The following is a 57671-nucleotide window of genomic DNA, read 5'->3' as shown; positions in this document are numbered from 1 at the left end:
AGTGGCAGGACCAGGTCCGTGGCCTCGCCGTCGATGAGCAGCACCGCCGTCGCCGTCGCGCCCGCCGCAAGCACGCCCGACCCAAGTCGGGGCAGGCGGGGCGGATCGGCCTGGTCCAGCGTGTCGAGCACTACATTGACTGCCTGCACCTGGTCGGGGGTCCAGTCCGCTGACGCATAGGTGAACTGAATGGCCGTCAGAGCGATGTCCCGGTCGGGGGTGATGGCTTCGCCGACCAGTGGCAGCTGCGAGGCGCGAGCTTGGACCGCGCCGCGGACGGCGAGCGCGAACCGCCGGGCCGGGGCGGCGAGTGCGGCGAACACCCACCCCAGGCGCCCGGTCAACGCCGTGAGGACCAGTTTTCGGGAATCGAGGTCGTAGCGCACCGATACCTCGTCCAGCGTCGGCAGAAGCAGTGGCGGAATGCCGGCCATGTCGCCCCCGAGCGCCTTGACCAGATCAGCGACCGACAGGCCGCCCTCGGGCAGCCAGGTCGCGCTCAACACGCGCCCACCATCGCCACCAGGCGGCTGCGGAAGCGCGAAGACCACTTCGACCTGGCCGGACGTCAGAACAACCGACTCGAAGCACCACACCACCCGTGGGCCGCCACCGCTCAGCGCGACATCGAAGCCCAACCCCTCCGTGCGAGCGGCCACGCCAGCGAGATCCAGCGAGGCGTCCAGCCGCACCTGCACATCGGGCTCCGCATAGGACACGGTCAGGCGCCTACACCTGAGCGGTCCTTCCTCGAACTCGAGATCGATGATCCCCACACCGTCGCTGCGCGCACCACCGCTGACGACCCGCACCGCCACCACGCCCGGCGTGCCGTCTACTTCGTAGCCAACCAGCAGGGACAGCCCCGCGGCCACATCGGCGGGCGGCAACTGCGGCCAGCCCCCACCAGCGCCGACGGTGATCGTCTGATTGATCTGCTCCGCCAACTCCGGCGACACGGCCGTGCCCGTGGCTGCCATCCCCAGCGACACGACGCCAAGGTCCAGCTCCAGCGGCACCAGCGAGCCCACGACCGGCAGGTCCCGCAGGTGATACTCCACTCCCCTCACCTGCACCATGCCGACGAGCGCAGACGCCTCGGCCGAGGCCAGCACCAGCCGGAACGATCCCGTCTCCACCATGGCGACGAACTTCCTGGCAGCGAAGTCGCACCACAGGCCGAGCGATTGAACCCGCGGTACGAGCAACTCGGGTACTCCCGACAGGTCCACCCCGAACTTCTGCGCCAGCTGAACCGCAGTGAGCTCACCCGTCCACTGGGCCCGGAGCACCCCAGCCAGTCGCGCATCCGGCTGCGTGACCTGGAAGGTCAGCCCGAATTCCTCTCCCACCTTCAGTGCGAGTTCATCGAAGCGCCACCGCACTACGGGGGAAAGTTCCGTCAGCGTGACGTCCACACCCAGGCCGACGGCGGACAGGGACACACTCCCCAGCTCGAACGCTGCCGCGAGTCGCAGCTCCACCGTCTCCGCGTCCGGGGCGTACGCCACGGTCAGCTTCCCGCAGGTGAGCAGGCCCAGTGCGAAGCCGAGGTCGATCAGCTCCACACCATCGCTGCGCACACCTGCGCGGACGGGGACCGCGGCCACGTCCCGGCTGTCGGCGAGCTCGTATCCGAGCAGCAGGGACAGTCCCTGCACGAGCCCGTCGCCGGGCAGGACCGGTCCCTCCACGTCGCCACCGGCAGCGGCGATCGCGTTCTCGATGGCCGCCGCCGTGTCGCCGGACACCGGTGATCGGGCGGCAGCCATGCCCACCGAGACGACACCGAAGTCCACATCGGTAAGGGAAGGCCCGATGACCGGCAGATCAGACAGGTGGTACGCCAGCCCCATGGTCTGCACCACACCCACCAGCCCCGAGCCCTCGACCGAGGCCAGTACCAGGCGGAAGGAACCCGTCAGCGCCGAGACGACGAACTGCTTCGCCTCGAAATCACACCACAGGGTGAGCGAGTGCAATTCGGGCACGAGCGCTCCGGGTGCACGGGACAAGTCCACGCCGAACGCCCGAGCCACGTCAACGGCGCTCAGCGAGCCGGTCCACTGGGCCTGGAGAACACCGCCCAGCCGCACACCCGGCGGCGTAACCCTGAACGTGAGCAGCAACTGCCCTGCGGTCAGTGTGAGTTCGTCGAATCGTCCCACCGGTGACGGCGGGAGGCCGGCCGTCAGCGAGATGTCCACCCCCAGGCCGACTGCGGTCAGCGCGACCTCCCCCGCCTCCAACGAAGCGTCCAGCCGCAGCGCCACAACCTCGGCGTCCGGGTCGTACGCAGCCGTCAGTCGCCGGCACTTCAGCAGCCCCACCTCGAAGCCGAGATCGATCAGCTCCACCGGCTCGCCGCGCACGCCGAGTCCGACGACCGGAACGGCCGCCAGGTGCGTGTCCCCACCCACCTCATACCCGATCAGCAGCGACAACCCCGCCACCAACCCACCGCCGGGCAGCACCGGCCGCTCCACCTCGGCACCGGAGGCGACGACCGCCTCCTCGAGCCGCGCAGCCACCTCCTCCGACACCGCCGAGCCCGTCACGGCCATCCCCACGGACAGGACCCCGACATCCAAATCGGACGGTACGTACGGTCCGACGACCGGCAAATCGGACAGGTGATACTCCACGTCCCTGGCCTGCACCACACCGACCAGCCCCGAGTCCTCCAGCGAGGCCAGCACCAGGCGGAACGACCCCGTCAACGCCCAGGCAACCACCCGCCCCGCGGCGAAGTCGTACCACACCCCGACCGACTCCACAGTCGGCAACAAGGCATCCGGCACCCCCGCCAGGCTCACACCGAAGGCACCCGCCAGATCATGCGCCGACACATCCATTCGGACCGTCGCCCGCAATCCAACGATCTCCTGGCCGTCCGCATCGGGAAGAAACGCCAGAGCGATCGACGCAGTCGCGGAGATCGTCGGCAGCGCCCCGCTGACAGTGAGCGCATCAGCATCGACCTCAACCGGGCGCCCGACTGTCAGCGCCTCGGCGACCTTCAGCAACTGGTACAGGCCGGCCACGTCCAGCAGGCTCGTGGGGAGCACGAAGTCGTCGTTTGGTCCGAGGCGCAAGTACTCGCGCAGTTGATCGACCGTCAAAGCCACCTTGGTCCCCTTTGCGGCTCGGAGCATGACAGGTCCCCGAGCGCGACGGTACGCCGTGATGCCGCGCAGAACGGTCATTTCCGGAGAGTCGTTCGTGCGCAATCAGACCGCAGCTGCGAAGTCACGGCCTGCAGGCGGAGCCGAGGTGTCGATGCCGATGTGTGAGCGTGCAGAGAATTACGTCGGCGCATGCCGCCGCCAGTCGGAACCGCCTCCGGCACGCCTGCGACCGCGCACGGGACGACCTTGACATGGCGCCACCACGCCAGGCGGCGCTTTCGGCAGAGTGGCTTGATTCCACGCAGCCTGAACCCATGGGCCCTGCGGTACCGGGCGGGACCGCCACGCGCCGACGATCACGAACCACACCGGTGATACCCGCCGGTGAAACGCCGGTCAGCTCGCACGCAGAAGACCGCGGCATTCAGCTCACGAACCGCCAGACGTGCCGGCCGGCCTGCTGCCCGGCATGGCCGAATAGGCCACCTACCCTACCGGCCGAAGCCGGGCAAGCATGAGCCCACGCGGGATCGCCACCGGCGCTACCCGATCGCAGTGGGACTGGTCATGCTGGCATTCGTGATCAGCGTTCTGCTTGCGGTTGTGGTGGGCGCCCTGGCCGAATGGCCGGCTTCACTGACCCGACGGGCGCCGATTCCGCCGTGTGGCAGCCCGGAGACACAGACGGCCTGGAGCTCGTCAACGAGCCTGGCAGCGTCAGCTGGATCGAGCTGTACACCACCGACAGCGCGGCCTCGAAGGACTTCTACGGCAGCGTCCTGTCGTGGGAGACCCGGGACAGGCGCATGGGTGGAGGCGTCGTCACACCATCGCCGGGGCCCGTCCGGGGCCCGCTTGTACGTGTTCGCGGTGATTGAGCACGCGAACCGCCGGATCCGGATCCTGGGCGCCGCGCTTCCGGCCTAGCTTCGCCCCAGCGCCCAGTCCGCTTCTAGGGCTGCACACCAGTAATCTGACCAAAGGCTGCTGTCCCCGAGTAGCCAATCAGAAACCCGATCAGCAAGCCGCCCCAGAAGTCCTCAACGGTCACGAACGACTGAGCCTCGGACTTGCGCGCCGAGAAGACGATCGCAGCGCCACTGAGGATGACGGCGAGGATCAGTGATCCGACGCTCGTCCCCAGGTGCTGTCCGAACAAGGCGCTCAGGCTCCGGGCGTCTTGAAGTGACCGGCCGACGCTGCCAACCACGCCGCCCAGAGCGCCCCCGGCGATCACGTTCCACAGTGCTGCCTTGACCGGCAACGTGAGGGAGGTGGTGTTGGAGAAGACCCGTCGACGCTCTGCAGCGCCCGATGGTGCGTCGCTGGTCCGCGCGTCGGCGCTGGTCTTGCCGCTGGATGCAGTCAGTCCGTAGATGACGGTGACCTGGAGCCGGTAGCTGGCGGGGATGAAGAACGGGCTGTGCCCGGTTCCGAGGCGGATGGTCCACACGTCGGTACATCCGGGCTCAAGCGCGACCCCCGGCGGCAGCGAACCGACCAACGGGACCCGTTCACGCTCACGCATGAGCCGATCATGAGTATTGACGACCTGGAGGTTGACCACAGCGTTGTCGTTGGCCACGAGGTTGAGGTATCCATTCGCGCCACGAGAAGATGTGGGATCACCTTCGCTTTTGTCGAGCATCTCCCGAAGCGCTTCCGGCTCCACGACGACTCGTGGTTCCGGTGGCTCCGGTGGTCGCCAGGACAACTGAGTCGGAAGGCTCAATTCGACCGAGTCGATCCAGATCGGCACCGCGAAAGGGTTCTTGACGTGCAGGTAGACGGTGAAGTCTGTTCCCGAGTAGACGTACGGGACGGACAGGTCAACCGTAAGGTCGAGTAGCCCCAGTTGGGCTGGTGGTTCTGACGGATGGATAGTCACCCGTGCAGGCTAGCCATTGGACGTGCCGCCGACTGGTGGATCTCGCCACTGGGACCCCGCCCCGACGGGCATCGACCATCGTCATTGGCCTGCCCGCCTGGCAAGAACCCATCGCATCACACTTCGTGATCATCCGGAGCCTCAAAGCGATATTTCGCCATCCGTGTGGCCAAAATCGGCAGCGCCTCACTCTGGAAGTCGACGAAGGCCGACTCGAACCCGATGCAGAGCCCGCTCCCGGCGAGAAGCAGCGGGCCACACCTCGAGGCTCTCCAGTCAACCTCGATCGAGCCGCAGGCCGACGATGCGTCAGCGCACCGCCGTGACAGGTGATATGACGGAGCCGAGCTGGAGGTGGTCCGTCATGACCCGCTACTGCGTCGACCCTGATCGACACGAACTCATCGCCACCTGGGGAACCGGCCAAGGCGACCTCGCCTCACGGATCGCCGCCGTCCCGGCCGGCACCGACCTCGCCGCGCTGTCCCGCCTGACTGCAGCCCTCACCCAGCTGTCGGCGGCGGCCTGGCGCACCTACACCCACCCGGCCAGCGCCGCCGACTCGTTGGAGGTGAACAGCGAGGGCTGGCGTCGGGAAGAGGAACGCAAGGCGTTCGCCGGGGTCGCCGCGGCCGTGGCCACGCCGAACCTTCCCCATGGCGGCTCGGTGATCGTCGAGTACAGCCCGGTGCTGGAGAACGCGCACCGCGTCGGCCGCGCCCTCATCGCCCTGGACAACCCCGAGTTGACCGAGGTGATCCGCGCCGAGACCACGGTGGAGCTGGCCGCCGTCGAGGGCGCCGAGCTCGGCAACCTCACCGCACGCGCCCAGCAGGCCGTGCTGCTCAGCCGCGAAGGCGCCTCCCCCGTCCAGGTCGCCGCCGCCGACCAACTGCTCCAGGAGGACCCGTTCGGCCCGGCCGCGCTCTACTCCGACATCGACCCGACCGCAGCGGCCGTGGCAGCCGCCCACTGGCTCTACGCCGCGGCCCAAGCCGTCTCGGAAGCCTCCGGCTACGCACCCGCCGAGGTGATCCGGGAAGCGGACAACATCGAGGCACTCCCCCACGCGACACCCACCCTCGTCCTGGAACTCCTCGACAACGGCCTCTCCCCCTACGACGCCGTCACCGGACTGGTGCGCCACGCCATGCGGGTCGCGGACGGCGTGCTGCCCGACCCGGCCGCTCTCCGCGAACAGCTGGAGGAGGCCGAGGAGGTGACCACCGAGTACGCCGACGACGATTCGGAGGAGGCGGACGCCGGGCTTACCGGCATCCGCCTCACCCCGCTGGACCCGCGCCGGCCCGCCCGCGACCTCCTCGAAGACCTCCTCACCGGCATCAACGGCTGCTGGCTCCTCCACGAGGAATACGCCGAGGACGAGGATCGGGACGACGACGAGGAGGAATCGGACGACGAGACCGCCGAACGACACCAGCACCACAGCCGCGCGCAGTTCGCCGCACTCGTCCGCGCCATCGCCACAGCCAACCGGGACCGGCTTGTCTGACACCGCATCCACCCGCCAGCCGACAGCGCTCGGCCCCGGACCAACCACCGCACCGGGGCCGCTCTGTCCACCCTGCGACGAGCAGCTCCAAGGCCACCCCAACGGCCCGACAAACCCCCGCCATTAATTACACAGTGTGACGGGAAGGGCGTCGGCCATCCATCCTGCCCGGCAACTCAGAGCAACGGGACTCAACCTGACGGCTACCGCGCGGCAGCCCCTCAGTCAACCGGCACCCGTCCCCAGATCGGCCAAATGCTACGCAGAGTAATCATCGCGGCTCGCGGCCCTGACACTCAATCAGCTCCAAGAATTCCGCAGCCCTGACGCAGGGATGCAATTCCGGCGCAGTTCGGAGCGACCGAGACGCCCTCGCCGGTGGGAATAGGCGCGCATATTCCCACCGACATCCGGCGGAATTCGATAGGCTCGAAACAGGGCCGCCATGGTCCCTCAGATCACTCGCAGCCGCCCCCGGACCCGAACCGCCCGCGTGCCACACCACGACCGCATCGCTCCCGAAAGCGGTCAACCCGTCGCCGGCAGTGATGACGCACGCGAGATTCGGAGTGCCGGGCGTGATCCACAAGGCTGCGAGCCGCTCAACGGAGCCCCAGGTAACTTGAGCGCAGGTCAAGGGATCGTCCCAGGTCAGATGCCATCGAACTGGCCTGGTGGTCGCATGGTGGTCCCGGATCCCGCCGCGACGCCACTGCCCGGGGCGAGACTGGCAGGGCCAGCAGTTCCGCCACTCCCCTATGAAGTGATCGCCATGCGTTCCTCAGCCAAGCGAGGCCGCGTCTACCGCCGGTGCGGCTGCCGCGACCAGCACCGCAAGCAGCTCGGCGCCCGCTGCCCCCAGCTCGCCACCGACCCCCACCACGGCACCTGGACCTTCGCCGTCGACAGCCACACCACCCTCGACGACAGACGCCACACCATCCGCCGCGGCGGCTACCTCAAGAAGAAGGCCGCGAAGAAAGCCCTGCACCGCTACCTCGAAGGCGAGCGCACCGGACTCACCTGCGACCCCGACCAGAGCGTCGCCGACTACCTCGACGAATGGTTCCGCGCCAAGCAGGCCGAGCTGAAGCCCACCACCGCCACCCGCTACCGCCACTACGTGTACGACGACCTCATCCCCGCCTTCCGCACCATCCGCCTCGACGACTTCCGCCGGCCCCACATCCGCACCTTCGCCGACGACCAGCTCGCCCACGGCCGCGGCCGGGTCACCGTCCACCGCATGCTGTGCACACTCTCCAGCGCGCTCGGCGACGCGGTCCGGGCCGGCCGCCTGCGCCGCAACGTCGGCCGGCCCCTGGTCATCCGCCGGCCGCGCCGCGCCGACCGCATCGAGTGGACCGTCGACCACGCGGCCACGTTCCTGCGCTACGCCCACGGCGCCGACCCCCTCATCGCCGACCTCGCCGAGCTACTCATCGGCTCGGGCATCCGCAAGGGCGAGGCCCTGGCCCTCCACGAGGACGACGCCTACCTCGACAAGCGCTTCATGTACATCCGCTGGACGCTCTCGGCCATCGACAACAGCGAACTCGTCTTCACCGAGCCCAAGACCCGTTCCAGCCGCAACTGGGTCGCCCTCTCCGACCGCGCCACCGCGGCGATCGCCCACCGCCTCGCCCCCGACACCTTCCGCGGCCCCAACCCCGCTCCCGGACACGGCCTGGTCTTCCACCGCCACGGCCGCCCGCTCCACCCCTCCTACGTCCTGCGCCGCTTCCACCGCCTATGCCGCGAAGCCGGCGTCCCCGTCATCGGCGTCCACGACCTGCGCCACCTCGCCTGCGCCCTGGCCATGGACGAGCACGTGCCGCTGCCCATCGTCTCCAAGACGCTGCGGCACTCCACCTTCTCCACCACCGTGGACGTCTACCACTACCTGACCATCCAGGCCGTCCGCGAAGCCGTCGACGCCATCAACCACGCCCTCGACCAAGCCGACCACGACGCCCTGCACGGCCACCACGCCACCCGAATCCCCCGCAGCCCCCGCGCGCCACGCCTGACCACCCACCAGACACGGAAAACGACACAGCATCGCCAACCAGCGCCCCGGCCAACCCCCCGGGACCACACTGCGACCACCAGCCGACGGAACATCAAAAAGGCCGCCTCCACCTTTCGGTGAAAGCGGCCTACGACCTGCGAAAACGCCGGTCGGGACGACAGGATTTGAACCTGCGACCCCTTGACCCCCAGTCAAGTGCGCTACCAAGCTGCGCCACGTCCCGTGGTCTCGGTGCCTGCAGCGGGGCCTGGGGGGCTCTGCTGTGGGCTTCTCGACCTTGTCTCCGGCTGTCCCGGCGACGTGGAAAACAATACAGCACGTCGGGGGGTGCTCGCTGCCAGGTTTGAGGGGTGGGGTGGGTCAGGGGGTCGGGTGGCGGGCGTCGTAGGCGAGGAAGGCGGGGCGGCGGGCGGCGAGGAGGAGCACGGCGGCGACACAGGCGAGGCCGCCGCTGATCACGGAGGTGGCGGGGTTGGTGAGGGCGGCGACGGTGCCGGATTCGAAGTCACCGAGGCGGGGGCCGCCGGCCACGACGACGATGAAGATCCCTTGGAGGCGGCCGCGCATCTCGTCCGGGGCGGCGACCTGCATCATCGTGTTGCGGAAGATCATGCTGATGGTGTCGGCGCAGCCCGCGACGGCGAGCAGCAGGAGGCCGAGCCAGAGGTTGTGGAGGACGCCGAAGGCGGCGATGGCGAGGCCCCACGCGACGACGGCGGCGAGGACGGCGACGCCTTGGCGGTTTACGCGGCTGACCCAGCCGGAGAAGAGCGCGCCGATCAGGGCGCCGACGGCCGGGGCGGAGACCAGCAGGCCGACGGTGCCGGCGTCGCCGCCGTAGAAGGTGACCGCGATGGCGGGGAAGAGGGCGCGCGGCATGCCGAAGACCATGGCGGCCAGGTCGGCGAGGAAGCTGGTGCGCAGGTTGGGTTGCTCGCGCAGGAAGCGGAGGCCGTCGAGGACGGAGGCGCGGCCCTTGCGGTCGCCGAGCGGGCGCATGGCGGGTAGGCGCCACATCGCGTAGAGGGTGCCGGTGAAGGCGACGGTGTCGAGCAGGTAGGCGGCCTGGGCCCCGTACGCGCCGATGAGGACGCCACCGAGCATCGGGCCGATGGTGAGGCCGAGGTTCATGCTGACGGTGTTCAGGGCGTTCGCGGCCGGGAGCTGGTGGGTGGGCACCAGCCGGGGGATCATCGCGGAGCGGGCGGGTGAGCTGAGGGCGAAGAACCCGGCCTGGACGGCGACGGCCGCGTAGAGGACGGCGACCAGGCCGAGGCCGGCCAGGGCCTGCGCGGCGAGGATCGCGGAGACGACCGCCAGGCCGCCCGAGCCGATCAGACCCAGCCTGCGCCGGTCGACGGTGTCGGCGATGGCGCCGCCGTAGAGGCCGAAGGCGACCAGCGGGACGAGGGAGAAGATGCCGACCAGGCCGGTCGCGAAGGCGGAGCCGGTCAGCTCGTAGACCTGGACGGAGACGGCGACGGCCGCCATCTGCTGGCCTATGGAGGAGACGGCCTGGCCGAGCCAGACCCGGCGGTAGTCGACGTGGTCGCGCAGCGGGCTGAGGTCGGCGAACGCCCGCCGGTACCACGGCGCGGCGGTGGCCACCGGGTCCGCCGGCAGGTCGCCGGCGGCCACGGCGTCGGACATCGCGGCACCTGCGGCTGCGGCGCCGGCGGCCGCAGCGACGGGTGCCGATGCGCCGCCCGCCGGGTCAGGCGCGGGCTCGGCGGCGGGCGGAGCGTCCGCCGACGCGGCGGAGATGGAATGTTGATCGTTCGACATAGTCCTCCATGCTCCGCCCCGCCCCCGGCTGCCCCCGCACCGGGGCCCGCCCTCGACACCGCTGAGCCGACCGGCCCCCGTTGCCGCGCACCCGTCGCCACGAGCCCACGGTCGCACCCGCCGGTCTACCGGCTCAGCACCTGCTTCTCCCCCGCCTCCACCGCGAAGTCCAGCCGGTTGCCCGGCGGCGGGAACGGGCAGATGAAGTGGTCCGAGAAGGCGCATGGCGGCAGGTAGGCCCGGTTGAGGTCGAGGACCGTACGGCCGTCGGCGTCCGGCGCCGGCAGCGTGATGAAGCGGAAGCGGTAGCTGTCGATGCCGCTGCCCGCGTCCGCGATCACACCGCTGAGGCGGTTGCCCGACCGGCTGACGGTCAGCGTGCGGTGCTCGCCGGCCACGGTGAAGGCGATCTGCCCGGTGACGGCCAGTGGACGCTCCTTGCCGTCCGCGTTCGGGACCACGACCGACCGGGCCTCGTCGTCGAACGGGGTGAAGATCGCGGGCACGGCCCACTCGGGTGCGTACGCGTAGGCGGAGATGCCGGCGAAGGCGGCCCGGCGCGGCGCCGCCGGGTCGAAGACCCGCAGGGCCAGTTCGCCTTTACGCTCGATCGGGACGAGCAGCAGGTCGCCCAGGGTCGCGGTGTCGGCAGCCGGGTCGCTGTCCGGGCGCAGCAGCAGCTCGCCGTCCACCGGCCCGTCCGTGCCCGTGACGGTGATGCCGTCGCCCGCCTTCGCCCGGCCCCGGACGCCTTCGGTGTCGGCCCACCAGTGCCCGGGCAGGCCGGGGATCTCGGCGGGCTCGGGCTCCAGCCAGTGCGTGCCGGTGAGTGCGAGCTGGCCGTGCGGCGAGCTCACGGACGCCGCCCGCCCGTCGCTCCAGTGCTTCCAGTCCTCCGCGGCCGTCGCCGTCATCGGTCCACCCTCCCGGTCGGTCCGCGGACGGCCCGCCGTTCGGGCCGCCCGTCTCCTCATCCACAACACCGCCCGCTCGGACGGATCATTCCCACCGGTCCGAAGCCGCCGAAACGCAACACGGCGGCGACGCACCGACACACCGCACAACTCGGAACACACACCACGGATCACGATGACGGATCACGGGTCGCGAAGCACGGATCACGGATCACGGATCACGGATCACACGACGCCTACCCGTCCCGGCGCTGCAGCGGCCGGAACAGCCCCTCCTGCATCACGGACACCACCAGCTGCCCGTTCCGGTCGAAGATCTGCCCGCGCGCCAGGCCGCGCGCGCCGTGTGCGATCGGGGATTCCTGCTGGTACAGCAGCCAGTCGTCCGCCCGGAACGGCTGGTGGAACCACATCGCGTGGTCCAGCGAGGCCATGTCGAAGTGCCGCTCGCCCCACAGCGGCTCGACGGGGGCGCGGACGGCGTCCAGCAGCGTCATGTCGCTGGCGTAGGTGAGGGCGCAGACGTGGATCAGCGGGTCGTCCGGCAGCGGGCCGTTGGTGCGCAGCCAGACGCCGCTGCGTGCCTCGACGCCGACCAGTTCCTCCTTGGTCCAGCGCAGCCGGTCGACGTAGCGGACGTCGAAGGGTTGGCGGCGGCTGATGAACGGGGGCAGTTCGCCGAGCCGGGAACCGACCTCCTGCAGGGCGCTGGGCAGGTCCTCGGGGGCGGCGACCTCCGGCATCGGGTACTGGTGCTCGATGCCGCCCTCCTCGGGTCTGTGGAAGTCGGCGGTGAGCGCGAAGATCGACCGGCCGCCCTGGATGGCGAGCACCCGGCGGGTGGTGAAGGAGCGGCCGTCCCGGATCCGGTCGACCTGGTAGACGATCGGCACACCGGGCACCCCGGGGCGCAGGAAGTAGGCGTGCAGTGAGTGGACGGGGCGTTCGTCCTCCACCGTGCGGCCCGCCGCCACCAGCGCCTGCCCGGCGACCTGGCCGCCGAACGTACGCTGCAGTGCCTCCTCGGGGCTGCGCCCGCGGAAGATGTTCAGTTCGATCTGCTCGAGGTCGAGCAGATCGACAAGGTCGTCGACGGGGGTACCCATGAGCACGCTTCCTCTCCGGACTCCGATCCTTCCGGATGCGGACTCCGATCGAATTCTCCAGCTCACTCGAATTCTCCGGCGACCCGGGTCATTCCCGCTCACCGTGTCCAAGTCGCCATTTCACTCGAACGAGTAAACGAGTCGACGAACAGCTGACGGAAACCGCCCGATCCCTCCCGGGCACGCGTCCCTACGCCCCAGCCCCGCCGCGCCCCTACGCCCCCAGCCCCGACTCCCGCACCGTGATGTTGAGCCGCCCCACCAACCCCAGCTCCGGCTCCGCCGTCCCCGGCAGCGTGCGCACCACTCCGTGGTACGCGAACCGGGCCGGGCCGCCGAACACCAGCAGGTCCCCGCTGCGCAGCTCCAGGTCGGTCCACGGCCGGGTCCTGGTCTCGGTGTTCCCGAGCCGGAAGACGCAGCGGTCGCCGAGCGAGAGCGAGACCACGGGCGCGTCCTTCCGCTCGTCGCGGTCCTGGTGGAGGCCCATCTTGGCGCCGTGCGGGTAGTGGTTGACGATCGCGACGTCCGGCTCGTACGACGCGGCGCCCGCGATCTCCGGCAGCACCTCTCCGTACGCCCGGGCGACGGCCCGGCGGGCGAGGCTGCCCAGCTCGGGCGGGAACGGCTTGACGGGCACGCCGTCCTCGGCGACCCGCCGGTACCCGTAGGGGTACCAGTGCCACCCGAGGCTCACCATCCGTACGGACATCATCCCGCCGGTGGGCATCCGCACCGTGTGCAGACCGGCCGGCGGGCGGGCCCACTCCCGGCAGGCGGCGATCAGGCGCAGCTGCGCGTCGAGGTCCAGCCAGCCGGGGAGCAGGACGGCGCCGGGAGCGGGCTCGAGGCGCGCACGCGCGCCGGTCCCGGAAGTCCCCGCATCCGCCGGGTCCCCCGAACCCCCGGAATTCCCCGAAGCGCTCGAGGTTCCTGGGGCCCCGGCTGCCCCGGGCAGGTCACCGAACAGCTCGCCCTGGATCACCCCACCATCCTCCCGCACCTCCCCTACCCGGGCCCAGTCCCGGCCCCAACCCCGGGCCCACCCCCGGGCCCACCCCCGGGCCCGGCACCGCCGCCCCGGGCTGCCCCGCCCCCGAGCATCCCCAGTTCCCGCGCACAGGAAGGCCAGGCCTCCCACCCCTGCCGCCGTACGATCTCCTCGCCCACGGTCGTCTGCTCCCGCCGACTCGCGTGGTCCGGTCGGTCGGCGAAGCGCAGGCCGTCGGACTCCTCCCAGGTGGAGGGCCGGATCTGCAGCCCGCCGTAGTAGCCGTTGCCGGTGTCCGCCCGCCAGTCGCCGCCGCTCTCGCAGTCGGCGAGCTCGTCCCACACCAGGTCCGCAACTCGGACGGCAGCGTCGGCCCGCACGGCACCCATGGCAACCGCCAGCACCAGCATCACGGCGGCACCACCCCGGACCACAGCCCGACGGCGACCTATCGCTTCATCACGCGAATGCGGCATGGCAGCCGAGCCTAGGCACGCCAGGCGCCACCCGCCACGAAACGCCGACGGCCGCTCCCCCACTCGGCGGAGTACCCGCGCGAGGGAGAAGCGGCCGTGGGAGCCGGAGCCGCTGGCACATCCGAGCAGCCGGTGTCAGCCGCTCACGAGGCCTCAGGACTTTTGAGTCTCAGGACCGTGGAGTCTCAGGACCTCCGAGCCTCAGCAGCTCGGATACACAGCAGCCCGGTTACACAGCTCGGATACGCAGCTCAGATGCTCAGATGCTGAGGGTCTGACCGGGGAAGATCAGGTCCGGGTTGCCACCGACGACCTTGGCGTTGTTCTTGTACAGGTCGTGCCAGTCCAGGCCCTGCGCGGCGGCGATGGAGCTCAGGGTGTCACCGGACTTGACGGTGTAGTTGCCCTTGGCCGGCTTGGCGTCGTTCGAGCCGGTCCATGCGTCGGCGCCCTTGTCGGCCTTCGGGGCAGCAGCCTTCGGGGCAGCAGCCTTCGGCGCGACGTCAGCCTTGGGCGCGGCAGCGGCCTTCGGGGCCTGCGCCGGCTTGGCGGCCGGGGCGGCGGGCTTGGCAGCCGGGGCGGCCGGAGCGGCCGGCTTGGCGGCGGTCGAGCCGGAGGTGGCGCCCGCCGAGGTGTCGACGGCGGCCGGGGCGCCGCCCTTGGTCAGACCGGCCTTGACGGAGCAGACGGGCCAGGCGCCCGGGCCCTGCGAGGCGAGGACCTTCTCGCCGATGGCGATCTGCTGCGCCTTGGTGGCCAGGTTGGCCTGCGAGGCGTAGGCGGTGCCACCGAAGGCGGCCCAGGTGCTGGAGGTGAACTGCAGACCGCCGTAGAAACCGTTGCCGGTGTTGATGGCCCAGTTGCCACCGCTCTCGCACTGGGCGACAGCGTCCCAGGTGGAGACCGAGGCGGCGGAGGCCGAGGTGGCCGTGACGAGGCCGGCCACCGGCAGGGCCGCGACAGCGGCGCCCGCCACGACAGCCATCCGAACGCGGTTGCGCTTGGTGGCGGTGGAGGTGGTGGCAGCGGCGTTCTCGTTACGGAAAGTCATGAGGTTCCTCTCGACAGCCCCGGGCGGACATGCGGAACCAGACCCCGTGAGGGGCCGCGTTCGCTTGCCGCGTCCGTCGGGCGGCCGTGCACGTGTCGGACGTGCCGCTGCCGCCCCGGCCACCCAGCCACTCGCCGACGACCTGTTCGAGCGATCGCGTCGGCGGGCACCGGCCGCACCCGGCGGACCGGGGGGCTGTGCGTCGGGGGTGAACCCGGGTGGCGCTCGTTGCGCCGACCAAGAAGCTACGAGCCGGTCGCCGGGGATTCCAAAACTCGAACGGTCTGCCCAGCTCAGCCAAGGGTTACCGGCGGTAAGACCAACACAATCATGTCTGAAATGTCGGATTTGGCCATTGATTCCTAGATCAAACACCCCCGCCGCGTGACTCACCTCACCGCTTCATTCCGGCAGTCCCGTCACCGACATCGACAGATTGCGACCACGAGAACACGCATCGCGGTCGGATAGGGGGCAATTCCCGTCAGCCTCGACGGGCACCCGTGACGCCTGACACAAGGGCCCGTTGGTCATGTCGACCTCCCCCTGTCCGCCCCCGAAGCCCCATCCGCATCCATCCGAGGAGACCCTGTGCCGCGCATGCTCGACGTCAGCGACGAGGTCCGGTCCGAGATCGGCGACGACGAAGCCGACCGCCTACTGGGCGGCGACCGCGCCCCCGACAGCTACGAGTGCACCTCCTGCCGGACCCCCGGTGACACCCATGTGGAGCCCACCAGCACCGTGCTGTTCGTCGGCGACGAGACCGCCGTGCTCGCGTTCGCGCACGCCCGCTGCATCCCCTCCCAGGTGGTTCCGGTCTCCGAGGCGCAGCTGGTCGGCGCCGTCCGCAGCATCAGCCAGGCCCAGACCGGCGCCCCGGACCTCGCCCTCCCCACCGCCCCGGCACCGGGCCCGGCCACCCCCGCCGAGTCCGCGGCCCAGTCGCCCGCCCCCGGCCAGGCCGCCATCCTCGGCATCACCTGCGGGCTCGTCCTGCACGGCAAGGTCGGGCACGCCTCGCTGGTGGTCGAGCCCACCGGCCCGGTGGGCCGCCCCGGCAGCACCTCGGGCGAGGACGAGTTCCTCGACCTCCTCCAGGACGCCGGCTTCCAGCCCGTCACCAACCTGGACGAGACCCCGGAGCAACTGGCCGGCTGGTCGGTCCTGGTCGCGATGGGCAAGCTGCACGCGATCCTGCAGCCCGCTGCCGCCGGTGGCAGCACCGGCTGGTGGCAGGCGCACCAGCCGCTCCAGGTCACCGACGCCTGGCGGATGGCCGCGAGCCAGCTCTCCGAGGTGACCATGTACGCCGTCCCGGCCGGCATGGTCGGCCGCCAGCCCCGCGAGGACCTGCTGCGCCAGGCGCTGGAGCGGGCGGTGGCGCTGGGCCAGGTGGTCGCCGCCTCCCTCCCGCTCGCCGGCACCTGATCCGCCTCCTCCCCTCTCTACGCGCCGGACGGCGGCCGCCTCCACCTCGGGCCGCCTCCGGCGCGGGCTCGCGCCCCGTAGCCCGGCGCACCGTGCGCATCCGCGTCGCCCCACACCGCGCGCTTCCCCCGCATGAGCCGCTCGCATGGAACGCAACACATGAGCGCCACTCATGAGGAGCTCCGCACCGCACATGAGCATCACTCATGGGCATCGGCATATGAGCATGACGCATGGGCGCCGCACATGAGCAACATGCATGGGCGCCCCTCGCATGAGCGTTGCTCATGGGCCCCGCACCTGAGCAGCACGCATGGCGCCCCCCGCATGAGCGCCCCGCATCCCCCGCCCCTCTCGCTCGTTGGCCCCTACGTGTACAGCTACGACGTCTCCGCGTCTCCCGGCCGCTCCGCCAGCGCCCCCCGCTCGATCCCGGGCATGCGCCCGTCGTACGACGCCGAGCACCCGCACTCCATCACGCCGATCTACGACGAGCTGTACTCCGAGTACCGGCGCCTCTTCCGTGCGCTGCCCGGCGACCGCTCGGGCGAGGAGGACCTGGCGTTCACCGGCTTCGCGGTCCGCGACGGCTACCCCCTGCTCGGTGAGCAGCGTCCGCACCCGCCCCAGCACCAGGCCTTCCACACCCTCGCAGGCCAGATGCCGGGCCTCCCGCAGTTCCTGTCGTCCCAACCGCACGGCACGGGCTTTGCCTCCGGCCACAACGGCGGCCACCACAGCGGGCACACGGGCAGCCACCAGCACAGCCACCACAGCCACACCGGCAGCCACCACCACGCCGGGCACCACACCGGAACCCACACCGGGCACCACCCCGGAGCCCATGCAGCCCACGCGACCCACCCCAACCCCGCCGCCACCACCAGCAACGGCCTCGGCCACACCGCCCCACCCCCCACTCCCGCCCCCACCTCCAACCCCAACCCCGCCCCAAACTCGGTCCAACTCGCCGGCACACCACCCCAGTTCACCAACGGCCAAGGCTGGATCGCGGCCGGCTACCTCGGCCCGCTCCCGCACCCGGTGTCCGTACCCGCGCCCGCACCGCCCGCGCCACCCGCACCATCCCCGGTGATGGGTACCGTCACCGGGCTCGCCACCACCCCGTCCACCGGCGGCCGCCACCGCCAGATGCTCTCCCTCCCCCCGGGCCGCAACGGCGATCACCACTGACACACCGCCCCACCGGCGCACAGAAACGCCGAAAGGCCCCGCCACCACCGTGACGAGGCCCTCCAGCCGTAGGTCCGTCGCCCGACTACGACGACGTACTACCGGACGTACTTACTGCTGCTACTACTTCCTCTTGCGCTTCTCCCGGACCCGCACCGAGATCGAGATCGGCGTCCCGACGAAGCCGAACTCCTCACGCAGCCGGCGCTCGATGAAGCGCCGGTAGCCGGCCTCCAGGAAGCCCGAGGCGAAGAGCACGAAGCGCGGCGGACGGATGCCCGCCTGGGTGCCGAACAGGATGCGCGGCTGCTTGCCGCCCCGGATCGGGTGCGGGTGGGCGGCCACCAGCTCGCCGAGGAAGGCGTTCAGGCGCGCGGTCGGGATGCGGGTCTCCCAGCCCTCCAGCGCGGTCTCGATCGCCGGGACGAGCTTCTCCATGTGCCGGCCGGTCTTGGCCGAGACGTTGACCCGCGGGGCCCACTGCACCTGGACGAGGTCGCGCTCGATCTCGCGCTCCAGGTAGAAGCGGCGCTCCTCGTCCATCTGGTCCCACTTGTTGTAGGCGACGACGACGGCACGCCCGGCCTCGACGGCCATCGAGATGATCCGGGTGTCCTGCTCGGCGAGGGTCTCGCTGGCGTCGATCAGGACGACCGCGACCTCGGCCTTCTCCAGCGCGGAGGAGGTGCGCAGCGAGGCGTAGAAGTCGGCGCCGGCGGTCAGGTGGACCCGGCGGCGGATACCGGCGGTGTCCACGAACTTCCAGGTCTTGCCGCCGAGTTCGATCATCTCGTCGACCGGGTCGCGGGTGGTGCCGGCCACCTCGTTGACGACGACGCGCTCCTCGCCGGCGACCTTGTTCAGCAGGCTGGACTTGCCGACGTTCGGTCGGCCGATCAGCGCGATGCGGCGGGGGCCGCCGGGGGCGCCGTCGCCGAAGGTCTGCGGCGGGGCCTCGGGCAGCGCGGCCATGACGGCGTCGAGCAGGTCGCCGGAGCCGCGGCCGTGCAGGGCGGAGACCGGGTACGGCTCGCCCAGGCCGAGCGACCACAGGTAGGCGGCTTCGGCCTCGGTGGACGGGCCGTCGACCTTGTTGGCGCACAGGACGGTCGGCTTGCCCGCCCGGCGGATGATCTTGATCAGGGCCTCGTCGGTGTCGGTGGCGCCGACCTTGGCGTCCACGACGAACAGCACCGCGTCGGCCTGCTCGATGCCCAGCTCGGCCTGGGCGGCCACCATGGCATCGATGCCGAGGACGTCGATCTCCCAGCCGCCGGTGTCGACCACCTTGAAGCGGCGGCCGTTCCAGGTGGCCTCGTAGGTCACCCGGTCACGGGTGACGCCCGGCTTGTCCTCGACGACGGCCTCGCGGCGGCCGATGATGCGGTTCACCAGGGTCGACTTGCCGACGTTCGGGCGGCCGACCACCGCCAGCACCGGCAGTGGGGCGTACTCGGCGCCGTCGAAACCGTCGACGGCGTCCATGTCGAAGCCCTCTTCGGCGGCAAGGGCCATGAACTCGGCGTAGTCGGCGGCGTCCAGCCCACCGTGATCGGCGGCGGAGTGCTCTGCGGTCATGTTCGTCTGTTCCGTTTCCCGGCCCGGCCCTTCCCAGGGGCGTGCCGTGCGTACCTGCCCCGTTCGGGGCAGCGCGATGGTTGTCTCCGCGGCGCCTTGGCGGCCCGCGGTTCACTCAGTGGCCGGACCGACGGCAGTCGGACCGGCAGTACTTCACACCGACAGTGCTTCCCGCCGACAGCGGTTCAAGCCGACAGCGGTCGGACCGGCAAGGGTCAGACCGAGGACAGCCCGGCCCGCTCCTCCACCAGCGCGGCGATCCGGTCGATCACCTGCTCCAGGGTGAGGTCGCTGGTGTCCACCAGGACCGCGTCCGTGGCCTGGGCCAGCGGGGCCGTCTCCCGGGAGGAGTCGGCGGCGTCCCGGCGGGCGAGATCGGCGGCCATCGCGGTGATGGTCGCCTCGTCCACGCCCTTGGCGCGCAGCTCGGCCGCACGACGCGCGGCCCGGGCCCCCTCGGACGCGGTCAGGAAGACCTTGACGGTGGCGTCCGGGAAGACCACGGTCCCCATGTCCCGGCCCTCGGCGACGATGCCCCGCTCGGCGACCTCGGCGCAGCCGCGCTGCAGCTCCACCAGCCGGGCCCGCACCGCCGGCACCGCAGCCACGGCGCTGACCTGCGCCGTTACCTCGGGGCCGCGGATCGGGCCGGAGACGTCCTGGCCGTCCACCGTGATGGTGGGGCCGTCGGCGTCCGTGCCCGACACGATCACCGGCTTGCCGCACGCGACGGCAACCGTCTCCGGGTCGTTGACGTCGACCTCGTTGGCCAGCATCCACCAGGTCATCGCCCGGTACATGGCGCCGGTGTCCAGGAAGCTCAGGCCCAGCCGGGCGGCGACCGCCCGCGAGACGGTCGACTTGCCGGAGCCGGAGGGTCCGTCGATGGCGACGACGACCGGGGCGTGCGCTCGGTCGGCAGTGTCCACGGGGGCGAACCTCTCTCTGAGCATGGGCGCCGAAGCCTGCACAGGCGGACGGCCGGGGATTGTCTCCCTCAAGGTTAATGGACCGCCGCCGTGACGAACTCCGCCGCCCGCCCCACCCCTGCCGGCAGAGCCCCTCAGAGCCCCGGAAAACCCCCGAAGCCCCGAGCCCCCGAGCCCCGGAAATCCCCCGAGCCTCCGAGCCCGGGAACACCCCGGAGCCCCCGGGGCCCCCGGAACCTCAGTCCCGCACGCTCCACCCGCTCGCCCGCAGGGCCTTCACCAGCCGCTTGACCGCCGTCGGCGCCACCGACAGCTGGACGAAGCCGACCTGCTGCCCGGTCGAGTGCTCGATGTCGACGTCCTCGATGTTGACCCCGGCGTCGCCGACCTCCCCGAACAGTCGGCCCAGCTCGCCCGGCTGGTCGCCGAGGACGACCGCGACGGTCTCGTACCGGGTGGGCGGCGCGCCGTGCTTACCGGGGATCCGGGCCTGGCCGGTGTTGCCGCGGCGCATGACCGCCTGGATCCCGGCCGCGCCCGCCCGCCGCTCGCCCTCCTCGGCGGCTTCCATGGCGCGCAGCGCGGTGACGGTCTCGCCGAGGTCGAGGGCGACCGCGTCCAGGATGTCGGCGACCGCGCCCGCGTTGGCGGAGAGGATGTCGACCCACATGCCGGGGTTGGAGGCGGCGATCCTGGTGACGTCGCGCACGCCCTGGCCGGAGAGCCTTATGGCGGTCTCGTCGGCGTTCTCCAGCTGGGCCGCGACCAGCGAGGACACCAGCTGCGGGGCGTGGGAGACCAGGGCGACGGCGCGGTCGTGCTCGGCGGCGTCCATCACGATGGGCATCGCACCGCAGAGCGCGACCAGCTCCAGCGCGGCGTTGAGCGTCTCGGTGTCGGTGTCGGCGGTCGGGGTGAGCACCCAGGGGCGGCCCTCGAAGATGTCGGCACGGGCGGCCAGCGGGCCGGAGCGTTCGCGGCCGGCCATCGGGTGGCTGCCGATGTAGTGGACGGTGTCGCACCCGAGCGCGGCGACCTCGCTGCCGGGGCCGGCCTTCACGCTGGCGACGTCGGTGTACCAGTGCGCCAGGTTGCGGCGCTGGCAGTCGGCGAGGACCTTGCCGACCAGTGCGGGCGGGACTGCGATGATCGCCAGGTCCACCGGGCCGTCGACCGGTTCGGTGGTGCCCGCGCCGAGCGACTCGGCGGTGCGGGCGGCGTCCGGGTCGGCGTCCTCCAGATGGACGGTCAGGCCTCGAGCGGTCAGGGCGAGCGCGGCGGAGGTGCCGATCAGTCCGGTGCCGACGACGACGGCAGTGCGCATGGCGGGTCGCTCTCCTCATCACGATTCTCGACAGGTGCCGGGACCGTCCGGGAGCACCCGCGCCCCATCCTCCCTCATCGGCCGCGCCGAAGTCCTCACCTGCCACCCGGCAACCACGCGGGCAGTTCCCGGCAGCTCCCGGCACCGGCAACCGCGACGATCCCGCCCCCGTCCCATCCAGTGCACGCGCCGCGCCCGGAAATCCGGCGACGCCCGTACCGAAGCCGGGCAGACTGGCCGCCCGGGGAAGGCCCGGACGAGCAGCCGGGCGGATGAACGAGCGAGCGCACGTACGGGCAAGCGGGCAAGCGCGGAACCCGCGTGACACGACGAGCGGCACGCGGCAGGCAACACGCGAACGAAGGGGTTGCGCATGGACGATCAACACAGCAGTCGGACCGGGCAGACCAAACCGCCGGCCGTACCGGCCCATCCGTCGGTCCTGGACTCCGTGGTGGTGTACGCGGAGGGCGCGGTGTGCCGCCGCCGGGCGACCGTCCCGGTTCCGCGCGGCGGGCGGCTGCGCCTGACCGGCCTGCCGACGTCCCTGGACGGCCGTTCGCTGCGTGCCCGGGTGCTCGCCGGACCGGCCGGCACGGCGGTCACCGAGGCCCGGCTGGAGCGGCAGGCCGAACTCCGCAGGCCGGGCGAACTCTCCGAACTGCAACGGGAGTTGGACGAGGCCACCGAGCACCGCAGCGTGCTCACCGAGCGCCGCCGGCTGGTCCTCGCCACCATCGCCGACACCGCCGCCCTGCGCGCCGTACCGCCGCAGCACCGGCCCGAGGAGCCGCTGCGCCGGACGCCCGCCGACGCCTGGCTGGAGCTCGCCGACTTCGTCGACGAGCGGCTGGCCGCCCTCCAGGAGCGCGCCGAGGAGCTCAACCGGGAGATCGAACTCGCCGACCACAAGCTCGACTTGGCAGCCGACCGGCTGGAGCGGGCGTCCACCGCCGACCGGGCCGAGCCGGTCGCGACCGCCGCCACCGTCCTGCTCACCCTGACCACGAGCAGCACCACGAGCAGCACCACGGACAGCACCACCGCCGAGGGCAACACCGGCAGCACCACCACCGAGGACGCCACGGACAGCACCACCGCGACCCTCGACCTCGAGCTGGAGTACGGCGTCCCCGCCGCCCGCTGGGTGCCCACCTACCGCCTGTCCCACCGGAGCGGCTCCGACGCCGGCCGCCTCGTCCTGCGCGCCGGCGTCGCCCAGCGCACCGGCGAGGACTGGACGGGCGTGCGCCTCGCCCTCTCCACCGCCGACCTCGACCGCCGCACCGACCTGCCCCGGCTCGCCTCACTGCGGATCGGCCGCAGCCAGCCCGCCCCGCCGCCCTCCGGCTGGCGCGAGCCCCCGGCCGGCCTGTCCGACCTGTTCACCGGCTACGACGCGGCCGACGCCCAGGCCCCGCGCGGACAGGCCCGCCGCGAGGACCGCCGCAAGGCCGCGGTGCCGCCTCCGGTCCCGCCCGGGGCCGCCCGTCTCGCCGGCCCCGGGTCGTTCGCCCCCCGGCTGGGCGGGGCCCGCCCGTCCGGCCCCCGTCCGGAGGCCCTCGCCGGGGCGGAGGGCGCCCCACCCGGGCCCTCCGGCCCGTACGGCGGCGGCAGCGGCAGCGGCGGCGGCACCCTGAGCGCCGACGAGCCGACGCCCGCGCTCCCGCCCGCCCCGGGCGGCTTCGCCGGCTACGGCGGCCCGCCGCCGCCCGTCCCCGCCGCCTTCGCTCCCGCCGCCTCGGTCCCCGCCGCCGCCCCGCTCCCGCAGGCCCCGGGCGGGCGCGCGCCGGAGGCGGCCCGCCGCTCCCGCCGGAGCCGCCTCGCCGTCCCGCCCCCGGCCACCGGCTTCGCCCCGGACACCACCCTGCTCGACTATCCGGACCTCGTCCTGGCCGGCCCCGACGAGGCCACCGCCCGGCGCGGCGCCCTGCACCCCCGCCCCGAGCGGGTCGAGCGCGAGGAACTGGACCGGACGCTGCCCGGCGGCAACCCGGGCGAGCAGATCCGCCGCCTCGCCCTCCCCCGCCACGCCGTCCCGCCCCGCAAGTCGGCCGGCTCCTTCGATCACCGCTTCGACGCCGCCGCCCCGGCCGACATCCCGTCCGACGGCACCTGGCACACCGTCACCGTGGACGAGATCCCGCTCACCGTCCGCCCCGAGTACGTCACCGTCCCCGCCGTCGAGGAGAAGGTGTACGCGACCCTGGTACTCGCCAACCGCACCGACCGCGCCGTCCTGGCCGGCCCGGTCGAGGTCACCGTGGACGACGAGTACCTGCTCACGGCCGCCCTGCCTACCCTGGCGCCCGGCGGCATGCGTCGCCTGGGCATCGGTGTCAGCGAGAGCATCGAGGTGGCGCGCCGCACCGAGCTGCGCGAGTCCACCACGGGCATGCTGAAGGGCAACAGCACGGTCCTCGACCACCGGGTGCACATCCGGCTGGCGAACCGGCTCGGCCGCGCCGTCACGGTGGAGGTCCGTGAGCGCGTGCCGGTCACCTCCGATGCCGAGATCCGGATCGAGGAGCGGGCCGACTGGCAGGCTCCGACCGTCTCCACGCCGGAGTGCCCGCCCAGCACCAGGCTCTGGCGGGTCGATCTGCCGCCGGGTGGCAGCACCGAGCTGGACGGCGGCTACCTGATCAAGATCCCGGCCGGAAAGGCCATCGTCGGCGGAAACCGGAGGAACTGATCATGACCGGAGAAACGACCGGGGAAACGACCGGAGCCCTGCCCGGACACACGACCGGAGAAGCAACCGGGCAAGCGACCGGACAAGCGACCGGAGCCACGCCCGGAGCGACGAAGCCCCTCCCCGTCACGGCCGTCACCTGCCTGGAGGACCGCAGCCAGGTCGAGCGGTCGACGACGGTCGCCCTCGCCGCGGGCGTCCAGCGGCTGCGTCTCGGCCCGCTCACCGCCCTCGCCGTCGACCGCACCCTGCGCGCCGAGTCCACCACGCCCGGCGTCCGCGTGCTGGACGCCCGGCTGGTCCGCACCTGGTCCCCGCGCGCCCCGCTGCCGCCCGGCCCGGACGACTCCGACCTGCGCCACCGGCTGCACCGGCTGGACACCGAGAGCCGCCTGGCCGACCAGACCCGGGCCCGGCTGGAGGCCCGGCTGGCCCTGCTCGCCCAGCTCTCCGCCGACCTGCTGCGCGAGATCGGCGAGGGCGCCGGTGTCGGCGAGCTCGAACGCACCCGCTGGTCCCGCGAGCTGGACCGGGTGGACGCCGAGCGCGAGCGCTACGGCGAGGAGCTGCGCGCCGTCCACTCCCGGCTGCGCCGCCTGGAGCAGGAGCGTTCGCAGGCCCTGACCGCCCTGGACGAGGCCGAGGAGGACCCGGCCGAGCTGGTCGCCCACCTGGACCTGACGGTCGAGGCGGCGCAGCCAGGCCCGGCCGGGCTGACCGTCTCCCACCTGGTGCCCTGCGCGCTCTGGCGCCCGTCGTACCGCGCGACCCTGGACGGGGGCGGGCTGCGCCTGGAGTCGGAGGCGGTGGTCTGGCAGCGCACCGGCGAGGACTGGACGAACGCCCGGCTCACCTTCTCCACCGCCCGATCCGCCCTCGCCACCGACCCGCCGGCCGTCGCCGAGGACGTCCTGATGCTGCGCGAGCGAACCGACGAGGAGCGCCGCACGGTCGAGGTCGAGCTTCGCGAGGAGGCGATCAGCGAGCTCGGGCCGACCTCCGAGGTCCCGGGTGTGGACGACGGCGGCGAGGTCCGGGTGCTGCCGGCGCCGGCCCCCGCGACCGTGCCCTCCGACGGCCGGGCGCACCGGGTGCCGCTCGGCGCCTTCACCGGCCCGGCGAGCAGCGAGTACGCCTGCGCCCCGGAGCTGTCCCCGCTGGTCACCCAGGTGGTCCGGTTCCGCAACGCGGCCGGGCATCCGCTGCTGGCCGGCCCGGTCGAGCTGGTCCGCGGCAGCGGCTTCACCGGCCGGGGCGAGTTGCGCTTCACCGCCACCGGCGCCGACGCCGAGCTCTCCTTCGGCAGTTCGGACGGCTACCGGGTGGTCCGCGAGACCGAGGAGCGCCAGGCCACCGCGGGCCTCACCGGCCGCCAGACCACCACCCGCACGGTGCGGCTGCGCCTGTCCCGCTTCTCCGGCCCGGAGGAGCGCGACGAGCGGATCGTCACGGTGCGCGAGCGGGTGCCGGTCTCCGAGGTGTCGGCGGTCGAGGTCCGGCTGCGCAAGGAGGAGTGCGCTCCGGCTCCGGACGCGTTCGACGCCGAGGGCATCGTCCGCTGGGACGTCCCACTCGGCCCGGGCGCCCGCCGCACCCTCACCCTGGTGTACGAGATCACCGCCTCCGCCAAGGTGGCCGGACTCTGACCGCCGCCCGGCGGGTACTCCGACCACCGTCCGGCGGGTGACGGCCGCTCAGGAACAAACCCGGAGACAACGGGTAGAAAAGGAAACATGATCCTCCACCTCGCACCCCTGGACGACTGGCTGGCCGACCCCGGCCGCCCGTACGCCACCGCTTCGCTGCTCACCGACGGGTTCATCCACTGCTCGGCGGACGAGCAGACGGCGCTCGCGGTGGCCAACGCCTTCTTCGCCGACACCCCCGACCCGCTGATGGTGCTGCTGATCGACGAATCGCTGGTGGAACCGATGGTCAAGTGGGAGGCCCCGCACGGCGCCCCACCTCCCGGGGCCACCCCCGACGTGCTCTTCCCGCACATCTACGGGCGGCTGAACCGCACCGCCGTGGTCGGTCTGGAGAAGATCGAACGGGGCCCGGACGGCCGCTGGGCCTCCCTCACCCCCTGGAGCTGAACCTCGAGCTGAACCCCGGGCTGAACCCGAAGCCGAACCCCGGAGCCGAGCTCACAGCCACCCCCGCTCCCGGGCCGCCATGCCGGCCTGGAAGCGGGTGGTGGCGCCCAGCGAGCGCATCAGGCTCTGCAGCCGGCGCTGGGTGGTCCGGGCGCTCCAGCCGAGCGAGCGGGCGATCGACTCGTCGGTGAGTCCGGCGGCCAGCAGGCCCAGCAGTTTGCGGTGGTCGGCCTCCGGCTCCAGCGACGCGTCCGTGGTGCCGATCGCGGCCTGTAGTCGGACGGCCCGCTCCCACTCCGCCTCGAACAACGTGTCCAGGGCCTGGAGCAGCGCCGAGGGGTGGATCACGTACGCGGCGTCCAGCACGCTGTCGCCGACGCTGATCGGGATGATCGCCATCCGGTCGTCCGAGATGATCATCTTCATCGGCAGCGTCGGCCGGACCCGAGCCTCCTCGCCGTCCGCGACCCCGATCAGGATGTTCTTCTCCAGCCGACCGGGCCAGGCCACCGCCTCCCGGTCGTAGATCGTCCGGAACTTCACGCCCTCGCGCAGCCGTCGCCGCTGCAGCGGCATCGGCGCCACCGGGTCCTGGATGTACGGCGGGCGGTCGAAGCCGCGCACCTGGTACTGGCTGGTGTCGGTGATGTGCTCCAGCCGCTGGGCGATCGCCTCGCCGCCGGTCAGCACCTCCACCGAGTGCGCCGGGTCGGTGTAGCGCGAAGCCTCCCGGAAGGCGTCCATCAGCCGGTGCATCTCGGCCCTGGCCTGCCGCAGTTCGGATTCGCGGTGGCCGATCAGGGTGCCGATCGCGACGTCCGGCGCGACCGCCAGGTAGCGCTGCCGGTCCACCGGCGCCCGGGTGGCCATGCCCTGCTGCGCCAGCCGGTCCAGGGCGCGCACGCCCTGCTGGAGCGTCAGGCCGCAGCCCTGCGCCAGTTCCTCCGCGGTGGACTGCGGATTGGCCACCAGCGCCGCGTACACCTGCCCGTCCGGCTCGGGCAGTCCCAGTGTGCCGAGGGCCCGTCCGCTGACCCGCCCCAGTGGTGCATCGGACACGACGCCGTCTCCCCCTGTTCGCCCTGATCCGCCCCACCGGTGCCCGTGCCGGCGCAAATCTGCCACGCGACGCGGTGGTGGCCCGGCGGCCATCCTCGGCTACGGATCATGACGCTGACAAGGCCGTGACCAGCGGTTGCGTCCCGGCTCACACGACCCGCACACGCCCCACACCCCACAGGGCCCGCACACGCCGCACCGCCCGCCACCCCCGTACAGCCCGCCCCACCCAGCCTTGGCGGCCCGCACCGCCCGCACGGCAAAGGGCCCCCGGCCGCAGCACGGCGACCGGGGGCCCTCAGGGGCGGGCGAACGCGACGGCCTACAGGCCGACCTCGCGCATCAGCTGGCCGACCTCCGGGTTGGTCAGGCGGCGCAGCCAGCCCGACTTCTGGTCGCCCAGGGCGATCGGGCCGAAGTGCGTGCGCACCAGCTTCTCGACCGGGAAGCCGGCCTCGGCCAGCATCCGGCGGACGATGTGCTTGCGACCCTCGTGCAGGGTCACCTCGACCAGGTAGTTCTTGCCGACGTTGGAGATCACCTTGAAGCTGTCGGCGCGCGCGTAGCCGTCCTCCAGCTCCACGCCCTTGGCCAGCTGCTTGCCCAGGTCGCGCGGGATCGGGCCCTGGATGGCGGCCAGGTAGGTCTTGGTCACGCCGTACCGCGGGTGGGTGAGACGGTGGGCCAGCTCGCCGTGGTTGGTGAGCAGGATGATGCCCTCGGTCTCGGTGTCCAGGCGGCCGACGTGGAACAGCCGGGTCTCCCGGTTGGTCACGTAGTCGCCCAGGCACTGGCGCCCGTCCGGGTCCTCCATGGTGGAGACCACGCCGGCCGGCTTGTTCAGCGCGAAGAACAGGTAGGACTGGGTGGCGACGGTCAGGCCGTCCACCTTGATCTCGTCGTTCTGCGGGTCGACCCGCTTGCCCTGCTCGGTGACGCGCTTGCCGTTGACCTCGACCCGGCCCTGCTCGATCAGCTCCTCGCAGGCGCGCCGGCTGCCGATGCCGGCCCGGGCCAGCACCTTCTGCAGGCGCTCGCCCTCGGGCTCGCCGAAGGTCTTGGGCAGCTTGACGGCCGGCTTGTCGTGCCGGGCGAGGACGGCGTCCTCGATCTTGGCCTGCAGCTCGCGCGAGCGCTGCGGCTGACGGCGCGGGTCACCCGGGGCGCCCTGGCCCTCACGGCGCGGACGCGGGGCCGGGCCGGGGCGCCGGCCGGCGAAGCCGCCGCGGGCGGGGGTGGCATTGGGGCCGCCGCCGAACTCGGGGCGGTCGTACTTGCGCTCCTCGGGCCGCAGCGGACGGTCCGGGAAGCGGCGGTCGTCACGCCGGTCGTCGCGTCGGTCGTCCCGACGGCCGTCCCGTCCGTACGAGCCGGAGCCGCCGCGCGAGCCCGAAGCCGAACCCGAACCCGAGCCGCCACGGCCGCCGCCGCCCCCGTAGGAGCCACCGCCGTACGAACCCCCGCGCGCGCCGCCCGAGCCGCCGCGGCCACCACCGCTGCCGCCGCCGTAGGAGGAGGAGCCCCCGCCCCGGCCCCCGCCCTGTCCGCCGCGACCGCTCCCGCCGCCGCTGCTGTTCCTGCCGTTGCCACTGCTACGCATCAAAGTGTCCGTACGTCGTTCCGTCTGGGATGTGCGGTCGTTTCGGCCGACCTCACCGCCCCCTACCGATCGGGCCCGGCCCGACCGGCCTCGCCACTGCCGTCCGCGGACTGCGCGGCGGCGACCGCCTCCGCGATCATCGTGCCCTCCAGGGACTCCGCTTCCACGTCGTCGACCTCGGGCAGGAAGGGAGCAAGCTCCGGCAGCTCATCCACGCCGCGGAGCCCCATCCGTTCCAGGAAGTAGTTCGTCGTCCGATACAGGATCGCACCTGTTTCGGGCTCGGATCCGGCCTCTTCCACCAGTCCTCGCTGTACCAGGGTACGCATCACGCCGTCACAGTTCACACCGCGGACGGCGGAAACCCGCGATCTGGACACCGGCTGCCGGTAGGCGACCACCGCCAGAGTCTCCAGCGCCGCCTGGGTGAGCCGGGCCTGCTGGCCGTCCAGGAGGAAGCGATCGACGGCCGCGGAGCAGGTCTCCCGCGTGTAGAACCGCCAGCCACCGGCCACCAGCCGCAGGTCGAAACCGCGGCCCTGGGCGGTGTAGGAGGCGGACAGCTCGCGCAGCGCCGCCGCCACCTCGGCCCGGGGCCGCTCCAGCACCCCGGCCAGCCGCTCCTCCGCCACCGGCTCGTCGACGACCATCAGGACCGCCTCCAGCTCGGCCCGCAGCCCGGGGCCGGCGGGCTCCCCCGGGTCGGCCGACAGCCCGGGGCCGACCGGCTCCTCGACACCGGAAGTCGACGGAGCCGACTTCTGGTGTACCACCCGGGCGTCCGGATCCACCGGATCCACCGGATCCACGAAGCCCACCGGATCCACGGGGCCCACCGGCTTCACGGGGTCCGGCAGCAGCGCGAAGGCCGGCTCCAGCCACTCCTCGACCCGCGGCTGCCCCCGCAGCCCCAGCGGGCGCCGCACCGGCCGCCCGCCCTCGTTCCCGCCGCTCATCGCCGCTCGTCCTCCTCCGCCTCGCCCGAGGCATCTCCTCCGGCCTCGCCCGCAGCCTCGCCCGCCGGCCGGTCGAACTCGTCCGTCACCTCGACCACGCCCCGGCCCTCCTCGGCCACCCAGCGCACCCGCAGTTCGCCGAGCGCCTCCGGCTGCTCGAAGGCGAGCACCCGCTCCCGGTACAGCTCCAGCAACGCCAGGAAGCGGGCGACCACGACCAGGGTGTCCGGCGCGTCCTCCACCAGCCGCTGGAACGACGCCTCGCCCAGCGCTGTGAGCAGCCCGACCACCAGCCCGGCCTGCTCCCGCACGCTGACCGGCGGGGTGTGGATGTGGTCCACGTACACGACCGGCTTCGGCCTGGGCTCCATCGCCTTGGCCGCCAGCTCGGCGAGCCGCTGCGGACCGATGGTGATCACCACCTCCGGCAGCAGCTCCGCGTGCCGGGGCTCCAGCCCGACGGCCCGCGGGCGCCGCCGCAGCTCGGCGGCCCAACGCTCGCCGAACAGCGCCGCCGCCCGCTTGTACGCCCGGTACTGCAGCAGCCGTGCGAACAGCAGGTCACGGGCCTCCAGCAGAGCCAGGTCCTCCTCGTTCTCGACCTCCGCCGCGGGCAGCAGCCGGGCGGCCTTGAGGTCGAGAAGCGTGGCGGCCACCACCAGGAACTCGGTCGCCGCGTCCAGGTCCCAGTCCGGCCCCATCGCCCGGATGTGCGCCATGAACTCGTCCGTGACGGTGGCCAGCGCCACCTCGGTGACGTCCATCTTGTGCTTGGCGATCAGGCTGAGCAGCAGGTCGAAGGGGCCCTCGAAGTTGTCCAGTCGCACCCGGAACCCGCCCCGCGACCCGTCCTCGGTCGCGCTCACGGCGGTTTCAGCTGGTTCGGCGGTGCTCGGCATGACGGTCCATCTTCACCCGTCCTCGGCCCCCGTCCCGCCCCGGGCCCCCCGACACGCCGCCCGACGGCCCCGCCCGCGACTCTCAGCCCCGCACACAGGCCCTCGCAGCCCACCGGACCCGCAGGGGGCCCGCGCCCCCGGAAAAGGCCCTCCAGCGCCCGTCCCAGACCCCGTCGGCCGCCGAGACCAACCATTGGCCCCATACCGGCGGACATCGCCCCCGAGGCAAGCGGCCTCATGAGCCCGACTCATGACCCTCGGCGCCGAACCAGGGCCGCACCCCACGAGCCCGGCTCATGACCCATGAATGCCCGACCAGGAACCCCACGCCCGAGGCAACAACCCCATGAGCCCGCTTCACAGCCCTTGGCGCCCAACCGCCCACCGACGGGCCTCCGGCGCCGCGCCGGGCCGATGGCCCCTCGACGCCCTGCGGCGGCCCTGCCGGACCCACCGTGCCGCCCTCCGGACCCACCATGCCGCCCTGCCGGGCCTGCCCCGGGCCTGCGGGCCCGCCCTGCCGCGCCCTACCGTCCGCGCAGGCGCCGGACCAGGATGGAGGCCTCGCCGCGCTGCTCCAGGTCCGCCAGGACGACCGCGATGGCCTCCCGGACGATCCGTCCACGGTCCACGGCCAGGCCATGCTCGCCGCGCAGCACCAGCCGGGCGTGCTCCAGGTCCATGAGCTCCTCGGCGGACACGTACACGGTGATCTTCTCGTCGTGCCGTTCACGCCCGCTGGGCCGACGCGGCGCGCGGCCGCGCGGCCGGGCGCGCCCGGCGGCGCCGGCCTGCTCCTCGGCGGCACCCGCGTGCGTCCAGGCCGCCGGGGCGGCGGCGCCTCGGCCGCCGGGCACGGTCTTCCCGGCCGCCGGGGCACCCGACACGGCCTGGGACCCGCCCGGCCGCTGGACGGGCGGCTGCGCGGGCGCCGGCACGGCGGCGGACGACTGCTGCTCCGGCGTCAGCCGCCGGTCACCCTGGGAGCCCTGAGACCCCTGGGGGCCCTGCGCCCCCGGGGAGCCTTGGGCGTTCTGGGCGGACTCGGCGCCCTCGGCGCCGTCCGGGCCGTTGACGGTCCGCGCGGTCTCCGGTCTGGATGCCTCGGCGGCCGAACGCGACGCGAGGGACGGCGACAGCGCCATCCCTCCCGTGGTCCGGAACAGCTCGTCGGCACCCGGGAGACTCACTCGGCGGGGCGGCACCGGTCGAGCACCTCCCTGGCGAGCTGGCGGTAGGCGGCGGCCCCGACCGAGTTGGTGGCGTACGTGGTGATGGGCTCGCCGGCGACGGTGGTCTCCGGGAAGCGCACGGTCCGCCCGATGACGGTGTGGAAGACGTGCTCGCCGAACGCCTCGACGACCCGCGCCAGCACCTCACGGCTGTGCACGGTGCGCGAGTCGTACATGGTCGCGAGGATGCCGTCGAGGCGCAGCTCGGGGTTGAGCCGCTCGCACACCTTCTCGATGGTCTCGGTCAGCAGCGCGACACCGCGCAGCGCGAAGAACTCGCACTCCAGCGGGACGATCACGCTGTGAGCGGCCGTCAGCGCATTGACCGTCAGCAGGCCCAGCGAGGGCTGGCAGTCGATGATGACGTAGTCGTAGTCGGGCAGCAGCGGCTTCAGGGCGCGGGCCAGCGCGGACTCCCGGGCCACCTCGCTGACCAGCTGCACCTCGGCGGCGGAGAGGTCGATGTTGGACGGCAGCAGGTCCATGCCCGGGACCGCGGTCTTCAGCAGCACCTCATCGGCCGTCAGGCCCCGCTCCATGAGCAGGTTGTAGACGGTGACGTCCAGTTCCATCGGGTTGACGCCGAGGCCGACCGAGAGCGCGCCCTGCGGGTCGAAGTCGACGAGCAGCACCCGGCGGCCGTATTCGGCCAGCGCCGCGCCCAGGTTGATGGTCGACGTGGTCTTGCCGACGCCGCCCTTCTGGTTGCACATGGCGATGATCTGGGCGGGGCCGTGCTCGGCGACCGGCGCGGGGATCGGGAAGTACGGCAGCGGCCGGCCGGTGGGGCCGACCCGCTCGCGGCGCTGGCGCGCGGCGTCGGGGGCCAGCGTGGCGGCGTACTCCGGGTCCGGCTCGTATTCGGCGTCCGGATCGTCGTAGGCGCCGTAGGCGAACTCGCCGTAGGCCAGGCCGTAGGCCGCCAAGTCGGCGTCGTGATCGGTCACCGTGGTCACCTGCGCTGTGTTCTGGCGTGCTTCGAAGGTGCGGAGTGCGACCGAGCCGACCTCGGCCGAACCCACGGAGGGCTGCCGGGCCCCGGGCTCCACACTCGGCTGGCCGGCGGTGTGCTCCGCCAGTCCTGGCTGACCACCCCCGGGAGCAATTGTCGACTCATTCACAAGTCGTCTTACCTCCTTGGGCATCCCGGACTCTATGTCGATTCGTCAGCGTGGCAGCATGCCGACGGTTTGCGACTCTAGGCCGTTCAAGGCGTTCGCAGCAACACAATCCACGGTAGTGGGCAGGATGTGTCGACTATCAGGCGGGCTGCTGTCAAGGGATGAGTGGGTCAATGACCCCGACGTTTCTGCGGGCGGGTGACGTGACCGACGGAAATTGACGACAGAGCGACCTACCTGCTCCACCCACCGTTCACGGGCACGGCGAAGCCCCCGACCCGAAGTGATCGGGTCGGGGGCGAACGACCGCCGTGCGGTCAGGCGGTTCAGGCGAGCACGCTCTCCAGGGTGACCGACTCCAGGCCGAAGGCCTCGGCCACGGCCGGGAAGGTGATCTGGCCCTCGTGCACGTTCAGGCCCTTGGCGAGCGCCGGGTCGCGGCGCAGCGCCTCCTTCCAACCGCGGTTCGCCAGCTCGATGACGTACGGCAGCGTGGCGTTGGTCAGCGCGTAGGTGGAGGTGTTCGGGACGGCGCCCGGCATGTTGGCCACGCAGTAGAAGACCGAGTTGTGGACCTGGAAGGTCGGGTCGTCGTGCGTGGTCGCGTGCGAGTCCTCGAAGCAGCCGCCCTGGTCGATGGCGATGTCGACGAGCACGGAGCCCGGCTTCATGCGGGAGACCAGCTCGTTGGTGACGAGCTTGGGGGCCTTGGCGCCGGGGATCAGCACGGCGCCGATGACCAGGTCGGCCTCGAGGACGGCCTTCTCCAGCTCGAACGAGTTGGACATGATGGCCTTGATCTTCGTGCCGAAGATGCGGTCGGCCTCGCGCAGCTTGTTGATGTCGCGGTCCAGCAGGGTCACGTCGTAACCCATGCCGATGGCGATGGTGGCCGCGTGCCAGCCGGAGACGCCACCGCCGACGACGACGGCCTTCGCCGGGTGGGTGCCGGGCACGCCGCCGGGGAGCACGCCGCGGCCGCCGGCCGGACGCATCAGGTGGTACGAGCCGACCTGCGGGGCCAGGCGGCCCGCGACCTCGGACATCGGGGCGAGCAGCGGCAGCGCGCCGTTGCCCAGCTGCACGGTCTCGTACGCGATGGCGGTGGTGCCCGAGGCGATCAGCGCGTCGGTGCCGGCCCGGTCGGCCGCCAGGTGCAGGTACGTGAAGACGGTCTGGCCCTTGCGCAGCCGGTGGTACTCGGAGGCGATGGGCTCCTTGACCTTCAGCAGCAGGTCGGCGGTGGCCCACACCTCGTCGGCGGTGGGGAGGATGGTGGCGCCGGCGGCCACGTACTCCTCGTTGGGGATCGAGGAGCCGAGACCGGCGTTGTCCTCGATGTAGACCTCGTGTCCGTTGCGGACCAGCTCATGCACGCCGGCGGGCGTGATGGCCACGCGGTACTCGTGGTTCTTGACCTCGCGGGGGATGCCGACCTTCACGGCTAAACACGTCCTCTTGCCATGGGGGTCCCGACCGGAGAAGTCCGGTGGGCTGCGCGCACGGGGGGAAGCCTCCGGGCAGCCCGGGGCGGGGATCGCTGCGCGACTAGGTCCGAGTGTAATGAAGCCCAGTCGGCGTGTCAGCCTTCCAAAGTGAATAAATTTCCCGCACACATTGGCAGGTTCGTAGGCTTCCCCTGCGACTTACCTACCAAAGACGTCGCAACCGGGCATCTTCGACAATACCTCTGAAACGCCCGTCACCACCCGGCGTCGACGCGTTCCCGCAGGTCCGCGAGGGCCGCCCCGACGGCTTCCCGGGCGCTGTCGTCGCCGATCCTGCGGAGCACCGCGAGGGCAGCCCGGTACTCGCGGTCCGCCTCGTCGAAGCGGCGCTGGGCGGTGTGTGCCTCGGCCACCCGGGCCAGCAGCCGGGCCTCGGCCGCGTGGTCCCCGAGCGCCTGCCGCAGGCCGAGCGCCCGCCCGTACCAGTCGGCGGCGCGCACCGCGTCGCCGAGCGCCCGGTGGCAGCCGGCCGCGCCCTCCAGGGCACGCGCGCAGAGCGGTTCGTCGTCGGCCGTCCGGGCGTGCTCCAGGGCGGCCCGGTAGTGCGCGGCGGCCTGCTCCCAGCGGCCCGCCGAGACCTGCAGGTCTCCCAGGTTGAGCAGCGCGGCCGCGGCCCGGCGGGGCCGGCCGTTGCGCTCGGCGACGGTCAGCACCAGCTCGTGCAGCCGGTAGAGGTCCACGGGGGCGGCGGCGCCGGTCAGCGGCAGCGACCGCAGCAGCGCGGTGACCAGCCGCCCGGCCGAGCCGTCCAGGTCGCCCTGGCCGATCGCGTCGGCCACCGCGCCGAGCAGCAGCTCCCGCTCGCCGAGCAGCCACGCGCGCGCGTGCTCGGCCGAGCGCAGCCGCAGCGCGGACGGCAGCGGCTCGGGGGCGGGGGCGCCCGCCGGGTCGAGCAGCGCGCGGGCCGACTCGGTGAGCCGGACCAGCCGCTCCAGCAGCCGGGCCCGGGCGAGTTCGGTCTCGGCGGGCCGGTCCTCCTGCTCGCGCAGCCGGACCAGCCGGGGGTAGAGCCGCCCGGGCACCCGGTAGCGCGGGGTGCCGTCGGCGGCCGGCGCCTCCTCGCCGAGCAGTTCCCGCTCGGCGAGCGCGGCCAGTGTCGTGGCCGCGTCCGGCACCGGACAGCCGACCAGGGCGGAGGCGGTGCGCGGGTCGGCGGTCTGCGCCGGGGCCAGGGTGAGGGTGCGCAGCATCCGTGCCTGGGCAGCCGGCAGCCCGCGGTACAGCAGGGTGAACGCGCCGAGCAGCGGGTCGTTGTCGGGGACGGGCACCGGCTCGGCCGGCCCCGGGCCGGGCTTCACCCACGCCGCCGGATCGCCCGCCGACTCCGCACCGGGGGCGGCCCCGTCCTCCTCCCCCTTCTTCTTGGACGCGTTCCTCGACGCGTTCCTCGGCGTGTTCTTGGACGCGTCCTTGGACGTGCTCTTCGACACGTTCTTCGGCGCGCCCGTCGACGGCGTCGCCTTCTCCGCCCCCGCCCTCGGGGCGCCGTTCGCGCCGCCCTCGGACCCCGGCGCCGTCTCCTCCCCCACCACCCGGTTGAGCTCACGCGCCGCGTCGGTGACCGCGGTCTTCGCGCTCCCCCGCAGCCACCCCGCCATCAGCCGCAGTGTGGCCGGCCGGGCGGCGCAGGCCTCGGCCAGGTCGGCGGCGCCGACCGGGTCGCAGGAGACCCGGGTGCCGCCGACCAGGTCGGCGAGCAGTTCACCGGAGGCCGTCCGGTCCAGTCCGCCGAGGATCACCGGGTCGATGTCCTCGATGCCGGTGAGCGGCCCGGCGGTGGTGGCGAGCACCAGGCAGCCGGGTTCGTCGGCGAGCAGCGGCCACACCTGCCCGGCGTCCCGCACGTCGTCCAGGACGAGCAGCACCCGCAGCCCCGCCAGCGCCTCGCGCAGCGCGACGCAGCCCGGCTCGTCCCGCCCGTCCTCGACCGCCCCGGGCAGCGGTACGGCCGACTCCGGGTCGAGCTGTTCCAGCAGCAGCCGGGCGGCCCGCGCGGGCGGCACCCGCCCGCCGTCCGGGGCGGACAGCCGGGCGAACAGCACGCCGTCCGGGTAGTCGGCCGCGACGGTACGGGCGAAGCGCGCGGCCAGCGCGGTCCGCCCGGAGCCCGGGCGCCCGGCCAGGACCAGGACCGGGCAACGGCCGCTGGCCGGACGGGCGGCGGCCGCCCGCAGCGCGGCGAGTTCGGCGCGCCGCCCGACGAACAGCGCGGGCCCGGCCGGGAGCCGGTCCAGTCCCGGGGCGGCCCCGGCGGGCGCGTCGGGGCCGGGGTCCATCGTCGCCGTCTTCCTCGCCACGCGTGCCACTCCCGATGTCGTTCCGCGCTCGGCACCCGGCGCCGGCATCCGGAGTTCGGCATCCGGCGCTGGCATCCGGTGCTGGGCATCCGGACGCGGCGCCCGGTGCTCAGCGGAGGCGGCCCGGAACGGGCGCCCTGTCTGCGAAGCGTAGTTCGACCGTCCGGCTCAGCCGAGGTGACATCCGGTCGTACGAACCGGCAAATCACCCGGGCGAATCAACCGGGAGGTTCGTTCACGCCTCGAAGGGCCGGGCCGGCCAAGGCGAGTCCGCCGGGCGCAGCGCGTTGAGCCCGTCCGGGCCGGTGAGCGCGGCGTGCACGGCGAGGGTGCCGGTGACCAGGGTCGGGTTGTGCAACTGCCCGGCCTGGATCAGTCCGATCAGTTCCGGCACCGGCACCCAGGCGACCTCGATCTCCTGTTCCTCGCCCTCGGCCGCGTAGCGCTCGCCCTCGGCCGCCGACAGGTCGGTGGCCAGGAACATCCGCAGGGCCTCGTCGGTGCCGCCCGGGGAGGTGTAGTAGTCGGCGAGGATCCGCCAGGTGCCGGCCTTGCAGTGCGCCTCCTCGTACAGCTCGCGCTGGGCGGCGTGCCACGGGTTCTCGCCGGGGACGTCGAGGAGGCCGGCGGGCAGCTCCCACAGGCGCTGGCGCACGGGGTGGCGGTACTGGCGCAGGACCAGCACCCGCTGCTCGTCGTCGAGCGCGAGCACCGAGACCGAGCCGGGGTGGGTCTGGTAGTCGCGGCGGGCCCAGCTGCCGTCGGGCATCCGGACCTCCTCGCTGCGCACGCCGGTGACCTTGCCCTGGAAGGGCGTCCCGCTCGCCCGGACCTCCCACTCCTCGGCCACGTCGGCGATCACCAGGTGGCTCTGCTCGTCCATCACTCTCCCCTTTTCGTCAGTACGACACAATCTAACGCCGAACGGCGGCCCCGCGGGAATCGCGGGGCCGCCGTCCGGTGAACGACCGAGGCCGAGGAGGGGAAGACTACGCGGAGGCCGCGGTCTTGATCTCGATGGCGGCCTTGACCAGGCCCGCGAACAGCGGGTGCGGGCGGGTCGGGCGGGACTTCAGCTCCGGGTGGGCCTGGGTGGCCACCAGGTAGGGGTGCACCTCGCGCGGGTACTCGACGTACTCGACCAGGTCGCCCTTGGGCGAGAGGCCGGAGAACATCAGGCCGGTCTTCTCCAGGTCCGCGCGGTAGGCGTTGTTGACCTCGTAGCGGTGGCGGTGGCGCTCCTCGACGTACTGCTCGCCGCCGTAGACCTCACGGACGATCGAGCCCTCGGCGAGCTTGGCCGGGTACAGGCCCAGGCGCATGGTGCCGCCCAGGTCGCCCTTGCCGTCGACGATGGCCAGCTGCTCGGCCATGGTGGAGACGACCGGGTGCTTGGCGGCGGCGTCGAACTCGGTGGAGTTGGCCTCCGGCAGGTCGGCCAGGTTGCGGGCCGCCTCGATGACCACGCACTGCAGGCCCAGGCACAGGCCCAGCAGCGGGACCTTGTTCTCGCGGGCGAAGGTGATGGCGCCGACCTTGCCGTTGACACCGCGGTCGCCGAAGCCGCCGGGGATGCAGATCGCGTCCACGTCGCCGAGCTGCTCGCGGGCGCCCTCGGGCGTCTCGCAGTCGTCCGAGGTGACCCACTTGATCTCGACGCGGGCGTTGTTGGCGAAGCCGCCGGCGCGCAGCGCCTCGGTCACCGACAGGTAGGCGTCGGGCAGGTCGATGTACTTGCCGACCAGGGCGACCTTGACGATGTGCTGCGGCTCGTGGACGCGGCGCAGCAGGTCGTCCCAGGTGGTCCAGTCCACGTCGCGGAACGGCAGGTCGAGGCGGCGCACCACGTAGGCGTCCAGGCCCTCGCCGTGCAGCACCTTGGGGATGTCGTAGATCGACTTGGCGTCGATGGCCGCGACCACGGCCTCCTCGTCCACGTCGCACATCAGCGAGATCTTGCGCTTGATGGCCTGCGGGACCTCGCGGTCGGCGCGCAGCACGATGGCGTCCGGCTGGATGCCGATGTTGCGCAGCGCGGCGACGGAGTGCTGGGTGGGCTTGGTCTTCAGCTCGCCCGAGGGGCCGATGTACGGCAGCAGGGAGACGTGCACGAAGAACACGTTGTCCCGGCCGACCTCGTGGCGGACCTGGCGGACGGCCTCCAGGAACGGCAGCGACTCGATGTCGCCGACGGTGCCGCCGACCTCGGTGATCACGACGTCGACGTCCTCGGTCGCCATCCGGCGGATCCGGGACTTGATCTCGTTGGTGATGTGCGGGATGACCTGGACGGTGTCGCCCAGGTACTCGCCGCGGCGCTCCTTGGCGATGACGGTCGAGTACACCTGGCCGGTGGTGACGTTCGCCGAGCCGTGCAGGTTGGTGTCCAGGAACCGCTCGTAGTGGCCGATGTCCAGGTCGGTCTCGGCGCCGTCGTCGGTGACGAACACCTCACCGTGCTGGAACGGGTTCATGGTGCCCGGGTCCACGTTCAGGTACGGGTCGAGCTTCTGCATCGTGACGCGCAGGCCGCGGGCCTTGAGCAGCGCTCCGAGGCTGGAGGCGGTGAGCCCCTTGCCGAGCGAAGAGGCGACACCCCCGGTGACGAAGAGGTGCTTGGTCGTCACGGCTCGGCCGTTCGCTGCCTTGCCGGAATGGGGCTGTGCCAAGAGGGGGCTCCCGTGGGTCGCGTGTCGAAGGTGACGTGGGCGGGAGGCTCGGGGTTCGCCGGGCGACGGAGCCGGGTGCGGTGCACCGCGCTCGAAGGGTCGCCGGTTCGGCTGGTCCGGGGCGTTTTGATCCCGCCGGTCCACGGGATACCAGGGTAACAGTGACCCGACCGGGACGCCGTCCGGCCCGCGCGCGCCACTCCGGAGGCGCACGCCGGGCGCACCACCGGCGCATCATCCGCCGCATGCGTCACACCGGTCGCACAACCTACCGGACCGGGTCAGGCCGCGGCTTCCGTCCGGGTCATGGCGGCTCCTCCGTAAAGGCCACCCGGAGGTGATCCTTCCGGACCATCCTGCGCCACGCCCCCGCGATGCACGGCATTTCCGCCGAATTGCGGCGCCACATCGGGCTGCGCCCGCGTGCTTCGCCCCTTTCGTCCGTCGTAAGCTGCTCGGACGCATCGCCGACAGCACGAGCACGCGGAGGGCGTGGGAGCGTCAGGACACTCCCGGTCCCCGATGCGCGACCGGACCTCCCCGTAATTTCAGCTCATCCCCACCCACCCAGGGACTCGAAGAGCCCCGCGCGGACACTCCAGCAAGGCCTGCCACCACCCCCGGCAGGCCGGACGTCCCGGGGTGGACCCCCGGCCCCGCAGACCGCTCGCTCTCTCCGCTCGCCGATGCCCTGACCACATTGCGAACTGGAGATCCACGTGGCCGGCCGTATCGAGGACTACGCACTCATCGGGGACATGCAGACCGCTGCCCTGGTCAGCAGGGACGGGGCGGTGGACTGGCTCTGCCTGCCCCGCTTCGACTCGCCGGCCGTGTTCGCCGGCCTGCTCGGCACCGATGAACACGGCTTCTGGCGGATCGGGCCCGCCGAAGCCGTCCTGACCGAGGTCCCCGCCCCCGCTGCCACGGCCCCCACCGGCGCGGCCCCCACCGGCGCGGGCCGACTCCGCGTCGCCGACACCGCCGACCTGCGCGTGCCCCCGCCCACCGCCTCCGCCCCCGCCGTGCCCGCGGACCGCCGCCGCTACCGGGGCGACTCGCTGATCCTCGAGCAGGAGTGGGACACCCAGGGCGGCACCGTCCGGGTGATCGACTTCATGCCGCCGCGCCCGCTGGCCGGCCGCGACGCCGTCCCCCAGGTGATCCGGATCGTCGAGGGCGTGGTCGGCACCGTCCGGATGCGCTCGGCGGTGCGGATGCGCTTCTCGTACGGCCGCATCGTGCCCTGGGTGCACCGGGTCGAGCAGGCCGACGGCAACCACCGCACCGTCGCCGTCGCCGGGCCCGACTCGGTCTGGCTGGACGGCGCGGCCGACACCTACGGCCGCAACCTCACCACCTACGCCGACTTCACCGTCACCGCCGGTGAGCGGATCGCCTTCGCCCTCACCTGGCAGGCCTCCCACCTGGAGGCGCCCACGGCCCCGGACGCCGAGGAGATGCTCGACGCCACCGCCGACTTCTGGCACGAGTGGGCCGACCAGTGCACCTACCAGGGCCCCTACCGCGAGGCCGTGATCCGCTCCCTGATCACCCTCAAGGGCCTCACCTACGCCCCCACCGGCGGCATCGTCGCCGCCCCCACCACCTCGCTGCCCGAGGACATCGGCGGCGAGCGCAACTGGGACTACCGCTACACCTGGCTGCGCGACGCCGCGATCACGCTCTCCTCCCTGCTGCGCACCGGCTACCGCGAGGAGGCCAAGGCCTGGCGCGAGTGGCTGCTGCGCGCCGTCGCGGGCGACCCGGAGAACCTGCAGATCATGTACGGCATCGCGGGCGAGCGCGAGCTCACCGAGTCCTCGCTGGACTGGCTGCCCGGCTACGAGGGCTCGCAGCCCGTCCGGGTCGGCAACGGCGCCGCCGGACAGCTCCAGCTCGACGTCTACGGCGAGGTCGTGGAGGCCCTGCACCTGGCCCACATGACCGGCCTGGTCCGCAACGACCACGCCCACCACCTGCAGCTGCGCCTCATCGACTACCTGGAGGAGCACTGGCAGGAGCCGGACGAGGGCATCTGGGAGGTCCGCGGCCCGCGCCGGCACTTCGTCCACTCCAAGGTGATGGCCTGGGTCGCCGTCGACCGCACCATCAAGCTGCTGGAGCAGACCCCCGAGGACGCCCCCGCCGACGGCCACCTGGAGCGCTGGCGCGAGCTGCGCGACACCATCCACCGGGACGTCTGCGACAAGGGCTACGACCCGGAGCGCAACACCTTCACCCAGTACTACGGCGGCAGGGAGCTGGACGCCTCGCTGCTGCTCATCCCCCAGGTCGGCTTCCTGCCGCCGGACGACAAGCGGGTGATCGGCACCATCGAGGCGATCCAACGCGAACTGTCCACCGAGGACGGCTTCGTGCTGCGCTACCCCACCCACGACGAGAGCGGCAACAACGTGGACGGCCTGTCCGGCCACGAGGGCGCCTTCCTGGCCTGCTCGTTCTGGCTGGCCGACGACCTCGCCATGATCGGCCGGGTGCAGGAGGCCCGCGACCTGTTCGACCGGCTGCTCTCGCTGCGCAACGACATCGGCCTGCTCGCCGAGGAGTGGGACCCGCGGCTCAAGCGCCAGGTCGGCAACTTCCCGCAGGCCTTCAGCCACGTCCCGCTGATCGACACCGCCCTGCGGCTGACCGCCTGCGGCGCCGCCTACCTGTCCGCCCAGCCGGACGGCCTGGCCGCCGACCGGGTCGAGCAGGCGACGGTCTGACGGTGTGGGGGCCTGTCCTCCCGAGGACAGGCCCCAGCCGCCCTAGCCGCGCTGGACCAGCTCGTCGTACGTGCTGAGCACCTGGGCGACGGTGGCCGCCTCGTCCGGCCAGGTCTCGGCCTGCTGCCGGCCGGCCGCCACCAGCCGCTCGCGGCGGACCGGGTCGGACAGCAGCCCGCGCACCCCGCCGCCGAGCGCGGCCGGGTCGCCGGAGGGCACTAGCACGGCGGCGTCGCCGACCAGTTCGGGGATGCCGCCGACGGCGGTGGCGACCACCGGCACGCCGGCCCGCATCGCCTCCTGCACCACCAGCGAGCGGGCCTCCCAGCGGCTGGGGACGACCACCACGTCGGCGGCGGCCAGCAGGTCGGGCACGTCGGTGCGGTAGCCGAGCAGCCGCACCGGCAGCTTCTCGGCTGCCACCCGCTCACGCAGCGCGCCCGCCTCCGGGCCGTCCCCGGCGAGCAGCACCAGCGGCTCCGGGTCCAGGGCGGACAGCTCCCGGGTGGCGTCCAGCAGCAGCCCGAAAGCCTTCTGCGGGACGAGCCGGCCCACCGCCAGCACCAGCGGGCGGTCCGGGCCCGCACCGAGCAGCGCGGCCCGCGCCTCGGCCCGGCCGAGCCAGCCCTCGGGCATCGGCGGGGCGGCCACCGGACCCAGCCGGGCGTCGGTGGCGCCCAGTTCGCGGGCCCGGGCGACCAGGTCGGAGGAGGCGCCGAGGACCAGGTCGGCGGCGCGCGCGACCCGGCGTTCCATCAGCCGCTGCAGGCGGCGCTCCATGCCGGTGGCCAGCAGCGCGTGGTGCGAGGTGACCACCAGCGGGGTCTCGGGGCGCAGGCCCGGGAAGCGGCCGGCGGTGCGCAGCGCGAGGTCGGAGAGCAGCCCGGCGCGCAGCCCGTGGGCGTGCACCACGTCCGCGCCGGTGAAGGCCCGGCGCAGCTCGCCGATCGCGGTGGCGTCGCTGCGGGCGCCCGCGGTGGGGGTGATGTCGACGGTGTGGAACCTGGCGCCCGTGCGGGAGAAGCCGAACAGGGCGTCCGTGCCGGCCGGCGCGCAGACCGTGACGATCACTCCGTGCGCGACCAGGCCCTGGGCCAGGGAGCGCACGTGCGCACCGATGCCGCCGGTGCTGGCGGCCAGGACGAGTACCACGTGCAGCTGCCCCGGTTCCGGGGCGGCCGCGGTGGCCCGGGCGGCGGAATGGTCCACGTCGTCTCGCATCCGACTCGATCAGGTTCGCGCGCCGCTTCGCGAGGGTTGCCCGCCGGGCGGCGCTCGGGGCTGGGAAGCCAGTGTCCAGCGGCCACCATGCCAGGTCGGCGGCCCTCTTGGACAGTCGGCGCCACCCGGGGCGCGTCGCCGACGATCCGCGGGGCCGCCGCCGTCGGCTACCGGTGGCGCGGGGCCCGGGCGGCGGCCAGCAGCTCCTCGGCGTGGGCGCGGCCCAGCTCCGAGTCCTCCAGGCCGGCCAGCATCCGGGAGAGTTCGCGCACCCGCTCCTCGTCGTTCAGCACCTTGACACCGCTGCGGGTCACGGTGCCGTCGTTGGTCTTCTCCACCACCAGGTGCCGGTCCGCGAACGCGGCGACCTGCGGGAGGTGGGTGACGACCACGACCTGGGCGGACTCGGCCAGTTTGGCCAGCCGTCGGCCGATCTCGACCGCGGCCTTGCCGCCGACGCCCGCGTCCACCTCGTCGAACAGGTAGGTCGGGACGGGGTCGGCGCCCGCGAAGACCACCTCGACGGCGAGCATCACGCGGGACAGCTCACCGCCGGAGGCGCCCTTGGCGATCGGCCGGGGCTGGGCGCCCGGGTGCGGGGCGAGCAGCACCTCGACCTCGTCCACGCCGTGCGGGCCGTACGCGACGGTGCGGCCGCCGACCTCGATCCCGCCCAGGTCGTCGACCTGGCTGAGCGAGAAGGTCACCCGGGCGTGCGGCATGGCCAGTTCGGCGAGTTCGGCGGACACGGCTTCGGCGAAGCGCCCGGCCGCGGCCTGCCGGGCGGCCGACACCTCGGCCGCGAGTTCGGCCAGCTCGGTCCGCAGCTCGGTCTCCCGGGCGCCGAGGTCGTCGATCCGGTCGTCGTCGCCGTCGAGTTCGGCGAGCCGGAGGGCGCCGGCCTCGGCCCAGGCGATCACCTCGGCGAGGGTGTTGTCCTCGCCGCCGTACTTGCGCAGCAGTTGGGACAGCACGGCCCGGCGGTCCTCGACGGCGGCCAGGCGCACCGGGTCGGCGTCCAGGTCGTCGGCGTAGCCGGCCAGGTCGCCGGCCACGTCGGCGAGCAGGTAGCCGACCTCGTTGAGCCGGTCGGCGAGGGCGGCCAGGCGCTCGTCGTGGTGGCGCACGGCGTCCAGGGCGCGGCGGGACTGCGCGAGCAGGGTGCCGGCGTCCAGGGCCTCCGGGTCGGCCGGGTCGCCGGCCAGCGCGGCGTGCGCGAGGGTCGCGGCGGAGGACAGCGCGTCGGCGTGGCCGAGCCGCTCGGCCTCGGCCGCGAGCTCGACGTCCTCGTCGGCCACCGGCTCGGCGGCGGCGATCTCGTCCAGCCCGAAGCGCAGCAGGTCGGCCTCCTGGGCGCGCTCGCGGGCCCGGGTGGTCAGCTCCTCCAGGGTCGCCGAGACCTCGCGCAGGACGCGGTAGGTCTCCCGGTAGCGGGCCAGCGGCTCGGCCACCGCCCCGCCCGCGTACCGGTCCAGCGCGCCGCGCTGGCGGGCCGGGCGCAGCAGGCGCTGCTGGTCGGTCTGGCCGTGCACGGCGATCAGGTCCTCGCCGAGTTCGGCGAGCAGCCCGACCGGGACGGCCCGACCGCCGACGTACGCCCGGGAGCGGCCCTCGGCGGAGACGGTCCGGCTGATCAGCAGGGCTCCGTCGTCCAGTTCGGCCCCGGCCTCGACGGCGCGGGCCGCCACCGGGGAGTCGGCGGGCAGTTCCAGTCGGCCCTCGACGACGGCCCGTCCGGTGCCGTTGCGCACCAGGCCCGGGTCGGCTCGCCCGCCGAGCAGCAGGCCGAGGCTGGTGACGACCATGGTCTTGCCGGCGCCGGTCTCACCGGTCACGGCGGTGAAGCCGGGGGCGAGTTCGACCACCGCGTCGTCGATGACCCCTAGATCCCGTATCCGCATCTCGTCCAACACGGAGACGACCTTACGAGGTTCCGCCCCCGGCGCGCGACGAGCGGCAACGGCGGGCGGCAACTCCGTGCCCCGAAATTCACCCCTTCCGGGAGTTTCGCGCGGGCGTCGGCGCGGTGCACCAGGGCAGGAAGATCTGCACCAGCGGGCCGATGGCCAGCGCGTATGCGACGGTGCCGACCCCGGCGGTGCCGCCGAGCAGCAGGCCGGCGGCCAGAACGGTCAGTTCGATGCCGGTGCGGATCAGCCGCAGCGAGCGGCCGGTGCGCCGGTGCAGGCCGGTCATCAGACCGTCGCGCGGGCCGGGGCCGAGGCGGGCGCCGATGTAGAGGCCGCTGGCCAGGCCGTTGAGCACGATCGCGGCGGCCGTCACGGCGATCCGGGCGGGCAGGGCCGCGAAGTCGTCGACGATCCGCAGCGTGAGGTCCATCGCCGCGCCGATCACCAGCACGTTGGCGACGGTGCCCAGCCCCGGACGCTGGCGCAGCGGTATCCACAGCAGCAGCACCAGGGCGCCGCAGATGGTCACCCAGGCACCGACCGAGAGGCCGACGCTGCGCTGCAGACCCTGGTGCAGGACGTCCCAGGGGTCGAGGCCGAGGCCGGAGCGGAGCATCAGCGCCATGCTCACGCCGTACAGGGCGAGGCCGGCGAACAGCTGCGGGATCCGGCGGCCCAGGCCGTGGGTGTCGCCGAGGATGCGGACCGCGAGGGAGGCCTTCCCGGTGGCGGGTACGGGCGCGGTCGGTACGGGGGTGGTCGTGGTGGCCAAGGGTGCTCCTGCGGTGGTGCTGCACCTCCGGGCGGCCCGGCGGTGGCGGCCGACACGGCCACTCTGCCATGATGACCGGGCCAAAACGACGCCCTCCAGGGCCAATCCAGAGTAAGTGGACTGATCTCCATGGCCGACTGGCACACCACCGTCACCCCGCCCGCGCTGGCCCGGCTGCTCGCCACCGCCCGGCTCCCCGAACCGGCCGCCGCCCGCCGCCCCGCCTACCGCACCCTCGCCGGGCAGATCCGGCTGCTGGTCACCGAGGGCCGGCTGCCGGTCGGCGCCCGCCTGCCCGCCGAACGCGAGCTGGCCACCGCCCTGGAACTGAGCCGCACCACCGTCGCCACCGCGTACGAGACGCTGCGCGGCGACGGCTACCTGCACAGCCGGCGCGGCGCGGGCAGCTGGACCGCCCTGCCCGAGGGCGCCCCGCCGCCCGGCGACGCCCTGCACCCCGTCCCGCCGGACGAGCAGGGCCGCACCCTGGACCTCGGCGTCGCCGCACCGCCCGCCCCGCAGCCCTGGCTCGGCGCCGCCGCCGCCCGGGCCGTCGAACAGCTGCCGTACTACGCCTCCGGGCACGGCCACTACCCCACCGGCGTCCCGGTGCTGCGCGAGGCCGTCGCCCGCCGCTACACCGAGCGCGGGCTGCCCACCACACCCGACCAGATCCTGATCACCACCGGCGCGATGGGCGGCCTGCACCTGGTCCAGCGGGCGCTGGTCGGCCGCGGCGACCGGGTCGCCGTCGAGGCCCCCAGCTACGCGCACACCCTGCAGGCCCTGCGGCTGTCCGGCGCCCGCCTGGTCCCGGTGCCGTACGTCTACCACCCCACGACGAGGTGGGACCTCCCGGAGTGGCAGCGGGTGCTGCGCGGCGCCGCCCCCAAGCTCGCCTACGTGATCCCGGACTTCCACAACCCGACCGGCGCGCTGATCGGCGAGGAGCAGCGCCGCGAGTTGCTGGCCGCCGCCCGGGCCGCCGGGAGCATCGTGCTGGTGGACGAGACCACCGCCGAACTCGGCTGGGGCGTACCGGAGTCCGAGCCGCTGCCGCGCCCGATGGCGGCGCTGGGCCGGTCCGCCCAGGTGGTCACCGTCGGCTCGGCCGGCAAGCTCCTCTGGGGCGGTCTGCGGATCGGCTGGGTCCGGGCCGCGCCCGCGCTGGTGCGCCGGCTGGCCGGCGAGCGGGTCTACAGCGACGTCGGCACCCCGGTGCTGGACCAGCTGATCGCCGCCGAGCTGCTGGGCGAACCCCTGGCCGCCGTCCGGGCGCACCAGCTGGACCGGCTGCGGGCCGCCGCACACGCCTTCGCCGCCGCGCTGCCCGAGCGACTGCCCGGCTGGACCTTCCCGATGCCGACCGGCGGGCTCGCGCTCTGGGCCTCCACCGGCGGCCTGTCCGGTGCGGCGCTGGCGCAGGTCGGGGAACGCGACGGGGTGCGGATCGCCTCGGGCAACCGCTTCGGCTCGGACGGCGCGTTCGAGCACCACATCCGGATCCCGCTCACCGTGCCCGCCGTGGCTGTTCCGGCCGCCGTCGAACGCCTCGCCGCGACGGCCGCCCGCGCGGCGGCCGGCGGTCGGCTCGGCTCGGCCGACGAGGCCCAGCCGCTGGCGGTCTGACGGACCGTCGACGGCCGGGCCTGCCGGTCCGTTGTGGTGCGGCTCGTCCTACTGGTGGTCCGCCCGGCCGCGCCAACCCGTCACGGGCAGCGCGAACTTGGCCACCAGCCGGTCGGTGAACGGCGCCCGGTGCAGTCTGGCCAGCCGCACCGGGGTCCGTCCCCGGCGGACCTCCACCCGTGCCCCGGCGGGCAGTTCGACCGAACGCCGCCCGTCGCACCAGAGCACGCCGTGCGGGGTCTTCGGCTGCACCTCGACGGCCAGCACCGACTCGGGCGAGGTCACCAGCGGCCGGGCGAACAGCGCGTGCGCCGAGATCGGCACCATCAGCAGCGCTTCGACCTCCGGCCACACCACCGGCCCGCCGCCGGAGAACGCGTACGCGGTGGACCCGGTCGGCGTCGCGCACACCACGCCGTCGCAGCCGAAGTTGGAGACCGGGCGGCCGTCCACCTCGGTCACCACCTCCAGCATCCGCTCCCGGGACGCCTTCTCGATCGAGGCCTCGTTCAACGCCCAGTCCTCGTGCAGCACGTCGCCGTTGGTGCGGACGATGACGTCGATCGTCATCCGCTCCTCGACCTCGTAGTCGGCGTCGACCACCCGCTCGACCACCACGGCCAGGTCGTCCCGCTCGGCCTCGGCGAGGAAGCCCACCCGGCCCAGGTTGATCCCGAGCATCGGCAGCCCGTGCGAGCGCGCCAGCTCGGCCCCGCGCAGCAGCGTCCCGTCCCCGCCGGCCACCAGGATCAGCTCGCAGCCGTCCGCCGCCCCGGGGCCCTCGGCCACCTTCTCGACGCCGTCGGGCAGGTCCAGGTCGACCGCCTCGGCCTCCAGCAGTCTGATCCGGAGCCCGGCCTTCAGCAGCCCGTGCACCAGGCTCTCGACGCTGCGCAGCGCCGCCTCCCGGCCGGTGTGCGCGATCAGGAAGACCGTACGTTCTTCATCGCTCATGCCGCTGCCCTCTCCCTCACGCCTGCCGGGTCACCCTCGGCCCGGTGCGGCCCCCATACAGCATGACGGGCCGGACGTCCGCTGAGCACCCTATCGGGGCCCCTCCGCCACGGCCCGGTCCGCGTCCGCGGGGTCCAGCTGCGGGGCGTCCCGGCGCAGCCAAAGGAAGTACTCCACGTTGCCGGACGGTCCCGGCAGGGGGCTCGCGGTGACGGCGCGCACGCCAAGCCCGAGCGCCCACGCCTGCCCGGCCACCTGGCGCACCATCTCGGCGCGCAGCTCGGGGCTGCGCACCACCCCGCCGCTGCCCAGTCGCTCCTTGCCGATCTCGAACTGCGGCTTGACCATCAGCACCAAGTCAGCGTCCTCGGCCGCGCAGGAGGCGAGGGCGGGGAGCACCAGGCCCAGCGAGATGAACGACAGGTCGCCCACCACGAGGTCCACCGGGGTGCCGCCGATGAGGTCCGTGGTCAGCTCGCGCACATTGGTGCGGTCCATCACGGTGACCCTCTCGTCGCTCTGCAGCGACCAGGCGAGCTGCCCGTACCCGACGTCCACCGCCAGCACGCCGGCCGCCCCGGCGCGCAGCAGCACGTCGGTGAACCCGCCGGTGGAGGCGCCCGCGTCCAGCGCCCGGCGGCCCTCGACCACCAGACCCTGCGGCACAAAGGCGGCGAACGCCCCGGCGAGCTTGTGGCCACCGCGCGAGACGTAGTCGGGGTCGTTCTCGTCCTTGGCCACCACGACCGCCGCCGAGGTCTCCACCTGGGTGGCCGGCTTGGTCGCGGTGGTGCCGCCGACGGTCACCCGCCCGGCCGCGATCAGCTCGGACGCGTGCTCACGCGACCGGGCCAGCTTGCGGCGGACCAGCTCCGCGTCGAGTCGGCGTCGTGCCACTGCCACTGGTGTTCAGCTCCTACGGATCCCACGGGTCATTCCTGGTCGAGCGCGGCCAGCGTGTCGGCGAGCCGCTGGTGAACATCTTCGTACACCGCGACGTGCGCCTCGGCGGGGACCCCGTCCAAGGCCTCCAGCCGGGCCAGTCCGGCGTCCACCGCGGGATGGCCGGTGGGCAGCAGGTCGACGCCGAGCGGCTCCACCTGCTGGGCCTGCGCGCCCGCCTCGGCCGCTCCGGCCGGTTCACTCGTCTCGGGCATCGGGCTTCTTCGCGCTGGTGGCCTTGCGGACGGTGGTCTTCCTGGTCGCCGTGCGCTTCGCGGGCGCCTTGGACTGCGCGGCGGACTGCTCGGCGGTGGTGGTCTTCTTGACGGTCGTCGTCTTCCTGGCGGCGGTCCGCTTGGCGGCGGACTTCTCGGCCGCGCTCTCCTTGGCCGCGGCCTTCTTCGCGGCGGGCTTCTCGGCCGGAGCCGCCTTCTTCGCCGCCGTCTTCCGCGCGGCGGCCTTCCGCGGCGCCGCCTTCCGCTCCTGCTCCTGCTCCTGCGGCGGAGTCGGCGCGAGCAGCGCCACCGGCGGAACCGGCGGAACCGGCGGATCGACCTCGACCGGCTCGTCCACCTCCACCCGCTCGGCGACTATCGGCTGCCCCGCCGACCGGCCCGCCGACGGCTCGTCCTCGTATTCCCAGCCGCGTCCGAACAGGTCGTCCGCCCGCGGCGCAGGGACCGGCTCCTCGGCGCCGTACGCACCCTCGCCGGGCGTCGCCGCCGGAACCTCCTCCTCCACCTCGCGCAGCTTGCTCTCCAGGTACGCCAGCACCACGCCGACCTTGGTGACCTGGTCACCGACCTTCTCGAAGACCTTCTCCGCCTCGTTGCGCGCCACCCCGACCGCCAGGTCCACCCCGGCCAGCCCGGCGGTGACCGCCTCCCCCGCCAAGGTCTGCAGCGTCTTCGCCGACGGCGGGAACTCCCCGCCCAGCCGACGCTCGACCTCCGCGACGTCGACCCCCGCCTTCTCCAGGATCGAGGCCGCCGTCACGACGACCCGCTTGCCGACCTCCTCGACCACCTCGGCAGCGGTCTCCACCACTCCCCGAACCGTCCTCGGCAGCATCCGGGTGCCTCCCAATCGCCTACGCGCGTCGCTCCGTCGCCCTCGGTACCCGAGCCGTTCCGGGCACCCCACTGACGACGCTACCGCCAAAACCCCGCTGAGGTACCGTGGCCCGCAGTCAGCACCGTAGCGACCGCGGGAGGGAGCCGCCGCCTATGGCGAACGCCGAGGAGTGCCGGGAGGCGCTGGAGCAGCTCAGCCGGAACATGGCGAAGTCCACCGGTGACGTCCGCAAGGCCGCGTCCCTCGACCGCTCGCTCAGCTGCCGGATCACCGACCTCGACCTGACCTTCACCGGGCGGCTGCGCGAGGGCCGGATCCAGGACGTGGTCACCACGCCCGGCCCGCCCGCCGGGAAGGCCGAGATCCGGCTCACCATGAGCAGCGACGACCTGGTCGCGCTGGTCGGCGGCCGGCTCAACTTCGCCTCCGCCTGGGCGAGCGGCCGGGTCCGGCTGGAGGCGGGCTTCCGCGACCTGCTGCGGCTGCGCACCCTGCTCTGAACCCGGCCTGCCCCGCCACGAAACCTCAGGAACGCAAGGCTCGGGGACGCAAAGCCCTCGGGACCGTAAAGCCCTCCGGGACCCCGGGACTCGAAAGCCTCGGGGCTCAGAAGCCCAGCTCGGCCAGCGTCTTCCGTCCGTCCACCGGCTCGCCGCCCGCGTCCAGCGCCGTCCACGCCGCCGCGCACAGCGCCCGCAGGCCGTCCCAGCGGTCCCCGGAGCCGGTCAGCCGCAGCGCGCCGCCCTCGACGCCGGCGACCCAGCCTCCGCACGCGAAGCCGTCGGCCTGGGCCGTCACCGCCGCGTGCGGGACCAGCAGTCCGCGCAGGTCGGCCGCCAGGTAGGTCGGCCGGTGCTCGACCGGGGCCGCCAGCAGCAGCTCGGGGGTGGTCACCCCGGTGAAGACCAGCAGACTGTCCACCCCGCCGTTGAACGCGCCCTCGATGTCGGTGTCCAGCCGGTCCCCGACCACCAGCGGCCGCTTCGCGCCGGTACGCAGCACGGTCTCCCGGTGCATGGGCGGCAGCGGCTTGCCCGCCACCTCCGGCTCCACCCCGGTCGCCGCCCGCACCGCCGCCACCAGCGTGCCGTTGCCCGGCGCGATCCCGCGCGCCCGCGGCACCGTCAGGTCCAGGTTGGACGCCACCCACGGCAGCCCGCTCTGCACCGCGTACGCGGCCTCCGCCAGGTCCGTCCACCCCACCGAGGGGTCGAAGCCCTGGACCACCGCAAGCGGCTGGTCGGCCAGCGAGCGGACCGCGACCAGGCCCTGCTCGGCCAGCGCCTCGTCCAGCCCGAGACCGCCCACGACCAGCACCTTCGCCCCGGCCGGGACCTTCTCGGCGACCACCCGGGCGGCCGCCTGGGCCGAGTTGATCACGTCCCCCGGCTCGGCCGGCACGCCCAGCTCGGTCAGGTGCTCGGCCACCACGCGCGGCGGGCGGGAGGCGTTGTTGGTCACGTACGCGAGCCGCATCCCGGCCGTCCGGGCGGCGTCCAGCGCGGCCACCGCGTGCTCGATCGCGTGCGCGCCCGCGTAGACCACGCCGTCCAGGTCCAGCAGCGCCGTGTCGTAGGCCTCGGTCAGCGGCCGCTCGCTGCCGCCGGGGGCGGTCCGTCGCACGGGGGTGGCCGTCTCGGTCATGGCTGCGCTACCTCATTCACTGCGTCGTCGGTCACGTCGGTCACGTCGTTCACCTCGGCGCCGCACCGCGCGGTGCGGCACTGCGCCCCTCGGTCGGACGCCAGCCGGTCGGACGCCCATCGGTCGGGCGCGGGCCGGTCAGGCGTCGCCGTCGCCGCCGTCCGGCTCTCCCCCGACCGGGTCCGCGGCACCGGGCGGGGGCGCCAGGTACCCGGGTGCCCCCGGCAGCAGCGGGCCGTACGCGCCGGTCCGGGCCGCCAGCGTCGCCCGGGTCTGCCGCAGGGCCGCCCGGTAGTGGTCGGTCTCCGGCCGCATCGCCACGGCGAGCGCCAGGTGCTCGGCGGAGGTCTCGAAGTCGCCCAGCCGGGCCGCCGCGACCCCCCACCCGAACTGAGCGTAGTCGTCCGCCGGGTCGGCCAGCGCCACGGCCCGGAAGTTCTCCAGCGCCGCCGCGTACGAACCCGCGTCGAACTGGGCGCGGGCCAGCGCCTCCCGGATGCTGCGCGAGTGCGGCTCGGCCGCCACCGCCCGGGCCAGCAGCTGCTCGGCGGCCGCCGGATGCCCCTGCGCCAGCAGCCGCGCGCCCCGGCGGAACCAGTCGTACACGTCCCCGGTGGGCTCCCCGGAGCGGCTCTGCGACGGCACCCCGCCGACCGGCCCGCCACCCTCGGCCGGAGCGCCCCCGCCCGTGGCACCGACCGGCCCGCCCGACCCGGCAAGACCGCTGCCGTCCACCCGTTCCTGCCCGTCGTCCATGCCGTACCTCGCCCTCGGTCGCACACCCGCCCCACCGCTCGGCGCGGGCATTCCGATCTCTCAACAACGCGTACCCGGTTACGATGCCCAGAATGAGCACACCCAGTGCAGAAGACGGAGTCGAGACTCCCGAGGGCGGCCCCGGCGATCCCGGGCACGTCGCCACCGCCGGCCTGTCCCTGTCCCCCTTCCGCGGCCTGCGCTACGTCCCCGACCGGGTCGGCGCCCTGGCCGCGGTCATGTCCCCGCCGTACGACGTCGTCGACCCGGGCCGTCGGCTCGACCTGGAGACCGGCGACCCGCACAACGTGGTCCGGCTGATCCTGCCCAGGCCCGAGCCCGAGGACGCCGGCGACCGGCCCGACCGCGACACCCGGTACCGGCACGCCGCGCGGCTGCTGGCCGCCTGGCAGCGCGAGGGGATCCTCGCCGCCGACCCGGATCCCGCGATCTACGTCTACGAGCAGCGGGTGCCCGCCACCGCCGACTCCCCCGAACTGCTCCAGCGCGGCCTGATCGGCGCCCTCGCGGTGAGCGGCCGCGAGGCCGGCGTCGTCCTCCCCCACGAGGACGTGATGCCCCGGCCGGTCGCCGACCGGGTCGGCCTGATGCGCACCACCCGGGCCAACCTCGAACCGCTGCTGCTCACCTACCGGGGTGACGGCGGCGCCTCCGGCGTGATCGAGCGGACGGTCGCGGGCGAGCCGCTGCTCTCCACCGCCACCAGCGACGGCACCCACCACCGCCTGTGGGCCGTCACCGACCCGGCCGACATCGCCGAGATCAGCCGCGACCTGGCCACCTGCCGGGCGCTGATCGCCGACGGCCACCACCGCTGGGAGATGTACCTGCGCCTCCAGCGCGAGCACCGCCACCTGCCGCGCAGCCCCTGGGACCGCGGCCTGGTGCTCCTGGTGGACACCGCCCGCTACCCGCTGCGGGTCCGCGCCATCCACCGCGTGCTCTACCGGCTGCCGGTGGCCGAGGCGCTGGAGAAGCTCGGCGACCAGTGGCAGGTCAAGGAGGTGCCCGGCCCGCTGCCGGCGGCGCTCCAGGCGCTCGCCGAACAGAAGCGGCACGGCGGCAACGGCTTCGTGCTGACCGGCGGCGACGGCGTCTACTGGCTGCTCGGCGAGCCCGATGAGGCCCTGCTGGACGCCACCGTGCCGCGCGACCGGCCCGAGGAGTGGCGCCACCTGGACGCCACCGTCCTGCACGCCACCCTGCTCGACCGCACCTGGCACGTCCCCGACGGCCCGGACGACATCGGCTACCTGCACACCGCCCTGGCCGCCGAGCAGGAGGCCGCCCGCACCGGCGGCACCGCCGTCCTGCTGCACCCCGTCCGGGAGAGCGTGGTGCGACGGCTGGCCGAACAGGGCGTCACCATGCCGCGCAAGTCCACCTCCTTCGGGCCGAAGCCGGCCACCGGACTGGTGCTGCGCAACCTCGCGCTGGGTTGACCTCGCGCCGGGCCGACGCCACGTCGGCGGCCCGGACGCCGTGAGGCCCTGCCGTTCCCGGATCTCCCGGGGAACGGCAGGGCCTCACGGCGTTGCCGGGGGGACAGCTCAGCCCTTGGCCTCGTCCTTGTCCTCGACCTCGGTGTCCTTGTCCTTGACCGCCTCGGCCTTGACCGCCTCGGCCTCGGCGGCGCGGGCGCGCTCGGGCACCACGCCGTCGAACTCGTCGTCGATCTCGAGGTCGTCCTCGTCGTAGAACTCCTCGACGTCCTCCTCGTCCTCGAAGATCACGCGGTCGTCGGCAACCTCGCCGCCGCGCTTCTTCGCAGGGGCCTCGGCCTTCTCGGTCTCCTCCTCGGCCAGCTCCGGGTCGAGCGCGTCGGTGAACTCCACGCCGTCGATCTCGGCGAGCCGCTCCGCAGCGTTGGTGGTGCCGTCGGTGTCGGCCTCCGCCGCCTTGGCGAACCAGTCACGGGCCTCGTCGCCACGGCCGGCCGCGATCAGCGCCTCGGCGTAGGCGTACCGCAGGCGAGCGGTCCACGGCTGCACCGAGCTGGACGCCAGCTCCGGGCTCTGCAGGGTCACCACGGCGGCGTCGAACTGCTCCATGTCGCTGCGGGCACCGGCCGCCACCAGGCGCATCTCGACCTGGCCCGACTTGTCCAGCTGCTTCACCTCGGGCTCACCGGCCATCGCCAGCGCCCGCTCCGGACGGCCCAGACCGCGCTCGCAGTCGGCCATCACCGGCCACAGGTCCGCCCGGCCGGTCATCCGGCGGGCGGCGCGGAACTCGGTCAGCGCCTCGGAGTAGCGCTGCGTCATGTACGAGGCGAAACCGGCCGCCTCACGGACGGCGGGCACACGGGACGCCAGACGGAGCGCGACGCGCGAGTACTGGTAGGCCTCCTCCGCGTCGCCGTCGAGCAGACGGGCCACCATCACCAGGTTGCGGGCGACGTCGTCCGCAAGGGTCTTGGGCAGGCTCTTGAGCTCCTGACGCACGTCCGCGTCCAGCTCGAACCCGGTGACGTCCTCCGGGATCGGCAGGCGCCTGACGGGCTCGAAGTTGCCCCGGCGGTCGTCGTAGTCCCGACGGCCCCGGTCGTCGTGGCGGTCGTCGCCACCGCGGTAGCCGCCGGAGGGACGGTCGTCGCGACGGAAACCGCCACGGTCCCCACCGCGGTCATCGCGACGGAAACCGCCACGGTCACCGCCGGACGGGCGGTCGCCACGGTCGCGGTTGAAGCCACCGCCGGACGAGCGGTCGTCGCGACGGAAACCACCGCGGTCGCCACCGCGGTCATCACGGTTGAAGCCGCCACCGGAGGGGCGGTCGTCACGACGCGGACGGTCGTCACGGTCACGGTTGAAACCGCTCGGCCGGTCGTCACGACGGAAACCGCCACGGTCGCCACCGCGGTCATCACGGTTGAAGCCGCCACCGGACGGGCGGTCGTCACGACGCGGACGGTCGTCACGGTCACGGTTGAAACCGCTCGGCCGGTCGTCACGACGGAAACCACCGCCGGAGGGACGGTCGCCACGGTCACGGTTGAAACCGCCACCGGAGGGACGGTCGTCACGACGGAAACCGCCACGGTCCCCACCGCGGTCATCACGGTCACGGTTGAAACCGCCACCGGACGGGCGGTCGTCACGACGGAAGCCACCGCCGGAGGGACGGTCGCCACGGTCACGGTTGAAACCGCCGCCGGACGGGCGGTCGCCACGGTCGCGGTTGAAGCCACCGCCGGACGAGCGGTCGTCGCGACGGAAACCACCGCGGTCGCCACCGCGGTCATCACGGTTGAAGCCGCCACCGGACGGGCGGTCGTCACGACGCGGACGGTCGTCGCGGTCGCGGTTGAAACCGCTCGGCCGGTCGTCACGACGGAAACCGCCACCGGACGGGCGGTCATCGCGACGGAAGCCACCGCCGGAGGGACGGTCGCCACGGTCACGGTTGAAGCCACCGCCGGACGGGCGGTCGCCACGGTCGCGGTTGAAGCCACCACCGGAGGGACGGTCGTCGCGACGGAAACCGCCACGGTCCCCACCGCGGTCGTCACGGTCGCGGTTGAAACCGCCACCGGAGGGGCGGTCGTCACGACGGAAACCACCGCCGGACGGACGGTCGCCACTGCGGTCATCGCGGTCACGGCCGTAACCACCGGACGGGCGGTCATCGCGGCGGAAGCCACCGCCGGAGGGACGGTCGCCACGGTCACGGTTGAAGCCACCGCCGGACGGGCGGTCGCCACGGTCGCGGTTGAAACCGCCACCGGACGGGCGGTCGCCACGGTCGCGGTTGAAGCCACCACCGGAGGGACGGTCGTCGCGACGGAAACCGCCACGGTCCCCACCGCGGTCATCACGGTCACGGTTGAAACCGCCACCGGAGGGGCGGTCGTCACGACGGGGACGGTCGTCACGGTCATCGCGGCGGGAGCCGCCACGGTCGTTCGACCAGCCCCCACGGGACCGGGGCTCGTAGCCTCGGCCATCGTCCGATCGACGCTCGGGACGGTCCTGGGGCTGGTTCGACATCGTGGTGACTCCTTCTGCTGCTTCAGCTTCACCGCGCGGGCCGTGCGTGCAACTCCCGCTGCGCTCACGCGGTTTCGGCGCCGGCCTCCTGGCCCGCGCACCTTCTCCATTGTCCGACATGTCGGGACCCTCCGCGTCTGGGCGGAAGTCCTGTCCTGCCGGACTTGTTCACGTTCGTAAAACACAAAAAAGGCCGCGGCCCCAGCGAATCGCTGGGGCCGCGGCCTTTGAATAATTGTTCGGCGGCGTCCTACTCTCCCACAGGGTCCCCCCTGCAGTACCATCGGCGCTGTGAGGCTTAGCTTCCGGGTTCGGAATGTAACCGGGCGTTTCCCTCACGCTATGACCACCGAAACCCTATCGGGTATTCAGCGAAACACACTTTTCAATTGATAAGTGTTTCCTTGTTCGCCGGCGATAGCTGTTCGCTACCCGGGAACCACACAGTGAACGCGAGCGTCTGAGGACAAGCCCTCGGCCTATTAGTACCGGTCAACTCCACCCCTCACAGGGCTTCCATATCCGGCCTATCAACCCAGTCGTCTACTGGGAGCC

The 57671-nt window shown here is 73.1% G+C and carries 42 protein-coding genes, 1 tRNA gene, 2 rRNA genes and 1 pseudogene (1 of these 46 running past the window's edge); 11 read left to right on the top strand and 35 right to left on the bottom strand.

Annotation, left to right across the window (positions count from 1 at the left end):
* A protein-coding gene (locus ACZ51D_RS32740; RefSeq protein WP_465664292.1) for a DUF6603 domain-containing protein crosses the window boundary here: on the bottom strand, window positions 1-3128 show its 5' portion. 2242 nt of this gene lie to the left of the window's left edge; the window shows 3128 of its 5370 coding nt (coding positions 1-3128); the start codon lies at window positions 3126-3128; its stop codon lies beyond the left edge, outside the window.
* A 952-nt stretch (window positions 3129-4080) separates the two neighbouring features.
* Entirely contained in the window at window positions 4081-5016 is a 936-nt protein-coding gene (locus tag ACZ51D_RS32735) for a hypothetical protein (protein ID WP_465664291.1), read from the bottom strand.
* A 364-nt stretch (window positions 5017-5380) separates the two neighbouring features.
* Here ACZ51D_RS32735 and ACZ51D_RS32730 point away from each other — a divergent pair, with 364 nt between their 5' ends.
* Window positions 5381-6529 (top strand): hypothetical protein, encoded by a 1149-nt coding sequence (locus tag ACZ51D_RS32730; protein ID WP_465664290.1) that lies wholly within the window; start codon window positions 5381-5383, stop codon window positions 6527-6529.
* A gap of 772 nt (window positions 6530-7301) precedes the next feature.
* On the top strand, window positions 7302-8681 hold the full coding sequence (locus ACZ51D_RS32725; RefSeq protein WP_465664289.1) for a tyrosine-type recombinase/integrase: 1380 nt from the start codon (window positions 7302-7304) through the stop codon (window positions 8679-8681).
* 29 nt (window positions 8682-8710) lie between these two features.
* Here the strand turns inward: ACZ51D_RS32725 and ACZ51D_RS32720 are convergent.
* From ACZ51D_RS32720 to ACZ51D_RS32690, 7 genes are all read right to left on the bottom strand, one after another.
* Window positions 8711-8784, bottom strand: a tRNA-Pro gene (locus tag ACZ51D_RS32720).
* Between the two features lie 137 nt (window positions 8785-8921).
* Window positions 8922-10211, bottom strand: a complete 1290-nt coding sequence (locus tag ACZ51D_RS32715; protein WP_465623793.1) for an MFS transporter — start codon at window positions 10209-10211, stop codon at window positions 8922-8924.
* A 260-nt stretch (window positions 10212-10471) separates the two neighbouring features.
* On the bottom strand, window positions 10472-11260 hold the full coding sequence (locus tag ACZ51D_RS32710) for a DUF1684 domain-containing protein (RefSeq protein WP_465664288.1): 789 nt from the start codon (window positions 11258-11260) through the stop codon (window positions 10472-10474).
* 236 nt (window positions 11261-11496) lie between these two features.
* Window positions 11497-12366 (bottom strand): acyl-CoA thioesterase II, encoded by an 870-nt coding sequence (tesB, locus tag ACZ51D_RS32705; protein WP_465623796.1) that lies wholly within the window; start codon window positions 12364-12366, stop codon window positions 11497-11499.
* A gap of 214 nt (window positions 12367-12580) precedes the next feature.
* Complete coding sequence (locus tag ACZ51D_RS32700) at window positions 12581-13192, bottom strand: alpha-ketoglutarate-dependent dioxygenase AlkB (protein WP_465623833.1); 612 nt, start codon at window positions 13190-13192, stop codon at window positions 12581-12583.
* 182 nt (window positions 13193-13374) lie between these two features.
* Window positions 13375-13767: a transglycosylase family protein gene (locus ACZ51D_RS32695; RefSeq protein ID WP_465623834.1), complete on the bottom strand. Its 393-nt coding sequence runs from the start codon at window positions 13765-13767 to the stop codon at window positions 13375-13377.
* Window positions 13768-14092: 325 nt separating this feature from the next.
* Window positions 14093-14884: a transglycosylase family protein gene (locus ACZ51D_RS32690; protein WP_360500518.1), complete on the bottom strand. Its 792-nt coding sequence runs from the start codon at window positions 14882-14884 to the stop codon at window positions 14093-14095.
* Window positions 14885-15475: 591 nt separating this feature from the next.
* On the opposite strand from ACZ51D_RS32690, the gene ACZ51D_RS32685 reads away from it, so the two are divergent.
* On the top strand, window positions 15476-16315 hold the full coding sequence (locus ACZ51D_RS32685; protein WP_465623799.1) for a hypothetical protein: 840 nt from the start codon (window positions 15476-15478) through the stop codon (window positions 16313-16315).
* A gap of 327 nt (window positions 16316-16642) precedes the next feature.
* Entirely contained in the window at window positions 16643-17509 is an 867-nt protein-coding gene (locus ACZ51D_RS32680; protein WP_465664287.1) for a hypothetical protein, read from the top strand.
* Between the two features lie 123 nt (window positions 17510-17632).
* On the opposite strand, the gene der is transcribed toward ACZ51D_RS32680, so the two are convergent.
* The 3 genes from der to ACZ51D_RS32665 form a co-directional block, all read right to left on the bottom strand.
* Window positions 17633-19087: a ribosome biogenesis GTPase Der gene (gene der, locus ACZ51D_RS32675; RefSeq protein WP_465623801.1), complete on the bottom strand. Its 1455-nt coding sequence runs from the start codon at window positions 19085-19087 to the stop codon at window positions 17633-17635.
* A 215-nt stretch (window positions 19088-19302) separates the two neighbouring features.
* Window positions 19303-20016, bottom strand: coding sequence for a (d)CMP kinase (gene cmk / locus ACZ51D_RS32670; RefSeq protein ID WP_360500509.1), 714 nt, complete (start codon window positions 20014-20016; stop codon window positions 19303-19305).
* Window positions 20017-20254: 238 nt separating this feature from the next.
* Window positions 20255-21340, bottom strand: coding sequence for a prephenate dehydrogenase (locus tag ACZ51D_RS32665; RefSeq protein ID WP_360500506.1), 1086 nt, complete (start codon window positions 21338-21340; stop codon window positions 20255-20257).
* Window positions 21341-21713: 373 nt separating this feature from the next.
* On the opposite strand from ACZ51D_RS32665, the gene ACZ51D_RS32660 reads away from it, so the two are divergent.
* From ACZ51D_RS32660 to ACZ51D_RS32650, 3 genes are all read left to right on the top strand, one after another.
* Window positions 21714-24035, top strand: coding sequence for a DUF4139 domain-containing protein (locus tag ACZ51D_RS32660; RefSeq protein ID WP_465623804.1), 2322 nt, complete (start codon window positions 21714-21716; stop codon window positions 24033-24035).
* Window positions 24036-24037: 2 nt separating this feature from the next.
* On the top strand, window positions 24038-25681 hold the full coding sequence (locus tag ACZ51D_RS32655) for a mucoidy inhibitor MuiA family protein (protein ID WP_465623805.1): 1644 nt from the start codon (window positions 24038-24040) through the stop codon (window positions 25679-25681).
* A gap of 87 nt (window positions 25682-25768) precedes the next feature.
* Complete coding sequence (locus ACZ51D_RS32650) at window positions 25769-26131, top strand: DUF952 domain-containing protein (protein WP_360500499.1); 363 nt, start codon at window positions 25769-25771, stop codon at window positions 26129-26131.
* A 51-nt stretch (window positions 26132-26182) separates the two neighbouring features.
* Here ACZ51D_RS32650 and ACZ51D_RS32645 read toward each other — a convergent pair whose 3' ends face one another.
* The 10 genes from ACZ51D_RS32645 to ACZ51D_RS32600 all read right to left on the bottom strand — a co-directional run bounded on the left by ACZ51D_RS32645 (window position 26183) and on the right by ACZ51D_RS32600 (window position 39430).
* The gene (locus ACZ51D_RS32645) at window positions 26183-27190 is read right to left on the bottom strand and encodes a helix-turn-helix domain-containing protein (RefSeq protein WP_465623806.1); all 1008 of its coding nucleotides are present in this window, start codon (window positions 27188-27190) and stop codon (window positions 26183-26185) included.
* 322 nt (window positions 27191-27512) lie between these two features.
* Window positions 27513-28790 carry a pseudouridine synthase gene (locus tag ACZ51D_RS32640; protein WP_465623808.1) on the bottom strand — a complete coding sequence of 426 codons (1278 nt, stop codon included), beginning with the start codon at window positions 28788-28790 and terminating at the stop codon, window positions 27513-27515.
* 62 nt (window positions 28791-28852) lie between these two features.
* On the bottom strand, window positions 28853-29440 hold the full coding sequence (gene scpB, locus ACZ51D_RS32635; RefSeq protein WP_396289408.1) for an SMC-Scp complex subunit ScpB: 588 nt from the start codon (window positions 29438-29440) through the stop codon (window positions 28853-28855).
* A 302-nt stretch (window positions 29441-29742) separates the two neighbouring features.
* The gene (locus tag ACZ51D_RS32630) at window positions 29743-30645 is read right to left on the bottom strand and encodes a segregation and condensation protein A (protein WP_465664286.1); all 903 of its coding nucleotides are present in this window, start codon (window positions 30643-30645) and stop codon (window positions 29743-29745) included.
* A 527-nt stretch (window positions 30646-31172) separates the two neighbouring features.
* Entirely contained in the window at window positions 31173-31790 is a 618-nt protein-coding gene (locus ACZ51D_RS32625) for a hypothetical protein (RefSeq protein ID WP_465623811.1), read from the bottom strand.
* A 41-nt stretch (window positions 31791-31831) separates the two neighbouring features.
* Entirely contained in the window at window positions 31832-32899 is a 1068-nt protein-coding gene (locus ACZ51D_RS32620; RefSeq protein ID WP_030245868.1) for a ParA family protein, read from the bottom strand.
* Between the two features lie 425 nt (window positions 32900-33324).
* Window positions 33325-34440: an alanine dehydrogenase gene (gene ald / locus ACZ51D_RS32615; protein ID WP_360500484.1), complete on the bottom strand. Its 1116-nt coding sequence runs from the start codon at window positions 34438-34440 to the stop codon at window positions 33325-33327.
* Window positions 34441-34700: 260 nt separating this feature from the next.
* A complete protein-coding gene (locus ACZ51D_RS32610; protein WP_465623812.1) occupies window positions 34701-36803 on the bottom strand; it encodes an AAA family ATPase in 2103 nt (700 codons plus the stop codon).
* 235 nt (window positions 36804-37038) lie between these two features.
* Window positions 37039-37686, bottom strand: coding sequence for an NUDIX domain-containing protein (locus ACZ51D_RS32605; RefSeq protein WP_465623814.1), 648 nt, complete (start codon window positions 37684-37686; stop codon window positions 37039-37041).
* Window positions 37687-37792: 106 nt separating this feature from the next.
* On the bottom strand, window positions 37793-39430 hold the full coding sequence (locus ACZ51D_RS32600) for a CTP synthase (RefSeq protein WP_360500477.1): 1638 nt from the start codon (window positions 39428-39430) through the stop codon (window positions 37793-37795).
* A gap of 761 nt (window positions 39431-40191) precedes the next feature.
* Between ACZ51D_RS32600 and ACZ51D_RS32595 the strand changes: the two genes are divergently transcribed.
* Complete coding sequence (locus ACZ51D_RS32595) at window positions 40192-42204, top strand: glycoside hydrolase family 15 protein (RefSeq protein ID WP_465623816.1); 2013 nt, start codon at window positions 40192-40194, stop codon at window positions 42202-42204.
* Between the two features lie 42 nt (window positions 42205-42246).
* Here ACZ51D_RS32595 and ACZ51D_RS32590 read toward each other — a convergent pair whose 3' ends face one another.
* The 3 genes from ACZ51D_RS32590 to yczE form a co-directional block, all read right to left on the bottom strand.
* Window positions 42247-43425 (bottom strand): glycosyltransferase family 4 protein, encoded by a 1179-nt coding sequence (locus ACZ51D_RS32590; protein ID WP_465664285.1) that lies wholly within the window; start codon window positions 43423-43425, stop codon window positions 42247-42249.
* Window positions 43426-43592: 167 nt separating this feature from the next.
* The gene (gene recN, locus ACZ51D_RS32585) at window positions 43593-45326 is read right to left on the bottom strand and encodes a DNA repair protein RecN (RefSeq protein WP_465623836.1); all 1734 of its coding nucleotides are present in this window, start codon (window positions 45324-45326) and stop codon (window positions 43593-43595) included.
* Between the two features lie 88 nt (window positions 45327-45414).
* Window positions 45415-46035, bottom strand: coding sequence for a membrane protein YczE (yczE, locus tag ACZ51D_RS32580; RefSeq protein ID WP_465664321.1), 621 nt, complete (start codon window positions 46033-46035; stop codon window positions 45415-45417).
* A gap of 201 nt (window positions 46036-46236) precedes the next feature.
* Here yczE and yczR point away from each other — a divergent pair, with 201 nt between their 5' ends.
* The gene (gene yczR, locus ACZ51D_RS32575; protein ID WP_465664284.1) at window positions 46237-47736 is read left to right on the top strand and encodes a MocR-like transcription factor YczR; all 1500 of its coding nucleotides are present in this window, start codon (window positions 46237-46239) and stop codon (window positions 47734-47736) included.
* Window positions 47737-47784: 48 nt separating this feature from the next.
* Here yczR and ACZ51D_RS32570 read toward each other — a convergent pair whose 3' ends face one another.
* The 4 genes from ACZ51D_RS32570 to ACZ51D_RS32555 form a co-directional block, all read right to left on the bottom strand.
* On the bottom strand, window positions 47785-48690 hold the full coding sequence (locus tag ACZ51D_RS32570; RefSeq protein WP_360500466.1) for an NAD kinase: 906 nt from the start codon (window positions 48688-48690) through the stop codon (window positions 47785-47787).
* A gap of 90 nt (window positions 48691-48780) precedes the next feature.
* Complete coding sequence (locus ACZ51D_RS32565) at window positions 48781-49587, bottom strand: TlyA family RNA methyltransferase (protein ID WP_465623838.1); 807 nt, start codon at window positions 49585-49587, stop codon at window positions 48781-48783.
* Between the two features lie 35 nt (window positions 49588-49622).
* Window positions 49623-49847: a hypothetical protein gene (locus tag ACZ51D_RS32560; RefSeq protein WP_360500463.1), complete on the bottom strand. Its 225-nt coding sequence runs from the start codon at window positions 49845-49847 to the stop codon at window positions 49623-49625.
* Window positions 49831-50679 carry a hypothetical protein gene (locus ACZ51D_RS32555; RefSeq protein ID WP_465664283.1) on the bottom strand — a complete coding sequence of 283 codons (849 nt, stop codon included), beginning with the start codon at window positions 50677-50679 and terminating at the stop codon, window positions 49831-49833. Before ACZ51D_RS32555 ends, ACZ51D_RS32560 begins: the two co-directional genes overlap by 17 nt.
* Before the next feature lie 179 nt (window positions 50680-50858).
* Here ACZ51D_RS32555 and ACZ51D_RS32550 point away from each other — a divergent pair, with 179 nt between their 5' ends.
* Window positions 50859-51206 (top strand): SCP2 sterol-binding domain-containing protein, encoded by a 348-nt coding sequence (locus ACZ51D_RS32550; RefSeq protein WP_360500458.1) that lies wholly within the window; start codon window positions 50859-50861, stop codon window positions 51204-51206.
* 106 nt (window positions 51207-51312) lie between these two features.
* Here ACZ51D_RS32550 and ACZ51D_RS32545 read toward each other — a convergent pair whose 3' ends face one another.
* Together ACZ51D_RS32545 and ACZ51D_RS32540 are read right to left on the bottom strand one after the other, a co-directional pair.
* Window positions 51313-52350, bottom strand: coding sequence for an HAD-IIA family hydrolase (locus ACZ51D_RS32545; RefSeq protein ID WP_465623823.1), 1038 nt, complete (start codon window positions 52348-52350; stop codon window positions 51313-51315).
* Window positions 52351-52488: 138 nt separating this feature from the next.
* Window positions 52489-53106: a tetratricopeptide repeat protein gene (locus ACZ51D_RS32540; RefSeq protein ID WP_465623824.1), complete on the bottom strand. Its 618-nt coding sequence runs from the start codon at window positions 53104-53106 to the stop codon at window positions 52489-52491.
* Window positions 53107-53198: 92 nt separating this feature from the next.
* On the opposite strand from ACZ51D_RS32540, the gene ACZ51D_RS32535 reads away from it, so the two are divergent.
* Window positions 53199-54569 (top strand): DUF1015 domain-containing protein, encoded by a 1371-nt coding sequence (locus ACZ51D_RS32535; protein WP_360500450.1) that lies wholly within the window; start codon window positions 53199-53201, stop codon window positions 54567-54569.
* 108 nt (window positions 54570-54677) lie between these two features.
* Here ACZ51D_RS32535 and ACZ51D_RS32530 read toward each other — a convergent pair whose 3' ends face one another.
* From ACZ51D_RS32530 to ACZ51D_RS32515, 4 genes and pseudogenes are all read right to left on the bottom strand, one after another.
* Window positions 54678-55616 (bottom strand): tetratricopeptide repeat protein, encoded by a 939-nt coding sequence (locus ACZ51D_RS32530; RefSeq protein ID WP_465664320.1) that lies wholly within the window; start codon window positions 55614-55616, stop codon window positions 54678-54680.
* Window positions 55508-57116 (bottom strand): annotated as a pseudogene (locus ACZ51D_RS32525) (hypothetical protein). The gene ACZ51D_RS32530 and the pseudogene ACZ51D_RS32525 overlap by 109 nt, the downstream one beginning before the upstream one ends.
* A 237-nt stretch (window positions 57117-57353) precedes the next feature.
* Window positions 57354-57470 (bottom strand): 5S ribosomal RNA (rrf, locus tag ACZ51D_RS32520).
* Window positions 57471-57578: 108 nt separating this feature from the next.
* Window positions 57579-57671: ribosomal RNA gene (locus ACZ51D_RS32515) — 23S ribosomal RNA — on the bottom strand; the annotation flags it as partial.

The sequence above is a fragment of the Kitasatospora sp. NPDC033851 genome (assembly GCF_055576085.1).
This window is presented reverse-complemented; position numbering and strand designations above follow the sequence as displayed.

Excerpts from the sequence above, each read along its gene's own strand:
- ACZ51D_RS32730 (WP_465664290.1), top strand. The coding sequence starts at position 5,381 with ATGACCCGCTACTGCGTCGACCCTGATCGACACGAACTCATCGCCACC.
- ACZ51D_RS32725 (WP_465664289.1), top strand. The coding sequence starts at position 7,302 with ATGCGTTCCTCAGCCAAGCGAGGCCGCGTCTACCGCCGGTGCGGCTGC.
- ACZ51D_RS32715 (WP_465623793.1), bottom strand. The coding sequence starts at position 10,211 with ATGTCCGACGCCGTGGCCGCCGGCGACCTGCCGGCGGACCCGGTGGCC.
- ACZ51D_RS32710 (WP_465664288.1), bottom strand. The coding sequence starts at position 11,260 with ATGACGGCGACGGCCGCGGAGGACTGGAAGCACTGGAGCGACGGGCGG.
- tesB (WP_465623796.1), bottom strand. The coding sequence starts at position 12,366 with ATGGGTACCCCCGTCGACGACCTTGTCGATCTGCTCGACCTCGAGCAG.
- ACZ51D_RS32695 (WP_465623834.1), bottom strand. The coding sequence starts at position 13,767 with ATGCTGGTGCTGGCGGTTGCCATGGGTGCCGTGCGGGCCGACGCTGCC.
- ACZ51D_RS32690 (WP_360500518.1), bottom strand. The coding sequence starts at position 14,884 with ATGACTTTCCGTAACGAGAACGCCGCTGCCACCACCTCCACCGCCACC.
- ACZ51D_RS32680 (WP_465664287.1), top strand. The coding sequence starts at position 16,643 with ATGAGCGCCCCGCATCCCCCGCCCCTCTCGCTCGTTGGCCCCTACGTG.
- der (WP_465623801.1), bottom strand. The coding sequence starts at position 19,087 with ATGACCGCAGAGCACTCCGCCGCCGATCACGGTGGGCTGGACGCCGCC.
- ACZ51D_RS32665 (WP_360500506.1), bottom strand. The coding sequence starts at position 21,340 with ATGCGCACTGCCGTCGTCGTCGGCACCGGACTGATCGGCACCTCCGCC.
- ACZ51D_RS32660 (WP_465623804.1), top strand. The coding sequence starts at position 21,714 with ATGGACGATCAACACAGCAGTCGGACCGGGCAGACCAAACCGCCGGCC.
- ACZ51D_RS32655 (WP_465623805.1), top strand. The coding sequence starts at position 24,038 with ATGACCGGAGAAACGACCGGGGAAACGACCGGAGCCCTGCCCGGACAC.
- ACZ51D_RS32650 (WP_360500499.1), top strand. The coding sequence starts at position 25,769 with ATGATCCTCCACCTCGCACCCCTGGACGACTGGCTGGCCGACCCCGGC.
- ACZ51D_RS32640 (WP_465623808.1), bottom strand. The coding sequence starts at position 28,790 with ATGCGTAGCAGTGGCAACGGCAGGAACAGCAGCGGCGGCGGGAGCGGT.
- scpB (WP_396289408.1), bottom strand. The coding sequence starts at position 29,440 with ATGGTCGTCGACGAGCCGGTGGCGGAGGAGCGGCTGGCCGGGGTGCTG.
- ACZ51D_RS32630 (WP_465664286.1), bottom strand. The coding sequence starts at position 30,645 with ATGCCGAGCACCGCCGAACCAGCTGAAACCGCCGTGAGCGCGACCGAG.
- ACZ51D_RS32625 (WP_465623811.1), bottom strand. The coding sequence starts at position 31,790 with ATGGCGCTGTCGCCGTCCCTCGCGTCGCGTTCGGCCGCCGAGGCATCC.
- ACZ51D_RS32605 (WP_465623814.1), bottom strand. The coding sequence starts at position 37,686 with ATGGACGAGCAGAGCCACCTGGTGATCGCCGACGTGGCCGAGGAGTGG.
- ACZ51D_RS32590 (WP_465664285.1), bottom strand. The coding sequence starts at position 43,425 with ATGCGAGACGACGTGGACCATTCCGCCGCCCGGGCCACCGCGGCCGCC.
- recN (WP_465623836.1), bottom strand. The coding sequence starts at position 45,326 with ATGCGGATACGGGATCTAGGGGTCATCGACGACGCGGTGGTCGAACTC.
- yczR (WP_465664284.1), top strand. The coding sequence starts at position 46,237 with ATGGCCGACTGGCACACCACCGTCACCCCGCCCGCGCTGGCCCGGCTG.
- ACZ51D_RS32570 (WP_360500466.1), bottom strand. The coding sequence starts at position 48,690 with ATGAGCGATGAAGAACGTACGGTCTTCCTGATCGCGCACACCGGCCGG.
- ACZ51D_RS32560 (WP_360500463.1), bottom strand. The coding sequence starts at position 49,847 with ATGCCCGAGACGAGTGAACCGGCCGGAGCGGCCGAGGCGGGCGCGCAG.
- ACZ51D_RS32550 (WP_360500458.1), top strand. The coding sequence starts at position 50,859 with ATGGCGAACGCCGAGGAGTGCCGGGAGGCGCTGGAGCAGCTCAGCCGG.
- ACZ51D_RS32545 (WP_465623823.1), bottom strand. The coding sequence starts at position 52,350 with ATGACCGAGACGGCCACCCCCGTGCGACGGACCGCCCCCGGCGGCAGC.
- ACZ51D_RS32540 (WP_465623824.1), bottom strand. The coding sequence starts at position 53,106 with ATGGACGACGGGCAGGAACGGGTGGACGGCAGCGGTCTTGCCGGGTCG.
- ACZ51D_RS32535 (WP_360500450.1), top strand. The coding sequence starts at position 53,199 with ATGAGCACACCCAGTGCAGAAGACGGAGTCGAGACTCCCGAGGGCGGC.